Annotated in this window: 56 protein-coding genes (2 of these 56 cut by a window edge); 28 read left to right on the top strand and 28 right to left on the bottom strand. The window is 73.3% G+C overall.

Annotation, left to right across the window (positions count from 1 at the left end; translation table 11 throughout):
• The 5 genes from ACGFMM_RS22875 to ACGFMM_RS22855 form a co-directional block, all read left to right on the top strand.
• Positions 1–681, top strand: partial view of an ABC transporter substrate-binding protein gene (locus tag ACGFMM_RS22875; RefSeq protein WP_393648256.1) — the 3' portion only. It extends 150 nt beyond the left edge of the window; only the last 681 of its 831 coding nucleotides appear in the window; the start codon falls outside the window, past its left edge; it ends in the stop codon at positions 679–681.
• 2 nt (positions 682–683) lie between these two features.
• Positions 684–1,472 carry an amino acid ABC transporter permease gene (locus ACGFMM_RS22870; protein ID WP_393648255.1) on the top strand — a complete coding sequence of 263 codons (789 nt, stop codon included), beginning with the start codon at positions 684–686 and terminating at the stop codon, positions 1,470–1,472.
• Between the two features lie 6 nt (positions 1,473–1,478).
• Complete coding sequence (locus ACGFMM_RS22865) at positions 1,479–2,231, top strand: amino acid ABC transporter ATP-binding protein (protein ID WP_393648254.1); 753 nt, start codon at positions 1,479–1,481, stop codon at positions 2,229–2,231.
• Between the two features lie 116 nt (positions 2,232–2,347).
• The gene (locus tag ACGFMM_RS22860) at positions 2,348–3,112 is read left to right on the top strand and encodes an alpha/beta fold hydrolase (RefSeq protein WP_393648253.1); all 765 of its coding nucleotides are present in this window, start codon (positions 2,348–2,350) and stop codon (positions 3,110–3,112) included.
• A gap of 97 nt (positions 3,113–3,209) precedes the next feature.
• Positions 3,210–4,406 (top strand): FAD-dependent monooxygenase, encoded by a 1,197-nt coding sequence (locus ACGFMM_RS22855; RefSeq protein WP_393648252.1) that lies wholly within the window; start codon positions 3,210–3,212, stop codon positions 4,404–4,406.
• A gap of 13 nt (positions 4,407–4,419) precedes the next feature.
• Here the strand turns inward: ACGFMM_RS22855 and nadE are convergent, their stop codons facing one another.
• Together nadE and ACGFMM_RS22845 are read right to left on the bottom strand one after the other, a co-directional pair.
• Positions 4,420–5,250, bottom strand: a complete 831-nt coding sequence (gene nadE / locus ACGFMM_RS22850) for an ammonia-dependent NAD(+) synthetase (protein WP_393648251.1) — start codon at positions 5,248–5,250, stop codon at positions 4,420–4,422.
• Positions 5,251–5,291: 41 nt separating this feature from the next.
• Positions 5,292–6,074 carry a tyrosine-protein phosphatase gene (locus ACGFMM_RS22845; RefSeq protein WP_393648250.1) on the bottom strand — a complete coding sequence of 261 codons (783 nt, stop codon included), beginning with the start codon at positions 6,072–6,074 and terminating at the stop codon, positions 5,292–5,294.
• Positions 6,075–6,276: 202 nt separating this feature from the next.
• Between ACGFMM_RS22845 and ACGFMM_RS22840 the strand changes: the two genes are divergently transcribed.
• The 3 genes from ACGFMM_RS22840 (at position 6,277) to ACGFMM_RS22830 (ending at position 8,375) form a co-directional block, all read left to right on the top strand.
• On the top strand, positions 6,277–6,765 hold the full coding sequence (locus ACGFMM_RS22840; protein ID WP_393648249.1) for a GNAT family N-acetyltransferase: 489 nt from the start codon (positions 6,277–6,279) through the stop codon (positions 6,763–6,765).
• A gap of 88 nt (positions 6,766–6,853) precedes the next feature.
• Positions 6,854–7,447 (top strand): RDD family protein, encoded by a 594-nt coding sequence (locus tag ACGFMM_RS22835; protein ID WP_393648248.1) that lies wholly within the window; start codon positions 6,854–6,856, stop codon positions 7,445–7,447.
• Positions 7,448–7,490: 43 nt separating this feature from the next.
• Complete coding sequence (locus ACGFMM_RS22830) at positions 7,491–8,375, top strand: ATP-grasp domain-containing protein (RefSeq protein WP_393648247.1); 885 nt, start codon at positions 7,491–7,493, stop codon at positions 8,373–8,375.
• Here the strand turns inward: ACGFMM_RS22830 and ACGFMM_RS22825 are convergent.
• Positions 8,323–9,174 carry an isocitrate lyase/phosphoenolpyruvate mutase family protein gene (locus ACGFMM_RS22825; protein WP_393648246.1) on the bottom strand — a complete coding sequence of 284 codons (852 nt, stop codon included), beginning with the start codon at positions 9,172–9,174 and terminating at the stop codon, positions 8,323–8,325. The genes ACGFMM_RS22830 and ACGFMM_RS22825 overlap by 53 nt on opposite strands.
• Before the next feature lie 126 nt (positions 9,175–9,300).
• Here ACGFMM_RS22825 and ACGFMM_RS22820 point away from each other — a divergent pair, with 126 nt between their 5' ends.
• Positions 9,301–9,945, top strand: coding sequence for a hypothetical protein (locus ACGFMM_RS22820; RefSeq protein WP_393648245.1), 645 nt, complete (start codon positions 9,301–9,303; stop codon positions 9,943–9,945).
• A 45-nt stretch (positions 9,946–9,990) separates the two neighbouring features.
• On the opposite strand, the gene ACGFMM_RS22815 is transcribed toward ACGFMM_RS22820, so the two are convergent.
• From ACGFMM_RS22815 to ACGFMM_RS22795, 5 genes are all read right to left on the bottom strand, one after another.
• Complete coding sequence (locus ACGFMM_RS22815; protein ID WP_393648244.1) at positions 9,991–10,785, bottom strand: endonuclease I family protein; 795 nt, start codon at positions 10,783–10,785, stop codon at positions 9,991–9,993.
• 255 nt (positions 10,786–11,040) lie between these two features.
• Positions 11,041–11,838: a hypothetical protein gene (locus tag ACGFMM_RS22810; protein WP_393648243.1), complete on the bottom strand. Its 798-nt coding sequence runs from the start codon at positions 11,836–11,838 to the stop codon at positions 11,041–11,043.
• On the bottom strand, positions 11,838–13,139 hold the full coding sequence (locus tag ACGFMM_RS22805) for a VWA domain-containing protein (protein WP_393648242.1): 1,302 nt from the start codon (positions 13,137–13,139) through the stop codon (positions 11,838–11,840). Before ACGFMM_RS22805 ends, ACGFMM_RS22810 begins: the two co-directional genes overlap by 1 nt.
• A gap of 57 nt (positions 13,140–13,196) precedes the next feature.
• Complete coding sequence (locus tag ACGFMM_RS22800) at positions 13,197–14,204, bottom strand: GNAT family N-acetyltransferase (protein WP_393648241.1); 1,008 nt, start codon at positions 14,202–14,204, stop codon at positions 13,197–13,199.
• Between the two features lie 54 nt (positions 14,205–14,258).
• A complete protein-coding gene (locus tag ACGFMM_RS22795) occupies positions 14,259–14,426 on the bottom strand; it encodes a hypothetical protein (RefSeq protein WP_393648240.1) in 168 nt (55 codons plus the stop codon).
• A gap of 307 nt (positions 14,427–14,733) precedes the next feature.
• Between ACGFMM_RS22795 and ACGFMM_RS22790 the strand changes: the two genes are divergently transcribed.
• The 3 genes from ACGFMM_RS22790 to ACGFMM_RS22780 all read left to right on the top strand — a co-directional run bounded on the left by ACGFMM_RS22790 (position 14,734) and on the right by ACGFMM_RS22780 (position 17,488).
• A complete protein-coding gene (locus ACGFMM_RS22790) occupies positions 14,734–16,383 on the top strand; it encodes a M4 family metallopeptidase (RefSeq protein WP_393648239.1) in 1,650 nt (549 codons plus the stop codon).
• Between the two features lie 110 nt (positions 16,384–16,493).
• Positions 16,494–16,928 carry a membrane protein insertion efficiency factor YidD gene (yidD, locus tag ACGFMM_RS22785; protein ID WP_393648238.1) on the top strand — a complete coding sequence of 145 codons (435 nt, stop codon included), beginning with the start codon at positions 16,494–16,496 and terminating at the stop codon, positions 16,926–16,928.
• 71 nt (positions 16,929–16,999) lie between these two features.
• Positions 17,000–17,488, top strand: a complete 489-nt coding sequence (locus ACGFMM_RS22780; RefSeq protein ID WP_393648237.1) for an SRPBCC family protein — start codon at positions 17,000–17,002, stop codon at positions 17,486–17,488.
• Positions 17,489–17,515: 27 nt separating this feature from the next.
• On the opposite strand, the gene ACGFMM_RS22775 is transcribed toward ACGFMM_RS22780, so the two are convergent.
• On the bottom strand, positions 17,516–18,541 hold the full coding sequence (locus tag ACGFMM_RS22775; protein ID WP_393648236.1) for a hypothetical protein: 1,026 nt from the start codon (positions 18,539–18,541) through the stop codon (positions 17,516–17,518).
• 254 nt (positions 18,542–18,795) lie between these two features.
• On the opposite strand from ACGFMM_RS22775, the gene ACGFMM_RS22770 reads away from it, so the two are divergent.
• Positions 18,796–19,878: a dihydrodipicolinate reductase gene (locus tag ACGFMM_RS22770; protein ID WP_393648235.1), complete on the top strand. Its 1,083-nt coding sequence runs from the start codon at positions 18,796–18,798 to the stop codon at positions 19,876–19,878.
• Complete coding sequence (locus ACGFMM_RS22765; protein WP_393648234.1) at positions 19,875–20,354, top strand: carboxymuconolactone decarboxylase family protein; 480 nt, start codon at positions 19,875–19,877, stop codon at positions 20,352–20,354. Before ACGFMM_RS22770 ends, ACGFMM_RS22765 begins: the two co-directional genes overlap by 4 nt.
• 7 nt (positions 20,355–20,361) lie before the next feature.
• On the opposite strand, the gene ACGFMM_RS22760 is transcribed toward ACGFMM_RS22765, so the two are convergent.
• The 3 genes from ACGFMM_RS22760 to ACGFMM_RS22750 form a co-directional block, all read right to left on the bottom strand.
• A complete protein-coding gene (locus tag ACGFMM_RS22760; RefSeq protein WP_393648233.1) occupies positions 20,362–22,008 on the bottom strand; it encodes a GMC oxidoreductase in 1,647 nt (548 codons plus the stop codon).
• Positions 22,009–22,161: 153 nt separating this feature from the next.
• Complete coding sequence (locus ACGFMM_RS22755) at positions 22,162–24,912, bottom strand: SpoIIE family protein phosphatase (RefSeq protein WP_393648422.1); 2,751 nt, start codon at positions 24,910–24,912, stop codon at positions 22,162–22,164.
• A gap of 2 nt (positions 24,913–24,914) precedes the next feature.
• On the bottom strand, positions 24,915–27,008 hold the full coding sequence (locus ACGFMM_RS22750) for a SpoIIE family protein phosphatase (RefSeq protein ID WP_393648232.1): 2,094 nt from the start codon (positions 27,006–27,008) through the stop codon (positions 24,915–24,917).
• 121 nt (positions 27,009–27,129) lie between these two features.
• Here ACGFMM_RS22750 and ACGFMM_RS22745 point away from each other — a divergent pair, with 121 nt between their 5' ends.
• Positions 27,130–27,513, top strand: coding sequence for an STAS domain-containing protein (locus tag ACGFMM_RS22745; protein ID WP_393648231.1), 384 nt, complete (start codon positions 27,130–27,132; stop codon positions 27,511–27,513).
• A 40-nt stretch (positions 27,514–27,553) separates the two neighbouring features.
• On the opposite strand, the gene ACGFMM_RS22740 is transcribed toward ACGFMM_RS22745, so the two are convergent.
• From ACGFMM_RS22740 to ACGFMM_RS22730, 3 genes are read right to left on the bottom strand one after another with little or no spacing between them, the layout of a single operon-like run.
• Positions 27,554–27,706, bottom strand: a complete 153-nt coding sequence (locus ACGFMM_RS22740) for a DUF6126 family protein (protein WP_393648230.1) — start codon at positions 27,704–27,706, stop codon at positions 27,554–27,556.
• Positions 27,703–28,083: an ArsR/SmtB family transcription factor gene (locus ACGFMM_RS22735; protein ID WP_393648421.1), complete on the bottom strand. Its 381-nt coding sequence runs from the start codon at positions 28,081–28,083 to the stop codon at positions 27,703–27,705. The genes ACGFMM_RS22740 and ACGFMM_RS22735 overlap by 4 nt, the downstream gene beginning before the upstream one ends.
• A gap of 5 nt (positions 28,084–28,088) precedes the next feature.
• Positions 28,089–28,286, bottom strand: a complete 198-nt coding sequence (locus ACGFMM_RS22730) for a hypothetical protein (protein ID WP_393648229.1) — start codon at positions 28,284–28,286, stop codon at positions 28,089–28,091.
• Between the two features lie 226 nt (positions 28,287–28,512).
• Here ACGFMM_RS22730 and ACGFMM_RS22725 point away from each other — a divergent pair, with 226 nt between their 5' ends.
• Positions 28,513–30,507, top strand: a complete 1,995-nt coding sequence (locus ACGFMM_RS22725) for an ATP-binding protein (RefSeq protein WP_393648228.1) — start codon at positions 28,513–28,515, stop codon at positions 30,505–30,507.
• Positions 30,508–30,533: 26 nt separating this feature from the next.
• Here ACGFMM_RS22725 and ACGFMM_RS22720 read toward each other — a convergent pair whose 3' ends face one another.
• The 4 genes from ACGFMM_RS22720 to ACGFMM_RS22705 form a co-directional block, all read right to left on the bottom strand.
• Positions 30,534–32,582, bottom strand: coding sequence for a hypothetical protein (locus tag ACGFMM_RS22720; protein ID WP_393648227.1), 2,049 nt, complete (start codon positions 32,580–32,582; stop codon positions 30,534–30,536).
• Positions 32,583–32,760: 178 nt separating this feature from the next.
• The gene (locus tag ACGFMM_RS22715; protein WP_393648226.1) at positions 32,761–33,126 is read right to left on the bottom strand and encodes a DUF4180 domain-containing protein; all 366 of its coding nucleotides are present in this window, start codon (positions 33,124–33,126) and stop codon (positions 32,761–32,763) included.
• A 59-nt stretch (positions 33,127–33,185) separates the two neighbouring features.
• Positions 33,186–33,821: a DUF4232 domain-containing protein gene (locus ACGFMM_RS22710; protein WP_393648225.1), complete on the bottom strand. Its 636-nt coding sequence runs from the start codon at positions 33,819–33,821 to the stop codon at positions 33,186–33,188.
• A gap of 22 nt (positions 33,822–33,843) precedes the next feature.
• Positions 33,844–35,103 carry a cytochrome P450 gene (locus ACGFMM_RS22705; protein WP_393648224.1) on the bottom strand — a complete coding sequence of 420 codons (1,260 nt, stop codon included), beginning with the start codon at positions 35,101–35,103 and terminating at the stop codon, positions 33,844–33,846.
• Between the two features lie 358 nt (positions 35,104–35,461).
• Here ACGFMM_RS22705 and ACGFMM_RS22700 point away from each other — a divergent pair, with 358 nt between their 5' ends.
• The 5 genes from ACGFMM_RS22700 (at position 35,462) to ACGFMM_RS22680 (ending at position 43,033) form a co-directional block, all read left to right on the top strand.
• Positions 35,462–38,299, top strand: coding sequence for a hypothetical protein (locus ACGFMM_RS22700; RefSeq protein ID WP_393648223.1), 2,838 nt, complete (start codon positions 35,462–35,464; stop codon positions 38,297–38,299).
• Positions 38,300–38,395: 96 nt separating this feature from the next.
• Positions 38,396–39,130: a GntR family transcriptional regulator gene (locus tag ACGFMM_RS22695; protein ID WP_393648222.1), complete on the top strand. Its 735-nt coding sequence runs from the start codon at positions 38,396–38,398 to the stop codon at positions 39,128–39,130.
• Between the two features lie 191 nt (positions 39,131–39,321).
• Positions 39,322–40,611 (top strand): amidohydrolase family protein, encoded by a 1,290-nt coding sequence (locus tag ACGFMM_RS22690; protein WP_393648221.1) that lies wholly within the window; start codon positions 39,322–39,324, stop codon positions 40,609–40,611.
• Positions 40,612–40,771: 160 nt separating this feature from the next.
• Positions 40,772–42,175: an amidohydrolase family protein gene (locus ACGFMM_RS22685; protein ID WP_393648220.1), complete on the top strand. Its 1,404-nt coding sequence runs from the start codon at positions 40,772–40,774 to the stop codon at positions 42,173–42,175.
• Positions 42,176–42,337: 162 nt separating this feature from the next.
• Positions 42,338–43,033, top strand: coding sequence for a PP2C family protein-serine/threonine phosphatase (locus ACGFMM_RS22680; protein ID WP_393648219.1), 696 nt, complete (start codon positions 42,338–42,340; stop codon positions 43,031–43,033).
• 22 nt (positions 43,034–43,055) lie between these two features.
• Here ACGFMM_RS22680 and ACGFMM_RS22675 read toward each other — a convergent pair whose 3' ends face one another.
• Positions 43,056–43,730, bottom strand: a complete 675-nt coding sequence (locus tag ACGFMM_RS22675; protein ID WP_393648218.1) for a TetR/AcrR family transcriptional regulator — start codon at positions 43,728–43,730, stop codon at positions 43,056–43,058.
• A 126-nt stretch (positions 43,731–43,856) separates the two neighbouring features.
• Between ACGFMM_RS22675 and ACGFMM_RS22670 the strand changes: the two genes are divergently transcribed.
• Together ACGFMM_RS22670 and ACGFMM_RS22665 are read left to right on the top strand one after the other, a co-directional pair.
• Positions 43,857–44,975, top strand: coding sequence for a serine hydrolase domain-containing protein (locus ACGFMM_RS22670; protein WP_393648217.1), 1,119 nt, complete (start codon positions 43,857–43,859; stop codon positions 44,973–44,975).
• A 79-nt stretch (positions 44,976–45,054) separates the two neighbouring features.
• Positions 45,055–45,450 (top strand): cupin, encoded by a 396-nt coding sequence (locus tag ACGFMM_RS22665; RefSeq protein ID WP_393648216.1) that lies wholly within the window; start codon positions 45,055–45,057, stop codon positions 45,448–45,450.
• 69 nt (positions 45,451–45,519) lie between these two features.
• On the opposite strand, the gene ACGFMM_RS22660 is transcribed toward ACGFMM_RS22665, so the two are convergent.
• From ACGFMM_RS22660 to ACGFMM_RS22650, 3 genes are all read right to left on the bottom strand, one after another.
• A complete protein-coding gene (locus ACGFMM_RS22660; protein ID WP_393648215.1) occupies positions 45,520–46,326 on the bottom strand; it encodes a nucleotidyltransferase in 807 nt (268 codons plus the stop codon).
• Positions 46,327–46,380: 54 nt separating this feature from the next.
• The gene (locus ACGFMM_RS22655; RefSeq protein ID WP_393648214.1) at positions 46,381–47,112 is read right to left on the bottom strand and encodes a hypothetical protein; all 732 of its coding nucleotides are present in this window, start codon (positions 47,110–47,112) and stop codon (positions 46,381–46,383) included.
• Between the two features lie 99 nt (positions 47,113–47,211).
• The gene (locus ACGFMM_RS22650) at positions 47,212–47,649 is read right to left on the bottom strand and encodes a hypothetical protein (RefSeq protein ID WP_393648213.1); all 438 of its coding nucleotides are present in this window, start codon (positions 47,647–47,649) and stop codon (positions 47,212–47,214) included.
• Positions 47,650–47,804: 155 nt separating this feature from the next.
• On the opposite strand from ACGFMM_RS22650, the gene ACGFMM_RS22645 reads away from it, so the two are divergent.
• Positions 47,805–48,299, top strand: a complete 495-nt coding sequence (locus ACGFMM_RS22645) for a lamin tail domain-containing protein (protein WP_393648212.1) — start codon at positions 47,805–47,807, stop codon at positions 48,297–48,299.
• A gap of 63 nt (positions 48,300–48,362) precedes the next feature.
• Here the strand turns inward: ACGFMM_RS22645 and ACGFMM_RS22640 are convergent, their stop codons facing one another.
• Entirely contained in the window at positions 48,363–48,827 is a 465-nt protein-coding gene (locus tag ACGFMM_RS22640; RefSeq protein ID WP_393648211.1) for a GNAT family N-acetyltransferase, read from the bottom strand.
• A gap of 116 nt (positions 48,828–48,943) precedes the next feature.
• Here ACGFMM_RS22640 and ACGFMM_RS22635 point away from each other — a divergent pair, with 116 nt between their 5' ends.
• On the top strand, positions 48,944–49,813 hold the full coding sequence (locus ACGFMM_RS22635; protein ID WP_393648210.1) for an alpha/beta fold hydrolase: 870 nt from the start codon (positions 48,944–48,946) through the stop codon (positions 49,811–49,813).
• Here the strand turns inward: ACGFMM_RS22635 and ACGFMM_RS22630 are convergent.
• Both ACGFMM_RS22630 and pstS read right to left on the bottom strand, forming a co-directional pair.
• On the bottom strand, positions 49,794–50,051 hold the full coding sequence (locus tag ACGFMM_RS22630) for a hypothetical protein (protein ID WP_393648209.1): 258 nt from the start codon (positions 50,049–50,051) through the stop codon (positions 49,794–49,796). The two genes, ACGFMM_RS22635 and ACGFMM_RS22630, sit on opposite strands and share 20 nt — an antisense overlap.
• Positions 50,052–50,190: 139 nt before the next feature.
• Positions 50,191–51,318 carry a phosphate ABC transporter substrate-binding protein PstS gene (gene pstS / locus ACGFMM_RS22625; RefSeq protein ID WP_393648208.1) on the bottom strand — a complete coding sequence of 376 codons (1,128 nt, stop codon included), beginning with the start codon at positions 51,316–51,318 and terminating at the stop codon, positions 50,191–50,193.
• 322 nt (positions 51,319–51,640) lie between these two features.
• Here pstS and ACGFMM_RS22620 point away from each other — a divergent pair, with 322 nt between their 5' ends.
• On the top strand, positions 51,641–52,762 hold the full coding sequence (locus tag ACGFMM_RS22620) for an aminoglycoside phosphotransferase family protein (protein WP_393648207.1): 1,122 nt from the start codon (positions 51,641–51,643) through the stop codon (positions 52,760–52,762).
• Between the two features lie 52 nt (positions 52,763–52,814).
• Positions 52,815–54,128, top strand: coding sequence for a cytochrome P450 (locus tag ACGFMM_RS22615; RefSeq protein WP_393648206.1), 1,314 nt, complete (start codon positions 52,815–52,817; stop codon positions 54,126–54,128).
• Between the two features lie 18 nt (positions 54,129–54,146).
• On the opposite strand, the gene ACGFMM_RS22610 is transcribed toward ACGFMM_RS22615, so the two are convergent.
• The gene (locus tag ACGFMM_RS22610) at positions 54,147–54,539 is read right to left on the bottom strand and encodes a VOC family protein (protein WP_393648205.1); all 393 of its coding nucleotides are present in this window, start codon (positions 54,537–54,539) and stop codon (positions 54,147–54,149) included.
• Positions 54,529–54,819 (bottom strand): hypothetical protein, encoded by a 291-nt coding sequence (locus tag ACGFMM_RS22605; protein WP_393648204.1) that lies wholly within the window; start codon positions 54,817–54,819, stop codon positions 54,529–54,531. Before ACGFMM_RS22605 ends, ACGFMM_RS22610 begins: the two co-directional genes overlap by 11 nt.
• A 166-nt stretch (positions 54,820–54,985) precedes the next feature.
• Here ACGFMM_RS22605 and ACGFMM_RS22600 point away from each other — a divergent pair, with 166 nt between their 5' ends.
• A protein-coding gene (locus tag ACGFMM_RS22600) for a GNAT family N-acetyltransferase (protein WP_393648203.1) crosses the window boundary here: on the top strand, positions 54,986–55,224 show its 5' end (the start). The gene runs 631 nt beyond the window's last position; the window shows 239 of its 870 coding nt (coding positions 1–239); the start codon lies at positions 54,986–54,988; the stop codon falls past the right edge of the window.

Here is a 55,224-nt window from a genome sequence, read left to right as displayed (position 1 = left end):
ACCCATCTCCCGTACGCCCCCTTCCAGTCCGAGCAGGACGGCAAGGTCGTCGGCTTCGACGTCTCCATGGTCGACCTGGTCGCCGGGGACCTCGGCCTGAAGCAGGTCGTCGTGGACAAGTCCTTCGAGACCATCAAGACCGGCGCCGACCTCAACGCCGGTGTCTGCGACGTCGCCGCCGCCGGCATGACGATCACCGACGAGCGCAAGAAGAACCTCGACTTCTCCGTCCCGTATTTCGACGCCACCCAGGCCCTGCTCGCCCGCAAGGGCGTCAAGGCCGCCACCGTCGAGGACATCGTCGCGCAGAAGCTCAAGCTCGGCTCGCAGTCGTCCACCACCGGCGAGGACTTCGCCCGCGAACACGGCGCGGACCCCCAGTCGTTCGAGAGCTCCGACGCCGAACTCAACGGACTGCGCACCGGCCAGGTCGACGTCATCGTGCAGGACTACCCCGTCGTCCAGAACTGGCTCAAGGACCCCGCCAACGCCGGGAAGTTCGAGATCGTCGGCAACCTCGACACCGGCGAGCAGTACGGCTTCGCCGTGAAGAAGGGCGGCAACCCCGAACTGCTCAAGCTGATCGACAAGGCCATCACGGACGCCAAGGCGGACGGCACCTACAAGAAGCTCTACGAGCAGTGGATCGGGCCCATGCCGAACGGCGCCGACGCCTCGTGACCATGTCGCCCCGTCGCCGGCGGCGCGTCGTCCGCGCCGTCCAGTACGCCGTCTTCGCCGCGGTCCTCGCGGCCGTGGTCGTGCTGGCCGACTGGCAGCGGCTCCAGGAGCAGTTCCTGGAGCCCGACGTCGCCCGCCGGCTGTTCCCCGACCTGATCACGGTCGCCCTGTTCAACACCGTGGTCTACACGCTCAGCGGCTTCGCCGTCGGACTCGTGCTCGGCCTCGTCCTCGCCCTGATGCGGCTGTCGTCGGTCGGCCCGTACCGCTGGCTCGCCATGGTGTACATCGAGCTGTTCCGCGGCCTGCCCGCCCTGCTGATCTTCATCATGGTCGGCGTCGGCGTCCCGCTCGCCTTCCCCGGGCTGCAGTTCCCCGGCGGCACGTACGGGCAGGTCGCCTGCGCGCTCGGCCTGGTGTCCGCGGCGTACATGGCGGAGACCATCCGGGCCGGCATCCAGGCGGTGCCGCGCGGCCAGCTGGAGGCGGCACGCTCGCTCGGCATGTCGCAGTTCACCGCGATGCGCTCGATCGTCATCCCGCAGGCCTTCCGGATCATCGTGCCCCCGCTCACCAACGAACTCGTCCTGCTCTTCAAGGACTCCTCGCTGGTGCTGTTCCTCGGCGTCACCCTCCAGCAGCGCGAACTCACCAAATTCGGCCGGGACCTGGCCAGCACCACCGCCAACACCACCCCGATCTTTGTCGCCGGGCTGTGCTACCTCCTGGTGACCGTGCCGCTCGGCCAGGTGGTGCGCCGCCTGGAGGCCAAGCATGCGAAGGCGAGGTGAGCGGCCATGACCGCGGCCATCGAGATCAGGAACCTGCGCAAGTCCTTCGGCGACCACGAAGTGCTGCGCGGCATCGACTTCACCGTCGCCCCCGGCGAGGTCGTCTGCGTCATCGGCCCCTCCGGCTCCGGAAAGTCGACCCTGCTGCGCTGTGTGAACCTCCTGGAGGAGCCCAGCGGCGGCAGCGTCGCCGTCGACGGCGTCGACCTCACCGACCCGGACGTCGACCTGGACGCCGTACGCCGGCGCATCGGCATGGTCTTCCAGCAGTTCAACCTGTTCCCGCACCTGAACGCGCTGGAGAACCTGACGATCGCCCAGCGGCGCGTGCTGCACCGGGACAAGGAGCAGGCCGCCGCCGTCGCCCGCGAGAACCTGGCCCGCGTCGGTCTCGCCGACCGCGCCGACAGCTACCCGGCCCAGCTCTCCGGCGGTCAGCAGCAGCGTGTCGCCATCGCCCGCGCGCTGTCCATGGGACCGGCCCTGATGCTCTTCGACGAACCCACCAGCGCCCTCGACCCCGAACTCGTCGGCGATGTGCTCGCGGTGATGCGCGCCCTCGCCGCCGAGGGCATGACGATGCTGGTCGTCACCCACGAGATGGGCTTCGCCCGCGACGTCGCCGACCGGGTCGTCTTCATGGACGACGGCCGGGTCGTCGAGGAGGGACCGCCCGCACAGGTGCTCGGCGACCCGGCGCACGAACGCACCCGGGCCTTCCTCGCCCGCGTCCTGCACACGGGCCCCACCGCTCCCTGAGGCGCACGGCGTCCGACTCCGCGCCCCGACGCGCGCTCCCCGGCGCGGTTGACCCGCCCCGGGGAGCCCGCGAGACTCCTCCCCGGCGTCGACCAGCGCAACCCCAGGGAGTCTTGATGGCAGGTCAGATCCTTCCGCACGACATGCACGGCACCGGCCCGCACCGGGTGATCGTGCTCCACAACTGGTTCGCGGACCGCTCCAGCTTCGACGCGTTCCGCGAGCACGCCGACGCGGACGCCCACAGCTACGCCTTCCTCGACTGCCGCGGCTACGGCGAGGCGATCGACGCCGACGGCGCGTACACCATGGAGGAGGTCGCCGAGGACGCCCTGGCCGTCGCCGACCACCTCGGCTGGGACGACTTCTCCGTCCTCGGCCACTCCATGGGCGGCAAGGCCGCACAGTGGATGCTGCTGCAGGCCCCCGAGCGGATCCGCTCGATCATCGGCGTCGCCCCCGTCCCCGCCGCCGGCTTCCCGCTCGACGACGCGGCCTGGGAACTGTTCACCGGGGCCGCCGACGAGCCCGGCAACCGCCGCGTCATCATCGACAACACCACCGGCGGCCGGCACCCCGACGACTGGCTCGACGCCATGGTCCGGCGCTCCCTCAGCCGCTCCTCGAAGACCGCCTTCCGCGCCTACCTCGACTCCTGGTCCCGCACCGACTTCCACGAGCGCGTCAAGGGCAACACCACCCCCGTCCTGCTGGTCGCCGGCGCCCACGACCCGGCCCTCGGCGCCGCGACCATGGAGGCCACCTGGCTCCAGTGGTACCCCAACGCCCGCCTCGAGGTCCTCGACGGAGCCGGCCACTACGCGCCGGAGGAGACACCGGCCGAACTCGCGACGGCGGTGGCGCGCTTCCTGGCGAACTGACCCGGCGCACCCGCGCGCCGAATGCGCCGCCGCCGCGCGACCGGACTGCTACCCTGCGCTGTCAGTCCATCACCAAGTGTCATCGCCGGGAGCAATCTTGAAGGTCGCCTGCGTCGGCGGCGGTCCCGCCGGCCTGTACTTCTCGATCCTCATGAAGCTGCAGGACCCGTCCCACCACATCACCGTGTACGAACGGAACTCCGCCGGATCGACCTACGGCTGGGGGGTGACGTACTGGGCGGGTCTGCTCGACAAACTCACCGTGCACGACCCGGAGTCGGCCCGCGCCGTCGCCGACAGCTCCGTACGCTGGAGCGACGGCGTCGCCCACGTCGACGGCGTCTCCACCACCCACCACGGCGACGAGGGTCACGGCATCGGCCGGCACCGGCTCCTGGACATCCTGACCGACCGCGCCCGATCCCTGGGCGTACGCGTCGAGTTCGAGCACGACCTCGGCCCGGACGACCTGCCCGACGCCGACCTGGTCGTCGCCGCCGACGGGATCAACAGCAAGCTCCGCGAGCGGTACGCCGACCACTTCGGGGCGCGCGTCGCCGTCGGCCGCAACGTCTACACCTGGCTCGGCACCACCCGGGTCTTCGACTCCTTCACCTTCTCCTTCGCCGAGACCGAACACGGCTGGATCTGGTGCTACGCCTACGGCTTCAGCGGCGACCACAGCACCTGCGTCGTCGAATGCGCCCCCGAGACCTGGAGCGGGCTCGGCCTGGACCGGATGAACGAGGCCGACGGGCTCGGAGCCCTGGAGAAACTGTTCGCCGACATCCTCGACGGACACCCGCTCATCGGCCGGGCGCAGACCGACGACGCCGTGCAGTGGCTCAACTTCCGCACCCTGACGAACGAGACCTGGCACCTCGGCAACCTCGTGCTGCTCGGCGACGCCGCCCACACCACGCACTACTCGATCGGCGCCGGCACCACCCTCGCCCTGGAGGACGCCATCGCCCTCGCCGAGGCCCTGCGCACCACCGACGAGCTGCCGGCCGCGCTCGCCCGGTACGAGCGCGAACGGCGCGACGCCCTGCTGTCCGTGCAGAGCGCCGCCCGCCACAGCGCAGCGTGGTACGAGAACCTGGCGCGGTACATCCACCTGCCGCCCGCGCAGATGTTCGCCCTGCTCGGCCAGCGGCACTCCCCGCTGCTGCCGTACGTGCCGCCGCAGCTGTACTACCGGCTCGACCGGGCCGTCGAGCGGCTCGACGGACTGCGTCGGCTCAAGCGCTGGCTCGGCCCCCGGGTCGCGCGCACTCTGCACGCGCGACGCTGAGGTCCGCGGCAGGTCAGGGCGCGACCGGCAGCTGCCGCTTGTGCTCGGTGAGCCGGTAGCGGCGCACGATCGACGCGAAGGCCGGCTCGGAGACCGGCTTGCCCTCCAGGAAGTCGTCGATGTCGTCGTACGTGACGCCCAGCGCGTCCTCGTCCGGCTTGCCCGGGTCCAGCGTCTCCAGGTCCGCGGTCGGGGTCTTCCACACCAGCTCGGCGGGGGCGCCCAGCGCGTCCGCGACGGCACGCACCCGGCGCTTGGTGAGCCCCGTCAGCGGCACCACGTCGGCCGCCCCGTCGCCGAACTTCGTGAAGAAGCCCGACACCGCCTCGGCCGCGTGGTCGGTGCCCACGACCAGACCGTCGTGGGCGCCCGCCACCGCGTACTGCGCGATCATGCGCTGGCGCGCCTTGATGTTGCCGTGCACGAAGTCCTGGTGGTGGGCGTCCCGGAAGGCCAGCCCGCCCGCGACCGCCGCGTCCAGGGCCGCGTCCGACGCCGGCTTCACGTCCACCGTCATGACCTGGTCGGCCTCGATGAACGACAGCGCGAGCTGAGCGTCCCGCTCGTCGGCCTGCACGCCGTACGGCAGCCGCATCGCATAGAAGACCGCCTGGTGCCCGGCCGCCCGTGCCCGCTCCACGGCCAGCTGGCACAGCCGGCCCGTCGTCGTGGAGTCGACGCCGCCGCTGATGCCGAGGACCAGCGAGCGCAGCCCCGTCGAGGTCAGCCGGCCGGCGAGGAACGCGACCCGGCGCTCGATCTCGGCCGCCGCGTCGAAGACGTCGGCCACCTGGAGTTCTGCGGCGATCTCCTGCTGCACTGCGCTGGGGGCCGGCTCGGTCACGGGTGCTCCTCGGAAGGGTCGGTGATGGTACGCCTCCGACTCTATGCGCCCGCCGCGCCCTCCGGCTCAGCAGCCGTGTGAGGTGCTTCACGCCCGGCGTCGGCCAGCAGCCGTTCGCGCAGGCGGGCGACCGTCGCGTCGTCGACGCCGAGGTGGTCGCGGACGTACGCCTCGACCGAGCCGTACGTCGCCCTGAGGTCGGCCAGGCAGAGCCGGATGATCTCCTCCGGGGCGCGGCCGTAGCCCGGCCAGCGCAGCTCGCGGTCCGGGTGGGCGGCCCGCCAGTCGGCGATCAGCCGCTCCGTGGACAGCTCGGTCAGGGCGAAGTCCGCCGCGACGGTGTCCTCGTCCACCCCGAGCAGGGTCAGGACCAGTGCCGCCAGCAGTCCCGTGCGGTCCTTGCCGGAGGCGCAGTGGAAGACCTGCGGCTCCTCGCCGTCCGCGATGAGCTCCAGCGCCTGCCGCAGCTCCGCCGCCCCGTCCAGGGCGACCTCCGCGTACCGGTCGGCCAGATAACGCCACGGGTCCAGCGCCGGATCGATCTCCGCCTGGTCGTACGGCCGGTGCTCGATGCTGAGGTTCGCGTACCGGAGCCCCGCCGCCTCCGGCACCCGGCCCTTGGCCTCGATCTCCCACGGATAGCGCAGGTCGATCACGGTCCGCACACCCAGCTCCAGGAACCGGTCCCAGTCCGCGGCGTGCAGCTTGCCCAGCGAGTCGGAGCGGTACAGCCGGCCCCACCTCACGCTGCGGCCGTCGGCGGTCGGATAGCCGCCCAGGTCACGGAAGTTGTGCAGCTGCGAGAAGGCCACGTGTCGTCTCATCCGGTCACCCTAGACGGGCCGCCGCGACCACCGTGAATAGGGTGAACCCATGCCGATTCCCGACGCACCACGGACTGACCACGGTCGCGCGGCTCCACCACGCGGCCGCGCCCTATGAGACGGTCGCGCTGCCCCTGCCCCGGCCCTGACCCGGAGGGCGCTCCTTGACCTGGAGCGCGCTCCACGTCGTACCCTTCGCGCCATGCCCGAGCTCCAGCGCCTGCGCGCCGACCACGCCCCCGCCCTGCTGGCCTTCGAGCGGGAGAACCGCGCGTACTTCGCCCGCTCCGTGCCCGACCGCGGCGACGCGTACTTCGCCGAGTTCGCGGACCGGCACCAGGCGCTGCTCGACGAACAGGCCACCGGGCGCATCCACTTCCACGTGCTGGTCGCCGAGGAAGGCGAGGTCCTCGGCCGGGTCAACCTCGTCGACGTCGAGGACGGCTCCGCCGAACTCGGCTACCGGATCGCGGAGAAGGCCGCCGGCCGCGGCCTGGCCACCGCCGCCGTCCGCCGCCTTGCGGAACTGGCCCGGGCCTCGTACGGGCTCACCCGGCTGACCGCACGGACCACGCTCGACAACCCCGGTTCGCGCGCCGTGCTCACGCGCACGGGCTTCGTCTCCACCGGCGACCTCGTCCTCGACGGCAGCCCCGGCACGTCGTACGAACTCCTGCTCGGCGCTGCCTGAACAGACGAGCGATTGGACAAAGGGCCGTCCCCGCCGGAACGATGACCGACCCGTCCCGTAGCCGACGTCCGATGGAGGACCGCGCCCCGTGAGCTTTGGCGACCCGAACAACCCGTACAACCCGTACAACCAGCAGTCCCCGCAAGGTCAGCCGAACTACGGATACCCCCAGCAGGCCCCGCAGGGCGTCCCGCAGCAGCACGGCTACCCGCCGCAGCCCGTGCAGCCGTACGGCGCGTACCCGCCCGCGCCCATGGGCTTCCCGGAGCTCGCCCACTGGGGCCAGCGGGTCGCCGCGCATCTGCTCGACGGGCTGATCATCTTCGGCCCGGTGTACGCCCTCGCGTTCGCAGACCTCGCCATCAGGGGGGACAGCGAGGAACCGCCTGTCGTGGTGGCCGCGATCGGCGTGCTCTACCTGTTCGTCATGGCGTTCTACCAGCTGTACCGGGAGGGGAAGCACGGCCAGACCATCGGCAAGAAGGTCATGGGCATCAGCCTGCTCCGCGAGCGCGACGGCAGCCCCCTCGGCTTCGGCCTGGCGCTCGTGCGCAAGATCGCCCACATCATCGACTCCATGGCCTGCTACCTCGGCTGGCTGTGGCCGCTCTGGGACGAGAAGCACCAGACCTTCGCCGACAAGGTGTGCAGCACCGTCGTCATCAAGGCGAACCGGGGCTGACCCGCCGGGCCCGGCCGCGAGGCCGGGCCGTAGAGTCTGCGCCATGCCGCCGTCGCTCCTGTACTGCGCCGACCCCCTCGACGCCCGCCGCGCCGACGCCCACTTCGCGGCGGAGGCCCGCGCGGCCCGAGCGCTGGGCGCCGCGGTCGCGCTCGTCGACCACGACGCCCTGATCGCCGGCGACACGGAGCGGGCCGCGGCCCGTGTACCCCGGGACCACGGGCCCTGCTGGTACCGCGGCTGGATGATCCCCGCGGACCGCTACCGGGACTTCGCCGAGGCGCTGGAGCGGCGCGGCGCGCCCCTCCTCGTGACCCCCGAGCGGTATCGCGCGGCACACGAACTGCCGGGCTGGTACGAGGAGTTCGCCGAACTCACGCCGCCCAGCGCCTGGACCGACGGGCTCCGCCTCGCGGACCTCGGCGCACTCGCCCGGCGCCTGCCGCCGGGGCCCGGCATCGTCAAGGACTACGTGAAGTCCCGCAAGCACGAGTGGGACGAGGCGTGTTACGTCCCCGACCTCCACGATCCCGCCGGACTCGGCCGGGTCGCGGGGCGGTTCGCCGAGCTGCAGGGCGACTGGCTCGCCGGCGGCGTCGTCCTGCGGTCCTTCGAGCCGTACGAGAAACCCGCCGCCGCCGCGACCGAACTGCGGCTCTGGTGGCTGGACGGCACGCCCCGGCTGGTCACCCCGCACCCGGACGGCCCCGCCGCGCACGACGCGGACCCGGTGCCGGCCGCCGCGCTCGACCGGATCGCCGCCGCGGTGGCCCGGCTCGGCTGCCGCTTCGTCACCACCGACCTGGCGCGCCGTACCGACGGCGTGTGGCGGGTGGTGGAGGTCGGCGACGGCCAGGTCAGCGACGCCCACGCCGCTACCGCCCCGGGGCTGCTGCCCCAGCTCCTGCTGGGCCCCGAGAAGCCTTGAACGCCTCGGCGAGACGGTCGACATCGGCGTAACCGGGGACCTGCTCCGCCCCTGCCACGGGCGTCCCTGCGGCGACCGCCTGGGCCGCGCCGACGGCGGCGTGCAACGCCGTACGGAACAGCAGTGAACCGGTGCTGATACGTGCCACGCCGAGGCCGGCGAGTTCGGGCACGGACGGGCCGCCGGGGGAGTACAGCACGTTCAGCGGGACCCGCAGCGTCGTGACGAGCCCCGTGAGCGCCGCCCGGTCCAGGAGGCCGGGGACGAACACGCCGTCCGCGCCAGCCTCCTGGTAGGCGAGCGCGCGGTCCTCGGTCTCGGCGGCGCGGCCGGGGAGCCAGTACGTGTCGGTGCGGGCGTTGAGGAAGAGCCCCGGGGCCGCCGCCTTCACCGCGCGGACAACCGCGCACTGGTGCTCCGGGTCGGTGAGGGAGCCGTCGGGCCGGCCGTCCTCCAGGCTGACGCCGACGACACCGAGCGCGGCCAGCCCGGCGGCCAGCGCGCCCACCTCGTCCGGATCGCCGCCGAACCCGCCCTCGATGTCGACGCTGACCAGCGCGTCGAGCCGGCTCAGGCCCCGCGCGAGCGCGAGCGTCTCCGCGCGCGTGCCGCCCGCGGCGTCCGGCTTCCCGGCCGCCGCGGCGACGCCCAGACTCGTCGTGCCGACGGCCCGGAACCCGGCCGCGACGAGCGCGGCGGCGGAGGCGTGGTCCCAGGCGTTGGGCAGGACGAGCGGCGCGCCGGGCCGGTGCAGGGCGCGGAACTCCTCGAAGCGGTCGGCGGTGTGCGTGTCGTTCATGCCGACGACGGTAGGCCCCGAACCGTTCGGCGGCGGCCGAAGCGTGGGCGAAGGTGCCGCGGGGCTCAAGCAAAGAGGTGACGAAACCGACATTCTTCCCATAAGGAAGTCAATGATGGAGGTCTCGTGACGACCCCGACCGACACCCTCGACCGCGAAGCGGCCGCACTGTACGACACCGCGGCCTGGCAGGATCTCGTCGCCCGCTGGGATGCGACGGCCCCGGAACCGGCCCCCCGCGCCCCGGCGCCCCCGGTGCCGGCGCCTCCCCTGCCGGAGCCTCAGGCCCCGCCCGCCGAGGAGTGGCGCGCCCTGCTGTCCGTGCCCGTCGACCGGCTCGTGGCCACCGCCCTCGACGCGCTGCCCCCCGTCCCACCCGCCGAACGCCCATTGCCGGGCCGGCTGGGCGCGATCCTGCCGGACCGTCTGCACGCCTGGCGCCGCATCGGCCAGCCCGACCTGAGGCCGTCCGTCCACCTCGGCCACGCCCGCCGGGTCCTGGTCGAATGGGGCTGGCAGAACCGCCCGTACAAGCTCCGCGACACCCGCGGCGCCCGCTGCGTCTGCGGCGCGCTCCTCACCGCCCACCGCCTCGGCTACGGCAGCGCCGACACCATGAACCGCGCCGCCGCCTGGATCATGACGGAGCTTCGCGCCGAGGGCTGGCCGGACCTCATCGGCCCCTGGAACAGGGCCCCCGGCCGTACGGCCGCCGAAGCACTGGCCCTCCTCGACGCCACCGCCCGGCGTGCCGCCCACGCGGGGGAGTGATCGCGCTCGTCGGCCGAGCGGACGGCGACGCCGGGCGGGTGCGGACTACCAGATCGACTCGACCCACTCCGGGTGGTCGATGAACGGGTTCCGGTTGCCCTGGTAGGAGTTGTAGATGACGTCGTTGCGGCGCTTCTCGAAGGTGCTCGGCGGGTCCTGCTCGTTCCACTGCTTCAGGACCGACAGGCGGCCGTGCAGCGGCACGCTGCCGTTGCTGGTCGACTCGTTGGCCTCCAGGTCGGCCCAGCCGTCGCCGCCCTCGTAGCGGACGGCCATGTACAGGATCATGCGGGCCACGTCGCCCTTGTCGGCGTTGCGCGGCTCGAAGGAGTTGGAGTCGGTGTAGCTGCCGGAAGCGCCGCTGACCGGGCTGCCGCCGAAGTCCCAGTCCTTGTTGCCGCGGATGCTGTTGACCTGCACGTCACAGGCCCGCAGGTGGTGCAGGTCGGTGCCGGGGCCGGCGGAGGTGCCGAAGTTGCCGTGCGACTGGGCCCAGGTGTGCTCGCGGTTCCAGTTGCCGACGGCGCCGCCGTTCAGCGACTTGCTGCGTGAGACGCCGCTGTACAGCAGGATGACGTTGGCGGTGTTGTTCGGGTCCTGGTCCGCGACCTTCAGGGCGTTCCAGACCGCGTCGTACGAGATCTTGGACTGGTTGCGGATGATCCCGTGCAGCGAGGACTTGAGCGCCGGGCCCGTCTTGCCCATCGCGTTCGCGTAGTAGGTGTCGTCGTACGGCGTGGTCGTCGCGCCGGCGGGGGCCGCGACGACGGCCGGGAGGGTGATGCCGATGACGACGGCGGCCACCGTCGTCTTCCAGCGTCGTATGTGCGCAGCGAACATGGGGGGTCCCTCTCTCGGGGGCGGAGCGCGCAGTGCCCGGCGCGCCCGGCTCAAGCGCGCCGCGATCTACGCGTGTTGATGTGTGCCGCCAGGCAGGGTGACATGCGCATGAGGTCTCCTGTGTGACGCGGAGAAGGTTTTTCTGTGACGTTCTCGCATACGCCGCCGCCGTCGTGCGCGGTGCAAAACGCCTGAGGGCGGCGCCCCCGGGCGATTTCGCCGGGTGCGCCGCCCTCAGGGCTTGCTGTCGTGTCGTCAGGCCGTCGGCGGCACGTGCGACGGGCGGCCCCGGCCGCGCGTGAGCGCGTACCCGGCGACGCCCGCGAGCGCGCCGAGGACGCCGCCCGCAGCGGTCCAGATCCAGCGGTCCGACCACCAGCCGGCCGACCAGTCCTTGACCAGCGCCCGCTCCTCCTCGCGGGCCGCCGCCCCGGCCGGCCCCAGCGGGGCGGCCAGCGCGCCGTCGACCGCGTAGGCGCCGCCGGCGTCGGCCGACTCCGCCTCGATCCGCGCCGAGACGGGCTGGCCGTGGTCCTGCTCGGGCAGCCGGGTGACCGTCAGCCGGACGTAGTAGCTGCCGGGCAGCGGCTCGTTCGCCCAGGTGTCGGCCCAGGCGCGGACCGGCCGCAGGGTGCACGACAGCTCAACGGCGGCTGCGTCGGCGGCCGCCGTCCGCGTCTGCATGCCGTACATGCACGGCTGGCGGCGGCGCAGCCCGTCGTACACGTCGACCTGCCAGGTCGACGCGCCGTGCCGGGCGGCGGACTCGGGCAGCTTCACCGTGGCCCTGACCGTGGGCCGCTGACCCGCGTCGGCCCGGAACACCCAGTACAGGTAGTCGCCGGCCGAGGCCTCGGCCGTGGCCCGCTGCCCCTGCTCGAACGCGGCGGCGGTACGGAAAGTGGTGCCGGCCTCCGTGGGGCCCGCCGTCTCGCCACTGGCGCTCGGGTCGGGCGAGGGGGTAGGGGTGTCCGCCAGGGCCGCCGGAGCGGCCGGGGCGAACAGGGCGGCGCCCGCGAGAAGCGCGGCCGTCAGAAGGCGTCCGGTACGCATCAGTTCGTCCTCCAGACAGCGATCCGCCAGCGCGACACCCAGCCCCACACCAGGCCCGCGAGGAGGCCTGCGAGCACCAGCACGCCGAGCAGCCACCAGCCGCGACCGAGGCCGAACGAGGCCACGTCGGAGGCCTCGTCGGGTCCGTCGACCAGGTCGACGGTCAGCTCGACCGGCATGCCCGGGGTGGTCTTGACGGACGGCGGGGCGGCGAAGGAGCTCGAGACCTCCAGACACACGGACTCGGCGGCCGGCCGGGCCTCCGTGGCGTCGTCCGCGTCACCCGGTTCGAAGTCGTAGTCGTCGCTCGGGGCCTTCGGGTAGCGCAGGCCCGTCGATATCGCGTCGGTGCGGCCGTTTCCGGCCTCCGAGCCGCGGACGATCTCCCGGCCGTGGACGGTCACGGCGCGCAGCAGCACGCCGTAGTCGTCGTTCACGGCGCGGTCCGCGGAGACGGTCACCGAGGCGCGCAGCTCCTGGCCGGGCAGCACGGGGACCTTGTACCAGCGGTGCTGGCCGAAGGCGGCGCGGTCGGTGTACAGGCCGGCCTTGAGCTCCGGTGCGTCGGCGCACCCGCCGGCACCCTGCGTCGCCACGGGGGTGACGACAGGGTCGGCCGCGCGCTTCACCAACTGCCGGACCCTCCCGGACAGTTCGTCGGTGTGCTGCACGGTCGTGTACGTGCCGCCGGTGGCCTCGGCGATGCAGGTCAGCTGCTGCCGGGTCTTCGCGTCGGGCACCAGGCCGAGGGTGTCGATGACCAGGTGGATGCCCTGCGCCGCGATGTCGCGGGCGACCTGGCAGGGGTCGAGCGGGGCGCAGGTGTCCTCGCCGTCGGTGATCAGCACGATCCGCTTCGTCGCCGTCCCGCCCTTGAGGTCCTCGGCGGCGCCGAGGAGCGCCGGGCCGATCGGCGTCCAGCCGGTGGGCGCGAGCGTGGCGACCGCGGTCTTGGCCTCGGTCCGGTCCAGCGGGCCGACCGGGTAGAGCTGACGGGTGTCCTTGCAGCCTCGCTTGCGGTCGTCGCCGGGGTAGTCCGCGCCGAGCGTGCGGATGCCGAGGCGGACCTCCTCCGGCACCGCGTCCAGGACCTCGTTGAAGGCCTGCTTCGCCGCGGTCATGCGCGACTGGCCGTCGATGTCGCGGGCCCGCATGGACCCGCTGACGTCGAGCACCAACTCCACCTTGGGGGCTTCCTTGACGGCCGGCTCGCCGGCCACCGCGGTCGCCGGGACGAGCCCGGCGCCGAGGGCGGCGAGCAGGATGCAGACCCGGGCCGCCCATCGTCGTTTCGTGATCACCGGCGGATGGTATTGAGGATCGTCCTACAATCCAAAACCGGGTGGGCGCAGCAGGCTTCAGGCGCGTGACTCCCGGGGCGCCCCGATCTCGGGCTCGTCCGCCCACAGAAGCGACTCGATCCTCCAGGAGCCGTCCGGCGCGACGCCGAAATGCATCACCTTGCGACCCCATCCGGAGAACGGCCGGCCGTCCCGGACGCCGTGCTTGAAGTACTGCGAGGTGCGCACCGCGCGCGGGCCGGCGACGAGCGTCGCCGCCGCGACCTCCACCTCCCGGAACTCCGTCAGGGACGTGCCGTTGAGCAGCGCCAGACGGGGCGTGAGGAAACCGTCCCGGTCCGTCCGGTCCACCGTCCCGTCCTGCGCGACGCTCTCGACCACCGCGCCGGGCGCGAGCGCGCGGCGCGCCGCGGCCAGGTCGACCGGCTTGCCGTCCCTGCGGGTGAAGGCGGCGAAGAACGCACCAACAACCACGTCGACGGCCTTCTCGGCCGCCGGGGGCGGCAGGGCGCGGCGCCACTCGGTGGCGAGCACCGCGAACTGCAGCGAGTTGATCCACCGCTCCTTCTCGAAGCAGTCCTTGCGCCAGACCCCTTCGAGCCGCATCCCGATCCGTCGCATCAGCGCGGCCGAAGGGGTGTTGAGCAGATCGCAGACGCCGATCACCCGGTGCCAGCCGAAGCCGTCGAAGGCGAGGCCGAGCGCCGCCGTGACCGCCTCCGTCGCAATGCCGGTCCCGTGCACGTCGGGATGGAACGCGAAGCCGACCTCCCCGGTGAGCGGCGTCGTGTCCCGCTTGAGCAGCACCTCGCCGACGACGCGTCCCGACGCGTCCTCCACGGCCAGGTCGAACCAGTCCCCGGGCTCGGCCAGCGCCGCGCCGGCGATCACCCGGCGCAGGGTGTCGGCGGTCATCTCCCGCGTGTGGGGCTCGTGGGGCAGGTACCGGGCGACGTCGGGCAGCGAGCGGTGCGCGTGGATCGCGTCGAGATCGTCGGCCCGCACCGGCCGCAGCGCGAGCCGCTCCGTGCGCAGAGGGTACGGCGGGTGGGCGGGGCCGGTCATTTGGTCTCCTCCAGCGGTCGACGATCCGTCATACGGGTCCGGGGCGGGCCGCCGTCAGCGGTGGTGGTGCCCGTCCGCGGGCCGGCCCAGCGGCGGAAGAACCATCACCCGTCCCAGATCCGCCTGGATCTGTTCGGCGGCTCTGCGCACCTCTGCGGGCACGTCACCGCGCTCCTTGACGAGGCGGTAGTAGATCGGGGCGCTGGACTCGAGCGTGTTCATGGTGTGCGCGCTTCCTGGACAGTCGACCGACCCTTGCCGGCCGGTCCAGAGGACCGCGAGTCTACGGGTCCGCACAGACACTCCCCGAACTGGTTTCCAGGTCGGGCCGCACACGTGGGTGGCCGTAGAGGCGCAGTCTGCCGACTGCGTCTCCAACTTGTCTGAACAAGCCGCATATCGGACGGACTTGGTCAGCCAACGGACAAGTCATGGTCAAATTCTTGTTGCAGACCTGTCAAACGAGGTCAGGCGCTGGCACGCTCGCAGCCGCTGAACCATCCCCCACACCTTCAGCGAAGGAGCCCGCGTGACCCGCCTGCAGTCCTCGCCCCTCACCCCCGCCGGCCGCAAGCGTGCGCGAACCGCACGTGCCGCCGCGCTCGTCGCCTCCGCCGCCATGGTCGTCGTCGGCATCCAGAGCGGCGCCGCCAGCGCCGGGACCGCCGGCGTCTCCGCGGCGGAGCGGGAGGCGGCAGCCACCGCCGTCGCCCTGAACGCCTCCGAGCGCACCGCCGCGCTCAAGGGCGCCCAGTCCGGCGCCGCCGCGACCGCGCGCGCGATCGGTCTGTCCCAGCACGAGTCCCTCGTCGCGCGGGACGTCGTCAAGGACGCCGACGGCACCGTCCACACCCGCTACGAGCGCACCTACCAGGGCCTCCCGGTCCTCGGCGGCGACCTCGTCGTGCACCAGAAGAAGAACGGCGCCCGCTCCACCACCAAGGCCACCGCCGCGAAGATATCCGTCGCCGGCACGGACGCCGCCGTCCCCGCCGCGACCGCCAAGAAGTCCGCGCTCTCCGCCTCCGAGGCGAAGGGCGCCGCCGCGTCCTCCGCCCGCAAGGTGATCTGGGCCGCCACCGGCAAGCCGGTCCTCGCCTGGGAGACCGTTGTCACCGGCGTCCAGGCCGACGGCACCCCGAGCGAGCGGCACGTCGTCACCGACGCCGCCACCGGCAAGGAGCTGTACTCCTACGAGGCCATCGAGACCGGCACCGGCAACACCCAGTACAGCGGCCAGGTCACCCTCGGCACCTCCCCGTCGTTCACGCTGACGGACTCCGCCCGCGGCGGCCACAAGACGTACGACCTGGGCGGCGGCACCAACGGCACCGGTTCGCTGTTCACCAACAGCACCGACGTCTGGGGCGACGGCTCCGCCTCCCACCGCGAGACCGCCGCCGCGGACGCCCACTACGGCGCGGCCGTCACCTGGGACTTCTACAAGAACGAGCTGGGCCGCAACGGCATCCGCGGCGACGGCGCCGCCGCCTACTCCCGCGTCCACTACGGCAACGCCTACGTCAACGCCTTCTGGTCCGACCAGTGCTTCTGCATGACGTACGGCGACGGCGCGGGCAACGCCAAGCCGCTCACCTCCCTCGACGTGGCCGGCCACGAGATGACCCACGGCCTGACCGCCGCCACCGCCGGCCTGCGCTACAGCAGGGAGTCGGGCGGCCTCAACGAGGCCACCTCCGACATCCTCGGCACCTCGGTCGAGTTCTTCGCGAACAACACCTCGGACGCCGGCGACTACCTGATCGGCGAGAAGATCGACATCCGTGGCAACGGCACCCCGCTGCGCTACATGGACAAGCCCAGCCGCGACGGCAGCTCCGCCGACTACTGGTCCACCAAGGTCGGCCGGCTCGACGTCCACCACTCCTCGGGCGTGGCCAACCACTTCTTCTACCTGCTCTCCGAGGGCAGCGGCGCGAAGACCGTCAACGGCGTCGGCTACGACTCCCCGACCGCCGACGGATCCACCCTCACGGGCATCGGCCGGACCAAGGCCTACAAGATCTGGTACAAGGCCCTGTCCACCTACATGACCAGCTCCACCGACTACGCGGGCGCCCGCACGGCGACCCTCCAGGCGACGACCGACCTGTACGGCGCGAACAGCGCCGAGTACACCGCGGTCGCGGCGGCCTGGAAGGCCGTCAACGTGAAGTAGCCGGGCCGCGCCACCGAACCGGCAGGGCCGCGCTGGAGCGAGCGCGGCCCTGCCTACTGCCCCACCTCGCCGAACGTATGATCGTCCGGGTGGACGGGGAGGGCCGAGACATGACCGGTGACCGGGCCGAACGCAGGGCCGCGAAGCGCAGGCAGCGCAAGGAGAACGGCGAGGAAGGCTGCTGCGCAGGCGCGCTCGACAGCTGCGCCGCCGCCGGTCCCTGCTGCTCGGTGTTCGCGCTCACCGCGCTGTTCTCCGCGCTGGTGAAGCCCCCGTCGGCGGCCCACCGGACCGACCCCGCCGCGCCGCGGCCCGCCGGCCGCGTGGCCGGCGCCCTCTACAGCGCCGTGCGGCACTACCGCACCGAGGTCAGCCCCGCGCGCCCGGCCTGCTGCCCCTACACGCCGAGCTGTTCCACGTACGCCGTGAAAGCGTTGCACCGGCACGGCGCGTGGCGTGGTGCGCGGCTCGTCGTCGGGCGGCTGCTGCACTGCCGGCCGGGAGCGGCGCGGCGTCGAGGATTCCAGGATCCGGTGCCCGAGTAGGGCTCCCCGGAGCGGTGTTCCGCCGGTAACCTACCGACCGGTAAGTCGGTGCGGCGGAAGAGGAGCAGGGCATGGAGCGGGTGCGGAGCCTGGAGGAGAGCACGGTCGTCGACGCGCCGCCGGAGGCCGTCTACCGGCTGGTGTCGGATCTGCGCAACATGGGGCGCTGGAGCCCCGAGTGCCGCAAGGTGCTCGTCCCCGCCCCGCCGGCGAAGAGCGGGACGCGTTTCGTCGGGCTCAACCGGCGCGGCCCCTTCCTCTGGTTCACGACCGGCCGGATCACGCAGGCCCGCCAGGACCGCGAATTCGCCTTCGACATCGACGCGTTCGGGCTGCCGATCGCCCGCTGGGGCTACCGCTTCGAGCCGGAGGGCGCCGGGACCCGAGTCACCGAGTACTGGCAGGACCTGCGGACCGGCGGCCGCACCGGCAGGATCGCGGACAAGCTCGGCGCGGTCTTCGCCGGCACGAACCCGGAACGCCGGATCGCCGTCAACCGGGCCGGAATGCGCACCACTCTGGAACGCATCGCCCAGGAGGCGGCGATGGTCCGGGGCTGAGCCCCGGACCACCGCACGGCCGCATGCTCAGCGCGCCTCGGGCGAAGCCTTCCGCAGCGCGCTGATGCAGCTCCCGATCGCCTGCTGCAGCGCCTCCAGGCGCTGGACCATGTCGTCCTCGTAGAGGTCGTCGAGGTCCGCGGCGTCGTCGAAGGTCAGCTCCTCGAAGACCTTCGTGGCCTTCTGGAGGCCGCTGTAGAACTTCGTCTTCCGCTCCTGGACGCGGAGTTCGGGGTCGTCGTCGACCGTCTTCGCGACCAGGCCCTTCATCGTCTCGTACGCCTCGCCGGCCCACTCGCCGGTCTCCTCCGAGTCGTCGAGCTCGTCGATCAGGGACAGGTGCCGCTCGGCCTCGGCGCGCAGTTCGGCCGGCGCGTCGACGGTCTGGCCGGCCGGGGTGCGGATCCGGCCGTTCTCGGCGATCTGGCGCACGTACCCGATCCGGTCCGCCGCCCGGCTCTCCTCCGCCACCGCCTTCTTCAGACCGTCCGTGCGGGCGATCGCGCGGGCCAGCCCGGTCTGGAGCGCCGGGTCCTCCTTCATCCGGTCGAGCAGCGCGGTCCGCGCCGCCTCGGCCGTGCCCGGGTCGGCGAGGATCGCCGCCCGCAGCGCCGTCGGGTTCTCGGCGACCTCCAGCGCCTTCGTCGGCCGGATGCCCTCGGCCTCCGCCGCGGCGCTGATCGCCTGCCCGCGCACCGAACCCGCGCCGGAGCGCGAGGAGTAGTACGACAGCCACACGTCCGCGTCCGGCAGTTCGACGTCCTCGCCGGGCGCCAGGGCCTCGAAGTGCGGGACGAGTCCGTCGTCCGCCGCCAGGTCCCACGCCTTGTAGAAGCGCATCACCCGCTCCGGCGAGCAGCCCGCCAGCTCGCCGAAGGCCTTCGCCGAGACCTTGGGGGAGTCAGCCGCCGACTGCCCTCCGGGGCGCACGCTGCGCGCCACCTTCAGCGCGAAGGTCCAGCCGCCGGTACGGGCGTACGCCCCGAACTCCCGGGCGTCGCGCACGACCGCCTCGGGCACCGCCTCGGACACCTCCCCGAGGCCCGGCTCCACCCTCCCCCAAGGACTTCGTCCAGGGGGTACCCCCACGTCGGCCTGGGACGGGACCGCGGCGGTCTCGGACGGGTCGACTGCGACACTCACCGATGACTCTCCAGAAGGCTCGGGGAAACGAAACTGCCCCGACACCCTATACGCACCGAATGCGCCGATCGTCCCATGTCGTGTCTCGCGGCCCCGCACGCGTTCGTCCGGATTCTCCGCGCACGGCTCTGGGAACCTCGGCCCTCCGCCGCTATCTTCCGCGCATGATTTCCACGGTGGTGTGGGGTACGGGCAACGTCGGCCGCGCGGCGATCCGCGCCGTCGCCGCCCATCCGGCGCTCCGGCTGGACGCCGTCCTGGTGCACAGCCGCGCCAAGGCGGGCCGCGACGCGGCCGAACTCGCCGGTCTCGACGGGAAACTGGGCGTCGAGGCCACCGACGACGTGACCGCCGTACTGGCCGCCCGGCCGCGGGCCGTCGTCTACGCGGCCTCCGGCGATCTGCGGCCCGACGAGGCCCTGGCCGACGTCGTCCGGGCCGTCCGGGCCGGCGCGGTGGTCGTCACGCCCGCGCTGTACCCGCTGTACGACCCGCGCAGCGCCCCGCCCGAGTGGCGGGAGCCGGTCGAGGCGGCCGTCGCGGACGGCGGCGGCTCGCTGTTCGTCTCGGGCGTCGACCCCGGCTGGGGCAACGACGTGCTGCCGCTGCTGGTGAGCGGCCTCGGCACGACCGTCGACGCGGTCCGCTGCCAGGAGATCTTCGACTACTCCACGTACGAGCAGGAGCAGTCCGTCCGCGACCTCATCGGCATGGGCCACCCCATGGAGTACGAGCCGCCGATGCTGCTGCCCGGAGTGCCGACCATGGTCTGGGGCGGCCAGCTCCGGCTGATGGCCCGCGCGCTCGGCGTCGAACTGGACGAGATCCGCGAGACCCTGCTGCGCCGCCCGCTCGACACGACCGTGACCACCCGCACCATGGGCGTCTTCGAGGCCGGCACCCAGGGCGCGGTCCGCTTCGAGGTCCAGGGCGTCGTCGCCGGCGAGCCCCGCCTGGTCATCGAGCACATCACCCGCATCCACCCCTCCTGCGCCCCCGACTGGCCCGTGCCGCCGAACGGCGACGGCGCGCACCGGGTGATCGTCGAGGGCAGGCCGCGCATCGAGGTGACCGTCGAGGCCGTCGACGAGGACGCGAACCGCTCCGCCGGCGGCAACGCCACCGCCGTCGGCCGGCTGGTCGGCGCGCTCGACTGGCTCGCCGCCGCCCCGCCCGGGCTCTACGACGCCCTGGACGTCCCGCTCCGCCCCGCCGTCGGCAAACTGGGAAGGAAGCCGCAGCCATGATGATCGACATCCCCGAGGGCAAGGACCCGATCCTGTACGTGTGGGGCGAGATGGTGCCCGGCATCGGCCAGGCCGCCTCCGCCTTCTCGCTCTCCGTCTACGAGCACACCACCCTGGGGCTGCGCGAGTTCGAGGCCGCCCGGCTGCGGATCGCCCAGCTCAACGGCTGCGCCTTCTGCCTGGACTGGCGGACCGAACGGGACGGGGAGAAGGTCGAGGAGGAGTTCGCCGACGCGGTGAGCGCCTGGCGGACCACCGACGCGTTCGACGAGCGGACCCGGCTCGCCGCCGAGTACGCCGAGCGGTACGCGCTCGACCATCACGGCCTCGACGAGGAGTTCTGGTCCCGCATGTCCGGGCAGTACCGTCAGGCCGAGATCGTGGAGCTCACCATGAGCATCGGTTCCTGGCTGGCGTTCGGCCGGCTCAACCGCGTCCTCGGCCTCGACACCGTGTGCGTACTGCCCGGGCATTGACGGCCGATCACAGATCGGCGGCGATGATGTGCTCGATGTTGCGTTCCGCGAGGGCCGTGATGGTGACGAACGGGTTCACGCTGGCGTTGCCGGGGATCAGCGCGCCGTCGATCACGTACAGGCCCGGATGGCCGTGCAGCCGCCCGTAGTTGTCGGTGGCCCGGTCCAGGACCGCGCCACCGAGCGGGTGGTACGTCAGGTGGTCGCCCCAGATCTTGTACGCGCCGAACAGATCGGTGCGGTAGATCGTCCCCTCCTTTGAATTGATCTTGTCGAAGATGCTCTTCGCCATGTCGATCGACGGCTGCTTCCACGCCGTCTGCCAGTTCAGCTCGACGCGGCCGGCCGCCGCGTTCCAGCTGAACTGCGCGCGGTGCGGGTTCTTCGTGATCGACAGATAGAACGAGGCGTACGTCTCGATCCCCGTCGGCAGCGGTGCGACCTCGGCGAACGCGCCGCCGGCGGCCCAGTTGTCGATGCCCGCGGTGGGCATGGACGACTGGAGCTTGCCGGTCGGGTCCCACATGTGATTGGCGCGGCCGCACATGACGTTGCCGTTGTCGCCCCAGTTCCGGCCGATCTCGCCGTTGAGGCCCGGCAGCGCCCCGGTGGCCTTCAGCCGGGTCAGCAGTTTGCTGGTGCCCACGCTGCCCGCCGCGAAGAAGACCCGGTCCGCGGTCACCGTCTTGGTCGCCGTGACGGCCCCGCCGGTGTCGAGCTGGTCGATCATCACGGTGTAGCCGCCGCCGGCCGCCGGGGTGACCGTGGTGACCTTGTGCAGTGGTGAGATCGTGACCCGGCCGGTGGCGCGGGCCTGCGCCAGATAGGTCTTCTGCAGGGTCTTCTTGCCGTGGTTGTTGCCGTACAGCACCTCGCCGTCGAGCGCCGAGCGCGGCGCCGTGCCGGCCGCCTCCTGCTTCATGTACTCCCAGTCGTACACGTTGGGCACGAAGACGAACGGGAAGCCGGAGCGCTGGGCGTGCTTGCGGCCCACCCGGGCGTACTGGTAGCAGGCCGCGCTCTCCCACCAGGCCGGGTCGACCGCGCTGACGCCGAGACCGGCGTTGGCGCGCGGGTAGTAGACCGCGTACATCTCGTCGGCGTTCACCGACGGCAGGATCGCCGGGAAGTTCTCCCGCCGGGGCGTGACCGCCATGCCGCCGTTGACGAGCGAGCCGCCGCCGACGCCGCGGCCCTGGTAGACGGTGATGCCGGCGAACTCCTCGGCGTCCAGGATCCCGGTGTAGCAGGGGATGTCCTTGTCGAGAGGGAAGCCGAGGAACTGGCTGAGGGGCTGTTTGGTCCGGGTGCGCAGCCAGAACGACCGGTGGTCGGGGCGGGTCGTGTTGGCGAAGATCTTGCCGTCCGAGCCGGGGGTGTCCCAGGCCATGCCCATCTCGACCATGTGCACGTCGACGCCTGCCCGCGCCAGCCGCAGTGCGGCGACGGAGCCGCCGTACCCGGTGCCGATCACCAGGACCGGGATCCGGGCGCCGGACACGAGCGCGGGGGCCGCGGCCGGGGCGGCCTGCGCGGCCGTGGGAAGGAGCGGACCGGTCAGCGCCGCCGCGCCGAGAATAGAACCTGTTCCTGTGATGATTCTTCGCCGTGAGACGCCCTGGGGGCGCCCGTCGTGCAAGGTGGAGTCACTCATGTGACCTTCCTCACGCTCGACAGAATGGGAGCCTGTTCTACTGGCGTGAGCATGCGAAGTCACGACAAACCAACCGGTAACTTATGGCGGAATTCCGGCTGTCGTCACAGAATCGATCTCTGGTAACGGGCATGGACCGTGGCCCCGACCGGGTCACCAGGCCAGCCGCTCCAGCGCGTCCAGATCCGGCACCGGCCCCTCCGGGTCCCCGGCCCCGCCGCCGGTCTCCATCTCCGCCCAGATCACCTTGCCCCGCTCGGTGTACCGGGTGCCCCAGCGCTCCGCGAGCTGCGCCACCAGGAACAGCCCGCGGCCGCCCTCGTCGGTGGTCGCCGCGTACCGCAGGTGCGGGGAGGTGCTGGAGCTGTCCGACACCTCGCAGATCAGCCCGCGGTCCCGCAGCAGCCGGACCCGGATCGGCTCCCCGCCGTACCGGATCGCGTTCGTGACCAGCTCGCTCAGGATCAGCTCCGCGGTGAACACGACGTCGTCGAGCCCCCACGCGGCCAGCTGCGCCGACGCCGCCTGCCGGATCTGCGCCACCGCCGCCGGATCCGCCGGGACGTCCCACCGCGCGATCCGCCCGGCCTCGAGCAGCCGCGTCTCCGCGACCAGCAGCGCGATGTCGTCGCTCGGCGCCGGCAGCAGCAGCCCCGCCAGCACGTCCGCGCAGGTCTGCTCGGGCGTGCGGCCCGGCTGCCCCAGCGCGTCCCGCAGCAGCCGCAGCCCCGTGTCGAAGTCCCGGCCCCGGTCCTCCAGGAGCCCGTCGGTGAACAGCACCAGCCGGCTCGCCTCCGGCATCGACAGCTCCACCGACTCGTACGGCACCCCGCCCAGGCCCACGCCCAGCGGCAGCCCCGCCGGGATCTCCGGGAACTCCACCCGGCCGTCCGGATGGACCAGCGCCGGCCCCGGATGGCCCGCGCTCGCCAGCGTGCAGCGCCCGTCCGTCGGGTCGTACACCGCGTACAGACAGGTTGCGCCGGTGATCGGGGCCCGCGCCCCGCTGCCGCCCGCCCCATCGTCCTCGTCCGCCCCGGGGGACGAGTGGTCGATCCGGTCGATCCGGTCGATCAGCTCGTCGAGATGCCCCAGCAGCTCGTCCGGCGGCAGGTCCAGCGTGGAGAAGTTCAGCACCGCCGTACGCAGCCGGCCCATCGTCGCCGCCGCATGCACCCCGTGCCCCACCACGTCGCCGACCACCAGCGCCACCCGCGCGCCCGGCAGCGGGATCACGTCGAACCAGTCGCCGCCCACGCCCGCCTCCGCCGGCAGGTAGCGCGAGGCCACCGAAACCGCGTTCTGCTCCGGCAGCGCCCGCGGCAGCAGACTGCGCTGCAACGCCACCGCCATGGTGTGCTCGCGGGTGAACCGGCGGGCGTTGTCGATCGACACCGCCGCCCGCGCCGCCAGCTCCTCCGCGAACGACAGGTCCTCGTCGTCGAAGGGCTCCGGCTCGTCCGCCCGCCAGAAGTTCGCGATGCCCAGGATCACCCCACGGGCCTGCAGCGGAGCCGCGATCAGCGAATGCAGCCCGTACGCCTCGGAGGCGGCGGCGCCCTCCGGATCCTGCGACCGCCAGCCGTCCGCCGTCGTCAGATCCGCCTCCAGGACCGCGCGCAGACTCTCCAGGGCCACCGCCATCGGCGTCGTCGGCACCACGAACCGGATCACGTCGCCCACCGGCTGCAGCGGATGCTCCGCCCGCGTCCCGGTGAGCGCCGTCCGCCGCATCTCCGTGTACGCGCCCGAAGGCTCCTCACCGCGCAGCACCGGCTCCAGGAGCTCCACGGTGACGAAGTCCGCGAACCGCGGCACCGCCACCTCCGCCAGCTCCTCCGCCGTCCGCACCACGTCCAGCGTGGTGCCGATCCGCACGCCCGCGTCGTAGAGCAGATGCAGTCGGCGCCCGGTCTCCTCGGCCCGTCCGGACACCGTCGCCAGCTCCGTCGAGTCGCGCAGCGTCATCACCGTGCCGGTGTGCCGGCCGCCCATCCCCTCGGTCGGGCGGACGTTCACCGCCAGCAGCCGGTCGCCCGACAGGTGCACCTCGTCGGTCGCCTCCCGCCCGGACGCGAGGAGCGCCGCCGTACGCGGCTCCAGGCCCAGCTCCGTGACGTGCCGGCCCTCCGCCTCGGCCGTCAGGCCGAGCAGCCGGCGCGCCTCGTCGTTGGCGAGCATCAGCTGGCGGTCCGGGCCGATGATCAGGACGCCCTCGCGCACCGCGTGCAGCACCGCCTCGTGGTGCTCGTTGATCCGCGACAGCTCGTCGGGCCCCAGCCCGCGGGTCTGCCGCCGGAGTCTTCGGCTCATCAGGAACGCGCCGCCGATGGCGAGCAGCAGCGTCGCCACCCCGGCGGTGATGATCACCGGCAGCTGCCCCTCCACCACGTCCGAGATGTTCCCCAGCTCGATTCCGGTGCCGACCAGGCCGATAACCACACCGTGGCTGTCCCTGATCGGGACGAGCGCCCGTACCCCGTCCGCCGGCGCGCCCGTGTACAGCTCGGTGAACGACTCGCCGCCCGCCGCGCGCTGTATGTCCCCGGCCGCGCGCTTGCCGATGAGCTCCGGGCGGGAGTCGGTGTATCGGATGCCGTCCGGTGTCATCACGGTGATGTAGTCCAGGCCGGACGCCATGCGCGCCCTCTCCACCAGCGGCTGCAGCACCGCCGTCGGATCCGGAGCCCGGAGGGCCGCCTCGATGCCGGGCGCGTTCGCCAGGGTCGTCGCGGCGGCCAGGCCGCGGTTGCGGGCCTCGCGCTCGCTGTCGTACCGCGCCTGCAGCACCAGCGCCACCACGGCCGCCGCGCTCAGCAGCAGCACGATCACGGCCGTCAGCACGAACACCTGACCGGCGACGCTGCCCAGCAGCCGGGGTCCCTTCGGACGCTCGCCCCGCATGATCACGCGGCCCCACCCCCCGGCGTCCGGCTCCGGGCGATGAGCAGCGCCACGTCGTCCGGGTCGTCCGGTCCGCGCATCTCCCGCAGCAGCCGGTCGCAGGTCTCCTCCAGCGGCCGGCGGCCCTCGTCGAGCAGCGCCACCAGGGCGGCCAGCCGCTCGTCGAGCGGATCGTGCCGGGTCTCCACCAGGCCGTCCGTGTACAGCACCAGTTCGTCCCCCGGGGCGAACGGGACCCGGGTGGTCTCGAACTCCACCCCGCCCACGCCCAGCGGCGCACCCGTCGGCAGGTCCACGAGCGCGGCCGGGCCGCCCGCCGCGGGCACCAGCACCGGCGGAAGATGGCCGGCGTTCGCCATCAGGCACGCGCCGCGCCGGGGATCGTAGACCGCGTACAGACAGGTGGCGATGTAGTGCTCCAGGTCCTGCGTGATCCGGTCCAGATGCCGCAGCACCATCGCCGGATCCAGGTCCAGATCCGCGAAGGCCCGGGTCGCGGTGCGCAGCCGGCCCATCGTCGCGGCCGCGTCGATGCCGCTGCCCATGACGTCGCCCACCACGAGCGCCGTCCTGTCGCCGGACAGCCGGATCACGTCGTACCAGTCGCCGCCGACCTCGCTGGACGCGTGCGCCGGCACATAGCGGGCGGCGACCTCCACCCCCGCCGTGTCCGGCGGCGGTCCGGGCAGCAGACTCCGCTGCAGCGTCACCGCGGAATTGCGCACGCTCTGGTACCAGCGGGCGTTGTCGATGCTGACGGCCGCCCGCGCGGCCAGCTCCCCGGCCAGCAGCACGTCGTCCTCGTCGAACGGCAGCGGATTCCTCGTCCGCTTCAGGTCGAGGGCCCCCAGCACCTCGCCGCGCGCGATCAGCGGCACCGCGAGGTACGAGTGCACCCCCGCCCGCCGCAGCAGTTCCGCGGCCTCCGGGCCGCGGGCGATCCGCACCAGGTCCTCCGGCCCCACGTGCGCCACCAGCACCGGCCGCCCGGTGCGCGCACACCGGGTGACCAGGCGGTCCGCGCTGTACAGGGCAGGGCTGCCGACCGGGTCGGCCGCCTCCAGCGCCTCGGGGCTGCGGTCGCCCTTCACGGCCAGCGCCCGGAACCGCTCGGGACCGCTGTGCGGCGCGCCGCTGCGACGGCGGGACAGCACATGGTCCAGGACGTCCACCGCCGCGACATCGGCCAGCTCCGGCACTGTCACGTCGGCCAGTTCCCCGGCGGTGCGATCCACCTCCAGCGTGGTCCCCACGCGTACGGAGGCGTCCGCGATCAGCGCCAGCCGGCGCCGGCTCCGCTCCGCCTCCAGGGACGCCCGGTACCGCTCGGTCACGTCGACCACGGAGCCCGCCACCCCGAGCACCTGCCCCTGGCCGCCCTTGAGCCGGTAGAACGACACCGACCAGGTGCGGTCCTCGTCCGGGTGGGCCGGCGTCCGGCCGACGGTGTACTGCCCCACGATCGGCGCGCCGGTCGCCAGGACGTTCCGCAGCAGCCCCTCCAGCAGCTCGGTGTCCAGGTCCGGCAGCACCTCGCCGATGCGGCGCCCGACGTGCTCCTCGGGGGACACGCCGTTCATCCGGGCGAGCGCCGGGTTGACCAGCGCGTACCGCAGGTCGGCGTCCAGCATCGCCATGCCGATCGGCGACTGGGTGACCAGCTGCTCGGACAGCGCCAGGTCGGTCTCGACCTGGGTGACGGTGGAGTGGTCGGCGGCGATGCCCAGCGCGTACAGGTCCCCGACGTCGTCCTGGAGCCGCATGTTGCGGAACTCCACCAGCCGTTCCTCGCCGTTCTTGTGCCGTACGGGGAAGATGCCGGCCCAGCTCTCGCCGCTGCCCAGGACCCCCGCGAACAGCTCGACCACCTTCTCCAGCTGTTCCGGCCCCACCAGCAGCCGTGCCGCGTACTGGCCCAGCGCCTCGGCCGCCTCGTACCCGAACAGCGCCTCGGCCTGCGGACTCCACAACACGATCCGCCCGTCCACGTCCAGGACCACGGCCGCGATGCCGAGCACGTCCAGCAGCCCCCGCGGCTCGGACGGCACACCCGGCCGCCCCTCCTCCTCCGCCGCCCGGAAGGACTCGGCCGTCACCGTCTCTCCCTCCGCCCGCCGACGCGCCTGCTACCTCCATGCTGCGCCCCTTCGCCGAGCAGGGCGACGGGGACCGTGGTCGAGTGGACCCCGAGCGCTCTCGGCGGACGGAGGCGAAGTGATGACGCTCGTTTGGCGCTACACCACCCATACGGGGCTCGGGGTGCTCTCCCTGGCGGGGCACCTGGGCACGGAGGCGGTGCCGCAGTTCACCGGGGCGGTGGGCTGGGCGCTGGCCCGGGGGAGGGGGCCGGTGATCCTGGACCTCACCGAGCTGCGGGGCTGGTCGGCGGGCGGTCAGCTCGCGGTCGCCGACGCGGCGCGAAAGCTCGCCGCCGAGGGCCGGTCCCTTGAGCTTGCGGCCATTCCGCCGGACGGCTCACTCGTGCCGGACGGCTCCGGTCCGCCGATGAAGGTCCACACCGATCTGGGGACCGCCCTGGCCGCGCACCGGGACTGCGGCGAGGAGCAGCGGGAGTGGCGGAGCGACGACTGGCCGGAGTGAGGCCCGAACCTACTCGGCCGAGGCCCACTCGGCCGGCGGCCTACTTCTGGGCGTGCTGTCCCACGTAGAACAGCAGCCACACGAACCCCGCGAAGGCGTGGGTGGCGAAGACGTACACGAAGACGCGCAGCATCACACCGCGCTCCTTCCAGCGCTCCATGTCCTTCGACCCGGCGGTGTCCTGCTCGGTCATGCCGTCGTCCCCGTTCTCTGGTCCGTCGTTCTCTGTTCCGTCGTTCCGCTCTCCGGGGGGCGCAGCTCGGCCAGCAGCTCCTGCTGCCCGGCGAGCACCTCCGACAGGATCCGCCGGGCGGCGGCCAGCAGCTCGGCGACGTCCCCGCCGGCCAGCTCGTACACCACCGTGGAGCTCTCGCGGGTGGCCGTCACGATGCCCGAGCGGCGCAGTACGGCGAGCTGCTGCGAGAGGTTCGACGGCTCGATCTCGATCGCGGTGAGCAGCTCGCGGACCGGCAGCGGCCCGTCCTGGAGCAGTTCGAGGACCCGGATGCGGACCGGGTGTCCGAGCATGCGGAAGAACTCCGCCTTCGCCTGGTAGAGCGGGACCGGCAGGGCCTTCACGCCTCACCGACCTCTTCCGCGGGGGCGTCCGCGTCGTCGGTGCCGATGCCGTGCTTGCGGGCCAGCCGCAGCGCGTCGTCCAGTTCGTCCTCGGCCAGTGCCGCCTCGTACGCGTCACCGGTCGCCCGCGCGTCCTCCAGCCGGGAGCGCGCCGCACGGACGCGCTGCCGAACCGCTTCGCCGAACGTGCTCACGTCACCCCTCCAGCTGACGAATTGAAGAATTCTTCAATTCTAGAGGCTGCGGCAATCGGCCGGACGTTCGGGCAATCCGCGACGCGGGTGGTCCTTGGCGAATTGACGACACCCCCGGGGCCGTCGGGGCGTTGAGGTTGCCGTGACGCCCGTGCAGTGACGGTTCTGCACAGGTGGGGTCAGTGATCGTCGAGGCGAGGCACCGTAACGGGGAGGAGTGGCGCACGTGGGGACACCGGAGGGCGGCCTGGTCGGCAGGGAAGCGGAGACCGAGGAGCTGCGCCGGCTCCTGGAACGGCACCGCCTCGTCACGCTGGCCGGCCCGGTCGGCATCGGCAAGAGCCGGCTCGCCGCGACGGTACGCACCAGGGGCGCCGGACCGGCCGTGAACGCCCGGCCTGCCGTCGCCGGCCCCCGGCCCCCCGGCGTACGTCCCCGTGCGCGGCGCATCGTCATCGTCCACTGGCGCGGCACCCGCCCCGCCGCCCCCGGCGCGCTCGCCGCCGCCGTCCTGCACGCCGCCACCGGCACCAGACCCGCACGCCGCGGGCGCGCCCCCGGAGCGAGCCGCCCCGACCCCCTGCCCGACGCCCGCGTCCTCGCCGCGCACTGGCGGGAGACCGACGTGCTGCTCGTGCTCGACGACGTCGACCCCGTGCACGCCGAGAGCGTCGGACTCGTGCAGACCCTGCTGGAGCACGTGCCGACGCTGCGGGTCCTGGTCACCGCCCGCAAGCCCCTCGGCCTCGGCGGCGAGGCCGTGCTGCGGCCCGCGCCCCTCGCCGTGGAACCGGCGGCCGGCCGCCGGCTCGCGCCCGCCGTCGAACTGTTCCTGGAGCGGGCGCGCGCCGCGGGCGTGGACGCAGACGCCGTCGACCTGCGCGCCGCCACCGACATCTGCCGCGCCCTCGGCGGCCTCCCCCTCGCGGTCGAACTCGCCGCCGCGCAGCTCGACCGCTACGACGCGGCGGAACTCGCGCACCGCCTCGACGGCCACCAGGTCTGGCTGAGCGGACCGCGCACCGCCCTGCCCCGCCACCGGTCCCTGCGCGACGCCGTCGCCGCCGCCTACGTCCTGTGCGACCGGGAGGAACGAATCGCCTGGGGCCGGGCGAGCATCCTCGCCGGCCCGTTCGACGAGTCCACCGCCGTCTTCGTCTGCTCCGGCGGCGGCCTCGACGCCGCCCGCGCTCCCGCCTGTCTGGCCCGCCTCGCCGCCATCGGCGTGCTCACCCACGAACGCGACCCCGGCGGCACCCGCGAACCCCGCTACCGCATGACCCCCGCCGCGCGCGACTTCGGCCGCGAACGGCTCGCCGCCGCGCGGGAGTACGAGGTCGCCGCCGAACGCCGCGCCGTCCACGTCCAGCGCACCGCCGCGGTCGCCGAGAACCTGTGGAGCACCGGCAGCCAGCGCCAGGCCCTGCGCCTGCTCCATGACGAGGCGGAGGACCTCCGCGCCGCCCTCGAGCACGCCCCGCGTCAGCCCGAGCGCGCCGAGGCGGCCCTGGAGACCCTGCTCGACCTGTGGTTCTGGTGGGTGGTGTACGACGCGCGCGACGAAGGCCGCCGCCACCTGATGCAGGTACTCCCGCTCTGCCCTCCGGACAGCCCGCTCACCGCCCGCGGCATGTGGCTCGCCGCCTGGCTGGGCGCGGCCGGACACCCCGAGGAGGCCGGCGAACTCCTGCGGCACGCCTGGCCGTCGGCCGTGCTCGACGGCGACGACGCCACCGTCGGACGCATCGCCCATGTCCAGGGCCTGCTCGCCCTCTACCGCGGCGAACCCGGACGCGCCGCCGAGTGCTTCCGCATGGCCGCGGACACCGTCCCGCCGCTCGCCCCCGGCGGCCCGTCGCCCGCCGTCAGCCTCGCCGCCCTCGCCGTGACCCTCGCCGGTCACGCACCCCGCGCCGCCCGCCGCTCCGCACGCCGGGCCCTGCGCCAGCCCGGCATCCGCTCCGACTCCTGGTCCTGCCTGGTCGCCCGCTACGCCAGCGCCTTCGTCGACCACCAGGACGGCCGCGGCAGCCGGGCCTGGCGGCGCGCCCGGCGCGCCCTCGACACTCTCGACGAGCGCTCGCCCGAGCCCCACGGCACCGCAGCCCTACGCCGGTTGCTCGCGGACGTCGAGTCCGGCGTACCAAGCGCCGTCCACGCCCCGCCCGGCCCCCACCCCCTGCGGCGGCGCGCCGGCTTCCGGCTCGCCCGCTCGCTCTGACGGAGAAGACGGAGAACCGGCAGGCTTCACGCGTCGGCGTGCCGGTCCAGCCAGGCCCGTGCCGCCGCGACGTCCGCCTCCGTCGGTGCCGGGCGGACCCGTTCGGGGCGCTCGATCAGGTAGTGCTTCCGGGCGACGGAGAGGCCGAGCGCCCGGGACTCGGGGGAGAGCCGGGGGTCCTCGGCGACCTCCTGCGCCCGCTGCCACCAGGACCGGCTGCCGGCGTCGACGCTGTAGTGCCACAGCGGCTGCGCCGGGTCGGCGACCCCGAGCAGGACGCGTGCAAGGGCGTAATCCGGCACCTCCGGCACGCCCACCAGCCGGTCCGCGACCAGCAGCGGATGCACGCCGTCGAGGCGGGCGCGCATCAGGACCCACGTCATGAGGTGGCCCGTGTCGTGGCCGCGTCCGGTGACGAACCGCCACAGCTCGTCGGCCTTCGCCTCGTCCGGCGCGCCGAGGTGGGTGAGCAGCCGCAGGTCGTTCTTCCACAGCGGCTTGGCTTTCGCCCACCAGGCCAGCAGCTCGCCGGCGACCGGGTGACCGGTTTCGAGCGCCAGGCAGGTGAGGGTGACCAGGGGGTGCCGCCACTCGGTGTACGTCGTCCGGTACTGCTTGGTGAGCGTCTTCTTCCAGCGCGGCACCAGCGCCTCGACGTCGTCGTGGGACGCCTCGCCATGTGAGTGGAGCAGTTCCAGGCAGAAGCCGAGGCCTTGCATCCCGGTCCGCTCGTCGGCCACTTGGTCGCGCAGCCAGCGCACGTCGGCCGCGCTCAGCGTCCGGTACCGGTGCCAGACGTCGCCCAGCGCGCCCTCGGACCCGGTCAGGTCCGGGCCGGTGCCGGCGAGCAGGCCGTCCCGGGCCGCCTCGAACCGGTCGGCGGCGGCGAGCGCGTCCTCGGCCGTCGTCCCGGTGAGCTCCGCGTACGCGGGGCCGAGCCGGCGGGCCTCCTCGCGGACATGGGTGAGCCGTTCCACCGCCGTCGCCGCGATGACGACGCGCAGCTCGCGGGGGAGCCGTTCGTCGGTGCCGAACCGCAGGCCGGCGAGCGAGGTGAAGGCCCGGCTTCCGTGGTGGTCGACGCCGGACGTCTCGCGCCACTCGTCCGTCACGAGTGTGCCGAGCGCCAGGGCCAGTGGCCGCAGCGCGCCCTGCGGGGCGTCGGGCGCGGTGAGTTCCGCCGCCAGCGCGGCCGCGGCCTGTACCCAGTCGGGCTCGCGGACCGCGTGGTGCAGGCTCAGCCAGTGGACGATCGCTCCGAGGTCGCCGGCGAGGGCCTGCCCGCGGACGAGCGCAAGGCCGCGCTCCGACGGCACGTCGGCGACGACGGCGGCCGCCCGGTACCCGACGGCGGCCGCGGCCTCCCAGGCGTCGGGGTGCTTGTGGCGCAGCAGCGCGCGTAGCACCGTCGGCCAGCCGGGCCACTCGGTCGCCCGGCCCTCGTAGTCCGCCCGCCAGGACTCCAGGAGGCGGGATGTCTCGTCAACGGTGAGCGCGTCGCGGCGTTCCAGGGCGGCCGCGAATCGTGCGGCCGCCGCCAGTTCCACCGGCCCGCCCAGCCGGTCGTGGAGCCAGCCCGCCTCGGCGTCGGTGAGCGGCCCGTAGCGCGGGCGCCGTCGGCTGGAGTCGAGCGGTGTGCCGAGCCGGTCGAGGAACTGGCGTACGCCGGCCGGGTCCTCGGGGTCGGGCAGCCCCGACGCGTCCCGGCGCGTCACGAGGTCCAGCCGGAAGGCCTGCCCGGGCCCGGCGTCGATCACCCGGTACCCCTCCGGCCCCGCCCCGAGCCCGGCGGCGACGGCCGCATGGTCCCCGCCCCAGTGCAGCAGCAGCTCCCCGGTCAGCGCTCCGGAGCGGTCGAAGGCCGCCTTGTGGGACGGCCAGTGCCAGTACGCGAACGAGCCGCCGTCGTCCGGTGCCCGCTGCGCGAGCAGACCGGCGGCCTCCACATGCCCGTCCTCCTGCAGCTCACGGCTCCGCGTGGGCGGTGGCAGCACCAGGAACCCGTCCCCGCCCAGCGTCCGCCACCAGGCCGTGACGGTGGCGAGATCGGACGGAGTGCCGGCTCGACCGGTCATGCGGGCTCCTCGGGGACGTGTGCGACCCCCTCAGCCTTTCAGGCCCGAGCGGGGTACACGGCACCGCCCCGACGGTGACCGTCGGCGCGGGCATACCGACCAGCGGGCATACCGACCAGCGGGCACGCCGCCGGGCAGGCACGCGGCCAACGCCTGCCGCACCGGTCTCGCCCCGCCGTCAGGCCGCCGCCAGTCGCTCCCGCAGTTCCGACTCGTCGGCCACGAACCAGGTGTGCCGGCCGCGGTTGCACTCGCGGACGAAGTCCCGCAGCGCCGAACTGGCCTCCGTGAAACGGGAGATGTCGCCGACGACGACCAGCCCCATCCGGTAGTTCACGAACTTCTGGACGATGTCGCCGGCCAGCCGCGTGCGCAGTTCGAAGAACCGCTCGTCGAGCCGCTCCACCGGCACCGCCGCCCACTGCGCGCCCTGGTAACCGGCGTCGCCGATGAGATCCAGCGCGTCCGCCTCGCTCGCGATGCGAGCGCCGTCGGCGGCGCACAGGAAGACGGGCACGTCGTGGATCGTCTGCAGGGTGCTCATGGGGGCGAGGCTAGCCCGCCGGTCGGCGCACGTCGTGCCCTTTTCCGTGGCGGTAGGCCCTACTCGACGACCTTCTGCCACGAGGTCGTCCCGAGCAGCCCCGTGTCGCCGATGTCGAGGCCGCCTTCCGGCACCACCGTCTGCCGGGCGACGCCGGCGGCGGGGGCGATCTCCACGTACACGCCGCTGCCGGCGCCCGTCGCCGGGTCCACGGCCGAGTAGCGCCAGACGAACATGCTGCGGGCGGATTCGCCGGGCTTCAGCGTCACGGGCCGCGGGCCGGGGTCGTCGAGGGTGGTGATCGGACCGGTGCCCTTGAGGACGGTGACGTCCATGCGCCGGCGGTCGACGTCGCGGACCTGGACGTCCGGGTAGCCGTCGACCTTCTGGTCGGCGCTGCCGCAGTTCGTGAGCGTCACCGGCATGGCGCGCAGCCCCATCGCCGCGGTCACCATCCCCGACGACACCCGGATCCCCGGGGCCGGGCATGCGGGGCCGGCCGGGGCCGACGGCGAGGGAGCCGTGCGGACGCCGCCGGGGGCGGCGACGGACGGGGCCGGGGCGGAAGGCCGCCGCTGCGCCGCCGTACGCGCCGGGTCCGCCTCGCGGTCGAGTTCGGCCGACAGCCCGCACCCGGAGGCGAGCAGCCCCAGTGCTGCAAGCAGCAGCGCGTGCCGTGGAATTGTGCCGGTCATGCCGTGATCATCGCACGGGTGTTCAGTCGGCGGTCGGCTCCGGGCGGGGCCGCAGCCGGACCGGTAGCGTCTGGTGACCGTTGCTGATCAGCGACGGCAGCGACTGCAACTCCTCCCTGGAGACCGCCAGTTCGGCGTCCGGGTAACGCTCGAAGAACGCGCTGAGCGCCGTGGCGACCTCAAGTCGCGCCAGCGGAGCCCCCAGGCAGAAGTGCACGCCGTGGCCGAAGGCGAGATGGTCGGTGTTCAGCCGCGTCACGTCGAAGTCGTCGGCGTCCGGGCCGTGCCACTTGGGATGCCGGTTGGCGGCGGCGTACGAGGCGAGGATCGCGTCGCCCGCGGCGATCCGCCGCCCGTCGGGCAGGACGACATCGGTGACGGCGTAGCGCAGCGGCAGGTACGCGACGGCGGGCTCGTGACGCAGCGTCTCCTCGACGACGTCGGACCAGTTCGCGCGCCCGGACCGCACATGGTCGAGCTGGTCGCGGTCGAGCAGCAGCGCGGTGATCGCCTGGTCGATGACGTTCACGGTGGTCTCGTACCCGGCGCTGATCATCAGCAGCAGGGTGTCGCGCAGTTCGGCGTCCGTGAGCGCCGAGCCCTTGGCCTCGCCCTCGCCCTCGTCGTCGCGGGCCGCGATGAGCAGCGACGTCATGTCGTCCCGAGGCGCGGCCCGCTTCGCGGCGACCAGTGCCTCGAGCACCGCGTACAGCCGCGCCGTGTTCGCCGTCTGCTCCTCGTGCGACAGCGTCGTGTCGAAGACGGCGTCGACCAGCCCGCCGAATTCCCGCCGCTGCTCCACCGGTACGCCCATCAGATGGCCGATCACCGCGATCGGCAACGGCCGCGCGAACGCGTTCCGCAGATCCACCGTCTCGCCGGCCGGCACCGCGGCCAGCGCGTCGAGCAGCCCCGCGGTGAGCTCGTCGATCGTGGCGCGCAGCGCGGCGATCCGCCGGGCGCCGAACGCGGGGGAGATCAGCCGTCGGAGTCTGCGGTGGTCCGCTCCGTACGCGGTGAACATGTTCTCCACCGCGACCCACAGGGCGAGCGGCCAGGTCTGCACGACCTCCGCGAACGCGGGCCAGTGCGCCCGGGCGTCCTTGGAGACGTCGGGGCTGGTCAGCAGCCGCTTCAGCAGGACCGGGTCGGACACGGCCCACGCCGTCACGCCGAGTACGTCGACCCGGGCCACGTCTCCCCGTTCGCGCAACACCTGGTGTTCGGCGTGCAGTCCGGCGCCGGTGGGGTCGAGGACGAGGGGTGTCTCGGACGGCGTCACGGCGGTCTCCTTCGAGCGAGGCGGCGGACCCGCGGGGGTCCGCCGCAGTCTCGCCCGCTGCCCACGGCCAGGCAAGGACGGTCATTCGGCCACGGGATGGCCGGTGATGTTCCCTCAGCAAGACGTATTCGACCGGGTGTTCACGGCGAGTGTTCACGACCGGGTGTCAACAGCCGGGTGTTCAGCACCGGTTCGATTCGGCCGTTCCGCTTTCCGCCCGCTCCGCGAGGCAACCCCGCCCCCGCCGACGGCATCTCCCGAGGTGAGAGGGGCGCCGGGGGAACGAGTGCGCCCCGACGGTCGACGCGACCGACGACACCGCGCGCGACCGGCGAGACCGAGGACGAGGAAGACCATTTTGATACGTGTCACACGTGCGGCGGCCACGGCAGTGGCCCTGCTCGCACTGGCAACGGCGGCTCCCGCGCCGGCGTCCGCGCAGCCGGCGCCCGAGCCCCCGCCCGCCGGGACCGCCGCCGCGAACCTTCCGAAGGGCTGGCGGATCACGGGGGCCGGCGACGAGCGGCAGCTCGTCTGGACGGCCCCGAAGCGGGTGCCGATGGGGGACGCCCGCGTCGAGTTCTACTCCGGCGACCGCCTGCTCGGCCGCCCCCAGGCGGCTCCCGACGGCCGCTCCTTCCGACTCCCGCTGAACGACGCGGAGTTCGGCCCGGCACCCGGCGACCTTCAGGTGCTCGCCGCCGGCCGCCGCCTCGACGCGAAGGCCGCCACGAGGCCGCCGCGCTCCGGCTTCGGGGCCCCCACCGGCCCGCGGGCCGAGACCCCGCCGCCCGTCAACGAGGTGGACCCGGGCCTCCCGGGCACGTACCGCACCGCCTCGGGCGAGTACGACCTTCCCGCGGTCAAGCTGCCCGGCTTCCCGAACCCGGTCGAGATGCGCGCCCTCGTCGTCGGCCCGACCGACGCGCCCGGCAAGCGCCCCGTCGCGCTGTTCCTGCACGGCCGGCACTACACCTGCTTCGACGCGAGCGGCGAGCAGGGCATGACCTGGCCCTGCGCCGGCGGGCTCAAGCCCGTGCCCAGCCACCGCGGTTACCAGCAGAGCCAGAAGCTCCTGGCCTCCCAGGGCTACGTGACCCTGTCCATCTCCGCGAACGGCGTCAACGGCCAGGACGACGTCGCCGAGGACGGCGGCGCCCAGGCCCGCTCCTCCCTCGTCCGGCAGCACCTCTCCCGCTGGGCCGACTGGTCCGCCGACCCGGCCGCGGCACCCGCCGCCGTAGGGGCCGTCGCGTCGGCGGACCTGTCGCGCGTGCTGCTCGTCGGCCACTCCCGCGGCGGCGAGGGCGTCAACCGCGCCGCCCTCGACAGCCTCTACGCGCCGCCCGCCGACCAGGACGGCGCGCCGGGCGCGGCCCGCTGGACGATCCGCGGCAACGTCCTGATCGGCCCCACCGTCTTCGGCCACAACCCGGCCCCCGACGTTCCGTCCCTGACCCTGCTGCCCGGCTGCGACGGCGACGTCTCCGACCTCCAGGGCCAGATCTACGCCGACGGCACCCGTGGCATCAGCACCGGCGCGGCGCTGCACAGTGCGGCGTTCGTGGTCGGCGCCAACCACAACTTCTTCAACACGGAGTGGACCCCGGGCCAGGCCGAGGCCCCCGCCTCCGACGACTTCTGGTCCGACGAGACGCCCGACAAGGTCTGCTCGCCCGGTACCGGCACCCGGCTGACGGCCGCTCAGCAGCAGACCGCCGGCGCCACCTACATCGCGGCCGCCGCCCGGCTGTTCGTCGCCGGCGACGACAAGGTCCGCCCGCTGCTAGACGGCACCGGCCGGCGCGCCCCCTCCGCGGGACCCGCCCGGGTGCTCGCCCACGCCGTCGGCGGGCACCGCACCGCCGCCTTCCTGCCCGGCCCGACGGTCAAGGTGAACGGCGGCGGACGCCTCTGCGCCCACGTCGACCCCGTGCCGGCCCGCTCCTGCCTGCCGACCGGCGACCAGGGCCAGTCGCCGCACTTCGCCGGCTGGGAGACGAGCCCGGAGCCCGGGCGCGACGCCGTCGCCCTGAACTGGCCCCGGCCCCGGACCGCGCGCGGCACGACCACGCCGCCGGCCGGCACGACCACTCCCGCCGGCCGGCCCGTCACCGTACGCGCCGCCGCACCGGTCTCCCTGGCCTCCGCGGATTCCCTTGCGCTGCGGGTGATCGTGCCGCCGAACTCCACCGGATCCGCCTTCGACGTGGCCGTCGCCGACGCCACGGGCCGCCGCGCCGCCCTCGGCCGGTACACGGTCGAGGGGCTGCCCGGCACCGACCGCACCGCTTCCTTCTGGGCGCGCGAGGTCCGCGTTCCGCTGGCGAAGGCCCGCACCGCCGGCCTGGACCTGACGAGGATCCGCACGCTCGAACTCACCCCGCGCGGCGCCGCCGGGCGGGCCTGGCTGATGGACGCGTGGGGCTGGCGCCCCGGCACCCCGGCCGTCCGCCCCGCCGCGCTGCCGCGCGTCGACGTCGGCCGCATCACGGTCGACGAGGGCGACTCCGGCGAGCGCGTCCACCGGATCCCCGTACGGGTCACCGGGCCCGGCGCCGGCCAGATCCGGCTGTTCGTCCCCAAGCCCGGCACCGAGGGCGAGTACACCTCCCGCGTGGTGAACGTCGGCGAGGGCAGCAGCTCCGTCGACCTGCCGGTGACCGTGCGCGGCAACACCCGCTTCAGCTACGAGACGCGCCACGACGTGCTGGTGAAGGCCGTCCGCGGCACGGTCGTCGGCACCCACCGTGGCGGGCTGACCGTCCGCAACGACGACCCGCTGCCGAAGATCACCCTGAAGCCGGTCACGACCGACGTCACCGAGGGCCGCCCGCTCCTCTGGCGGATGACGCTCTCCACCGCCGCGGACGCCGACATCACGGGCGAGTTCGGCTTCCTGCCGGCCGCCTCCGGGACCGAGCTGTCCACCCTGGACGTCGACCCGGCCTGGCTGGACGCGCAGTTCGGCCAGACGCCGGCCCCGGCGCGGCCGCTGTCCGGGCTCGGGGAGGGCGCGTCCCTGTGGGTCTCCGTGCCCGCCGGCAGTCTCGCCGCCGACGTGACCGTGCCGACGGTCGCGGACCGGGTGCGCGAGTCCGCCGAGACGGTGCGGGGCCGCCTGACGACGTACGACGAGGCGTGGGAGCCGGTGCTCGGCCCGCCCGTCACCGGCACCGTGCGAGACGCCTCCTGACGGCAGGCCCTTCGGACGCTGCCGTACGTGTGACGTGGCGCCGGTTACCGTACGGGGACCGGCGCCACGTCCGTCTATCCTCGCCGGAGGCGGGGCATGCCCGGTCGGGCACGCGGGAGAAGGGCGGACGAGGTGGCGGAGAACAGCAGGAGCGGCGCGGCGACGGCCGCCGCGGACGGCGCGTCGCGCACCGCGTCCGCCTCGCTCAGCGCGCAGGCCCGCGAGGCCGTCCTCCAGCGCATCGTCGACCGCCGCTACCCGCAGGGCGCCCGGCTGGTCGAGCGGGAGGTCGCCGAGGAACTGAGCATGTCCCGCGTCCCGGTGCGCGAGGCACTGCGCGCCCTGGTCGCCGAGGGCCTGCTCGAACTGCTGCCGCACAGCGGAGTGCGGGTGCGGCGCCTGGAGCGCGCCGACGTGGAGCACCTCTACGAGGTGTGGGAGCCGCTCGCCGTCCAGGCGTCCCGGCTCGCCGCCCGGGCCGCCGGGCGCGACCCGGAGGGGCTCGCGGCCCTGGAGCTCACCCTGCGGCAGGCCGAGCGCGCGGCAGCCGCCGGCGAGGGCCCCCGGGAGGTCGCCGCCCACACCGCCTTCCACGAGGGCGTCGTCGCCCTGTCCGGCAACCCGCTCCTGGCCCGGGTGCTGGAGCAGCTGAGCTGGCAGCTCCGGCTGCTGTTCGGGCTGCGCGCGGAGCCGGAGCACATGCGGGCGCAGCACGCCGAGATGTACCGGCACATCGCGGCGGGCGACGCCGAGGCCGCGGCGGCGAGCACGCTGCTGCACGTACGCGACAGCCGCTCGGTGGCGCTGCGGTCGCTGTTCGGGCAGGACTGACCGCCCGCGATCACCGGGCTCTCTGCATGCGAGCCATTTGTATACCAGCCTGATCCAGGCCCCTGACGCTCCTCGCCACTCCTTCGGCGGATGCTCGGATTCCGGGCGAATCGATCACCGCTCTTGTCTGGCGTTCAAGCTTTGGTATACAAAATCGGGAGTCCTCGGTTCCGCCTCCCCAAGGAGCTCCCATGTGCGTCGAAGCCGTCCCGCCGCCCTCCAGCAGCCTGACCCGCCGTGGCATCCTCGCGGGCGCGGCCGCGCTGGCCGGCACCATGGCCGTGGCCGGCGCCGCGCCGGCGTCCGCCGCCGATGGCAGCCCGGCCGCGGGCCCCCGGCCCGGCGGAGCGTCCGGCGGCGACCTCGTCATCGAGGGCGGCACGCTGCTCGACCCGGCGACCGGCGAGGTCACCGAGGACGCGGTCGTCGTGATCACGGACGGCGTCGTCCGCGCCGCCGGCCGCCGGGGGAGCGTCACCGTGCCCCAGGGGGTCCCGGTCCTCGACGCCCACGGCCGCTGGCTGCTGCCGGGCCTCGTCGACGCGCACATCCACCTCAGCACCGCCGCCGAAGCAGCCGACGCCGTCCGCAAGGGCGCGACCAGCACCCGCAGCGGCTCCACGTCCTTCTACCAGGACATCGCCGTACGCGAGCTGGCCCGGCACAGCCCCGCCCTCGCGCCCCGCGTGCGGGCCGCCGGCGTCTTCGTCACCCCGAACCTCGGCGAGACCCTCCTCGCCGACCCCGACCTCACCCCGCTCGTCCGCCTCAAGGACGGCGTACGGTCCGCCGAGGCGCTGCGTCGCGTCGTCGAGGTGAACCTGGCCCGCGGCGTCGACGTCGTGAAGACGCGCGTCAACGAGCGCGCCGGAGTGCCCGAACAGGACCCGCTGGCCCAGGTGTACTCGCGCGAGCAGCTCGCCGAGATCGTCGCCGCGGCCCGCAAGGGCGGCAAGGGCGTGCTCTGCCACAGCTACAGCGAGCGGGGCTGCCACGACGCGGTCACGGCCGGCATCCGCTCCCTGGAGCACGGCGCGTTCGTCGGCGAGCGCACGCTCCACGAAATGCGCCGCCGCGGCACGTACTTCACCCCGACGCTCGCCGCGATCGCCGGCATGATCGACTCCCCGAACCCGGTCCTCGCCGAGCGCGGCCGCACCTACCTGCCCGTCCTCAAGCGGGCCGTCCTCGCCGCCCACGAACTCGGCGTCCCCCTCGCCGCGGGCACCGACTCCTCCGGCGGCACCGTCCGGCCCATCGGCCGCGAGGTCGAGCTGATGCGCGAGGCCGGTCTCCCGGCGCTCGACGCCATCCGCACCGCCACCACCGGCGCCGCCCGCCTCCTCGGCCTGGAGCGCACCGCCGGCCGGCTCGCCCGCGGCTACGCCGGCGATGTCGTCGTACTCGACCGCGACCCGCTCGCCGACGTCACCGCCCTGAAGCAGCCGGTCCGCGTGGTCCGCGCCGGTACCCCGGTCTGACGGACGGGCCCGCCACCCCCCCTCGTACGGGTGACCGGCGCGCCCGACGCGCCCTGCGGATCGTCCCCCGCGCAACGCCGCAGGCGACGATCCGCAGACGCCCCGGTGCCGGCGCCCCTTCCCTTCCCTCCCTCGAACCCGCACTCCTCAAGGAGCTCCCATGGAGTCCACCCCTCAGTCCGCCCCGTCCGCCGGCACGCTGTCCCGACGCACCATGCTGGCCGGCGCCGCCGCCCTCGCCGGTACGACGGCCGCCGTCGCCGGCGGAGCGGTCCCGGCCCAGGCCGCGACCGGAGCGTCCGCCTCCGCGGCGGGTTCGGCGTCCGGCGCGGCGTCCGGCGCCGCGACCGCCCGTGACGCCCGGCCTCACAACGGCCGCCCCGGCAAGCCGGTCGTGTTCAAGAACGTCCGCCCGTACGGCGCCGAGAAGGCCGTGGACCTGGTCGTCGTCGACGGCCGCATCGCCTCCGGCCCCGCGCCGCGCGGCGCGCACGTCGTCGACGGCGGGGGCCGCCTCGCCCTGCCGTCCCTGATCGACGCGCACATCCACCCCGACAAGACGACCTGGGGCGGCTCGTGGGTGTCGCGCAAGCCGGCGAGCGCCATCGCCGACTTCGTCGCCCAGGACGTCGAGCTGTACCGCGCCCAGACCCGCTCCGTCGCGGACCGCGCGTACGGACTGATGTCCCACGCCGTCACCCGCGGCACCCGCGCGATGCGCGCCCACGCGGACGTCGCCACGGCGTACGAGCTGGCCGGCGTCGAGGGCCTGGCCGAGGCCCGCCGACGGCTGAGCCACGCGCTCGACGTGCAGATCGTGGGCTTCCCGCAGCACGGCGTCGTCCGCACGCCCGGCACCGTCGAACTCCTGGAGGAGGCCGCCCGCTCCGGCCTGATCGACATGATCGGCGGCATCGACCCGATCGGCTTCGACAAGGCCCTCGACGAGCAGCTCGACCTGGTCTTCGGCATCGCGGACCGGCACGGCGTCGGCGTCGACATCCACCTCCACGACCGTGGCGAGACCGGCCTCACCACCGTGCGCGCCATCATCGACCGCACCCGCGCGCTGTCCCTCCAGGGCAAGGTGACGATCAGTCACGTGTTCTGTCTGCCCGCCCTCTCCGACAAGGACCTTGCCGCCGTCGCCGCCGACCTCGGCGAACTCGACATCGCCCTGACCACCGTGGCCTACTCCGACAGCCTCGTCCTGCCGGTCGCCCGGCTGCGCGAGCACGGGGTGCGCGTCGGCCTCGGCTCGGACGGCGTGCGCGACTCGTGGAGCCCGTTCGGCACCGCCGACATGCTGCACCGCGCCCACATCTTCGGCTGGGTGCGGGACGTCCGCCTCGACGAGGAGCTGACGGACTGTTACAACGTGGCCGCGCACGGCGGCGCCGACGTCATGGACCTCCCGCACGCGGACCTCAAGCCCGGCGCGCCGGCCGACTTCGTCCTCGTCCGCGCGGAGTGCCTGCCCCAGGTCGTCGTCGACATGCCGCGCCGCGACCTGGTCGTGCGCGCCGGCCGGATCGTGGCCCGCGACGGCGAACTCGTCGACTGACAGCCGCCGGCAGGGAGCCGAGCCCACCCGACCCGCCCGCCGCGTCGTGTCGACGCCCCCGACGCGGCGGGCGCGCTGACGCTCCCCGTATGCCGGGGATGACACAGTTGTCCTGTGTCCTGTGCCCCGAGGACGGGCAGCCCGCATTCACCAGGGAGCGTCATGCGTAGTCACGCGACCGCACAGCTCATCGGCGGCCGCTCGCACCAGTGCGACGCGACCGGCACGTACGCCACCGGCGGCGGGACCCGCGCCTACGCCCTCCTCGACGGCATCGGCAGCTCCGACGAGGTCCGCGACTGGACCCGCGCGTACGCCCGCCGGCTGGCCCGTGCCGCGGCCCGCGAGGGTGCCGAGGCCGGGCTGCGGGCCGTGCACGCGCAGGCCGGCGCGGAACCGGACCGCGACACGTGGAAGGCCGCCCATCTGCCCGCCGCCGTCGCGGTCGTGGCCGTCGCCGCGCCCGAGGCGCCGCTCGTCGTCGCCTGGTGCGGCGACGCGCGCGCGTACCTCGCGCCTGAGGGGCCGACGCTCACCCGCCTCACCACCGACCACAACATGCGCCAGGTCCTCCTCGACCTCGGCACGGTCCCGGGGCCGTACGCGCGCAACACGGTCACCTCCTACCTGGGCGACATCCGCGACACCCCGGCCATCGGCGTCGTCACCGCGCCCGCCCGGGGCCGGCTCGTGCTGGCCAGCGACGGCTGCTACGAGCCCCTGGAGGACCACGACCTCGAACTCGACGCCTACCTGACGGGCACCCCGCACCAGGCCGCGCGCGCCCTCGTCCACGCGGCCGTGTCCCACGCGGGCCCGCACGCCGACAACGCCACGGCCCTCGTGGCCGACCTCTGAACCTGGCGTCGTGTGCCGATACTCACGAGCCGGTCGGCCGGCCCGGTGGGATCGCGGCCTCGATGTGGGCGAGGTGGGCGGCGAGGATCTCTTCGAACGCGGCGCGCCGATCCACTCCGAGGGGGCGGACGTCGCGGGCGAAGTGAGCCACGGCGGGGAACCGTTCGGGGTCGGCGCCGAGTACCGAGACGCGGAAGAGCTCCATGCCCTGGTCGTACTCTTCCGTGGTGAGGGTGCTGACTCCGGCCTCGGAGGCGATCAACGCGGCGATGAGGATCGCGAGCCGGTGATAGCGCGCCGGGATCTCCTCGTCGGGCAGCCCCGACGCGCGCAGGGCCTGCAGCACCTCTTCCATGGCCAACCGGGAACCGGCGCCCCCTGACGCGTACCGTCCCCAGGCCGCGGCGAGCTGGGGCTGCCGGCCGAACGCCTCCCTCACGCGCAGGGCCACGGCGGTGATGCGCTGCTTCCAGTCGCCGTCGGCGCGGTAGCCGTCCATGGAGGCCAAGAGGATCCGGTCGGCGACCGCGCGCAGCAGTTCCGTCTTGCTGCGGAAGTGCCGGTAGAGGCTGGAGGAATCGGTCCCGAGCGTTGCGGCGAGCTTGCGCACGCTGAACGACTCCGTGTCGCTCGTGCGCAGCAACTCCGCTGCCGCGTCCAGGATCTCCTCGGTCGACCAACGCCTTCGGCCTGCCATCTCACCCCTCTCGTCGACCTCAGTCTAACTTATGCACTTGGTGTTGCACGCACCGCGTGCATAATGAGGACATGAGCCCGGCCGAGTGCCGGGCTCGCCCTGAGGCAATGCGAAAGGACGCATGTCGTGAGGAACTCACTGGATCCTGCGGCGCTGGACGCCGCCATCGAGAAAGTCCACCGCGCCGGGATGCCGGGCCTGTTCGCCGAGGTGCGTGACGGCGAGCAGGTCTGGCGCGGCGCCGCCGGGGTCGCCGATGTCACCACCGGCCGCCCCGTCACCACCGATATGCGACACCGGGTCGGCAGCATCACCAAGACCTTCACCGCCGCCGCGGTACTGCAACAGGCCGAGGCCGGTCGGATCGGTCTCGACACACCGATCGGCCGGTACCTTCCGGGGCTCGTTCCCGGAGAACGCGGTGAGGCGATCACGGTCCGGATGCTCATCAACCACACCAGCGGCCTCGCCGAGTACTTCCCCTACGCCTACCCCTCCTTCAAGGCGTTCCCCGACCTCGCGAACACGGGACCCGAGAGCCTGGACGACCACCGGTTCACCCGGTTCGACCGCGCCGAGCTGATCGAGCTGGGGGTCACCGCACCCGCCGTCGCCGCCCCGGGCGGCACGCCGGGGGTGTACTCCAACACCAACTACCTGCTCCTCGTCGCACTCCTGGAGCAGGTCACCGGCACCACGGCCGAGCGGTACATCACCCGGAACGTCATCGAGCGCGCCGGGCTCCAGGACACCGCATTCCCCGAAGGACCGTACGTCGACGGGCCGCACTCGCAGCTCTACGAGGCGTGGTTCGGCATGATCGACCCGCCGCGGGACTACAGCGTCTACGACATGTCATGGGTGGGGCCGGCGGCCTCGCTGATATCGACCGTCACGGACCTCAACCGCTTCTTCGGCATGCTGCTCGCCGGCGAGATCGTCAGCCCGTCGTCGCTGGCGCAGATGCAGCGCACCGTCACGGTCGTCTCCCAGGAGGGGAAGACGGGCGACTACGGCCTCGGCCTGTACCCGATGGAGGAACCCGGCCAGGCCGCCTTCTGGGGCCACGGCGGCACGGTCTGGGGCGCCGGCGCGCTGGCCATGACCCGTGCCGACGGCAAGCGGCAGATGGCCGTCGCGGTGAACATGCAGAGGTGGAACCGGCTCGACTCCTCCGGCAAGCCGCAGCCCCATCCCATCGACGACGCGCTCGCGACTCTCCACCGAGTGGCGATGTACGGCTGACGGGCCTTTCATCGGCCTGCATCGCCAGCGTGTCCACAACTCACCCGATGAAAGACCACCGCAGGAAGGAACGCCCCGCATGACTGTCACTCGCATCGACCTCTTCGGATCCTTGATCCACCTTCAGCCCGACGGCCAGGTGCACACCGAGCAGCCCACCGCGGACACCGAACTCGAGCGGGACGGCTGGCTGTTGATGGTCGCCCATGCGGAGACCGACGCCGACGTCCACGGCGACCACTGGGAAATCCACACTGAGGCGGACGAATTCGTCTCCTGCCTCACGGGCGGATTACGGATCATCCTCCGTCCGGAACAGCCGGGAGGCGACGAGGAGGAGATCGAACTGGGTCCTGGAACCGCGGCCATCGTGCCACGCGGGCGATGGCACCGCCTCGCACTGGACGCCCCCAGCGACATGATGGCCGTGACACTGCCGCGCGGCACGCGCGAGGAGAAGTGGGCCGAAGCCTAGGCCGGAGCCTCGCCCGGTCTGCACCCACAGCAACGCTCGGGACAGGCCCCGCCGTACCGGACGCTCGTCTCAGGGACGCGGGGCCTTCTCGCCGTGCGCGGCGGTGCATTCGGCTGCGAGCCAAGGGCCGAGGTCGTCGACGAGCATCCCGAGCACCGCCGGATCGGACGAGGGCGCACGACCGGCGGCCGCGGCGACCCGCATCTGCTCGACGCGCTCGGGGTAGTAGCGGCCGAACAGCTCGGCGGACCGGTCGAGGTCGCTGGTCCAGCCGCCCCAACGGGGCATGACCAGAGTGAATCCCGTGCGAACGATGCGACGGCCGACGAGACGGCTGAGACTCCGGCGATCGGCTTCTGTGGTGGCTTCGGCTGCTCTGGCACGCCAACGCGGAAGCAGGCGAGCGAGGTCACCGTTGGTCTCCCGCGCGAGGAGGGCTGTGGGACGGTAACGGGGCAGTCGTTCTGCGAGGTCAGGGCCGAGCAACGGAGTGCAGAGGCAGGCGACGAAGAATCCGCCGTCGTGACGTTCGACAGCGCTGAGCAGAACCCGGGCGCTCGTCAGCAGGATCCCGACGCCGTCGATCTGCGGGAACGCACGGTCGAGTACGGCCTCGATCGCTCGGGCGTCGGCGCGGTCTGCTTCGGTGGGCTCGTCGTGGAGGGCGAGCTGGAGATCGAGGTCGGAGACTCCGATGGTGGCGGTGCCACGGGGGATGCTGCCGTAGAGGTAGGCGCTGTGCAGGCGCGTTCCGTCGAATGTCGCGGTGATATGAGCGCGGGCCGCATCGACGACGGGGACGAACGCCTCCGGCACTCGGTCCAGTGCGCCTTCGCGCGCGATGGTTCCGTCGTGGTCCAGCCCTCGTTCGCTCATGGGGCCACTGTGCCGTGCGCTGCGGCGTGCTGCCGAGCGGATTCCCGAGAGCGCTCAGGTCTCGGCGCGCTCCGGTTCGAAGGACACCGCCACGAGCCGGTCGCTGACCCGGTCGCCGGGCTCGCCCGTCACCGCCGCGCGGTACGCCCGGATCGCGGGGTCGCTGAACGTGACGGCGAGGATGGGGCAGTCGGTGATGTCGTTGCTCCCGTCGGGCGAGCACGAACCCACGCTCATCAGCCCGTGGCCCGGGCAGACGGCGCCGGCCGGCAGCTCGACCTCCACGTACAGCACACCGCCCGGGGCGACGCGGTACACCCCGGAGCGGGGCTCGGGCAGCGTCCGCTCGGTGTCCTTCGGGTCCTTGGCCCGGGCGGAGAGGCCGCGCGCCGAGGCGCGACGGCCCTCGCCGTGCGGGCCGTAGACGTCGATCGTCACCCCGCCGCGCGCGAGCGGGGCGGGCAGCAGGAGCGGGGCCTTCCCGGCATGGACGGTCAGGTGTACGGAGAAGGTGGTGCGCCCGGGCTGCTTGGGGCCGGGGTCCTCGGAGGACCAGCCACCGAACCCCAGCAGCGGATCCTTGCCCTTCTCACCCAGTCCCTTGGCCGGCGGCCGAGGCCCGTCTTCCCTGCGGCACTTCGACAGCTGCCCCACCCCGCCGCCGGGCAGCGCCCGGTCCGCCAACGGAACGGCGGGCAGCGGCGGCAACCCGGAGCCCCGCTCGACCGGAAACGCCAGCACGAGCGCCCACGCGACCAGCGCGACGACCGGCACCGACAGAATCACCCAGGACCGCCCCGACAACCGAAACACTCACGCACCCCACCAGCAACACCCACCACAAAACCCCGGACGCTCCCCTCAGCGCCCCCCACGCGCCGAACGTTACCCACGCCACTCCCCACCCGCGGCAAGCGCCTCCCAAGTGCCCCGGTCCGAGACGCAGACGGAGACGCGCTGCTCGAACCACCCGGCGACCTCCGGAAGGTCCCGGATCAGCGCGGGGACCTCGGGTTCGAACCGCAGCACCGCCAGCGTCTTCCAGCCGTGCGGGATCGTGTCCCACCCGACCCCGAACTGCTGCGTGACCGCCACGACCGTCGTCGTCACCGAGACGACATCACTCGCGTCCAAGCGCCGGAAGCAGCGGTCGAACCGTCTCCCCACCGGCACGTCCGCGTAGTTGTAGGAGAGAAACAGCGCCCGCTCGTTCGCGGAGCACCGCGGAAGCCCCTGCCCGATCGCCGCCAGAGCAGCCTCATCCGCACGCCCCTCGACAAGCAGCACACGCTCACCGACCGGCGTCTCCTCTTCCGTCCTCATACCGCCATTCTCCTGCCTGCCCGCGGCGTCGCCGGGACTGAGCGCCGGCGCATGTGCTGAACGGTCTTCACGAGTTCTACGCAAGTCCTCCGTAACTTCCCCGCAATCGATACGCTCGCGCCTGCACCGTTCGCACCACTGAGGGGGATCACCTCATGCGCTTGCGTCATGCCGCCGTAGTCGGCGGCGTCGTCGGCGGGATGCTCATGGCCGTCGCCGTGGCTCCGGCCCAGGCGGCCGAGTACACCTCGGAGTTGAAGATCAGGGGGATTCAGTACGACGCACCGGGTCGGGACGACAATCGTTGTGTCGGCGGCAACACCAAGAACGAGTACCTGACGATCAAGAACTACGCGCGCAGGACCGTCAATCTGAAGGGCTACGTCGTCAAGGACGCCGTCGGCAACAAGCACACCTTCACCGTCAACCACTACCTGGAGCCCGGCGACTACGTGAGCCTGCGCGGGGGGCGCGGCACCGAGTCCGACTCCGGCAACGTCGCCTACCGCCAGAACTGCAACTTCATGTGGAACAACGACAAGGACACGATCTACCTGATCAAGCCCACCGGCGCCCGCGCCGACGTGCACGCCTACACCAAGCGTGACAACGACCGCGACGGCAACGGCTACATCACGTACCACGGCTGACGACGCCGAACGAACGCTGAGGCGGGCTCCCGGACCACGAGGTCCGGGAGCCCGCCTGCCGTTTCAGTCCTGACGCAGATGCTTCGTCATCCGCTGCTGTCCCGCCGCGTCCACGCCCGCGACACCGAACCCGTTGCGCCGATACAGGGCGAGCGCCGAATCGTTGTCCGGCAGCACCGCCAGCTCCAGCGCGTCCGCCTCGGTCCGCAGCGCCCACGCCTCCACCGCCGCGATCAGCCGGTCGCCGACGCCGCGGCCGCGCGCCTCCGGGCCGACCCACACGGAGCGCAGCTGCACCGCGCCCCCGCGCGGCACGCCTCTCGCGACCCCCACCGCCCGGTCGTCCAGTACGGCCACCAGGTTGTACGTGCCCGGCGCGGTCAGCCGCTCGCGCCACTGCTTCTCGCCGCCCCGTGACCAGTCGTCCAGTCGGGCCTTGAAGGCGTGCGGAGAGTCGGCGAGCGCGGCCAGGCGGACCTGCCGCCACATCGGCCAGTCTTCCGAGGTCATCACGTGCAGGCGCAACATGCGGACGAGTCTGCCCCACCGGTCGCGCCGCCGGAAGCAGCCCACACCCGTGCGCCCCCGGCCGTCGGTGCGTCATCGCGTTGCCCGCTCCCCGGCCGGGTGTGATGATCTCCGCCATGCCGACCTTCACCAGCTACGACGGCGCCCGACTCGCCTACCGCGAGACCGGCGACGGCGCACCTCTGCTCTGCGTCCCCGGCGGGCCGCAGGACTCCCGCTATCTCTCGGACCTCGGCGGTCTCGCCGCCCAACGCCGCCTGATCCTGCTCGACCTCCGCGGCACCGGCGGCTCCCCGGCCCCCGAGGATCCCGCCGCGTACCGCTGCGACCGGCTCGTCGACGACGTGGAGGCCCTTCGTGCCCACCTCGGCCTCGAACGCCTCGACCTCCTCGCCCACTGCGCCGGCGCGAACGTCGCCGCCCAGTACGCCGCCCGTCACCCCGAACGCCTCGCCCGCCTGGCGTTGATCACCCCCAGCACCCGTGCGGTCGGCGTCGACGTCACCGCCGACGACCGATGGGCGACCGCGCGCCTGCGGCGGGACGAGCCCTGGTTCGACGAGGCCTACGCTGCTCTGGAGGCCGTCGTCGCGGGCACGGCCACGGGCGAGCACGTCCGCGCCATCGCCCCCTTCTTCTACGGCCGTTGGGACGACATCGCCCGCGCCCACCGCGCCGCCGAGGACGAGCAGAAGAACATGGACGCCGTCCAGGGCCTCGGCGCGGACGGCGCCTTCGACCCGGCCGCCACCCGCGCCGCCCTCGCCGGCCTCGACACGCCCGTCCTGGTTCTCGCCGGAGAGTACGACCTCAACTCGCCCCCACGGCCCGTGACCGAACTCGCCGCGCTGTTCCCGGAGTCGGATGTGGTCGTCCAGCCCCGCGCCGGCCACTTCCCCTGGCTCGACGACGCCGACCGCTTCGTCAGGACGACCGCCGCGTTCCTGGACCGACCCGCCGGCCGGCTCAGTCCGTCTTCGTCGTAGCGCACGCCACGACCGTGAAGTCGCCGTTCTGCTCGGCGTTTTTGCGACGGTGGTACGCGGCCTTCTCCTCGCACGTCATCTCGTACACCCCGCAGGGCACCGGGTTCGCCGCGGGCGGGTCGCAGTCCGGTTCGGTCTGCGACCCGTAGGGGCTCGGCGGCCGCACCGACGTCGTACTGCCGTGCACCAGCTCCGTCGCCGCGTACCCGGCGGCGCCGACGACCAGCGCCGCGATCACGCACACCCGTGCCGTACGGGACCGGGGTCCGGGGCCATGGCCGGGTCGGTGTCCATGGCCGTCCTCCACGCGTCCCCCTCACTCCGTCCCGTTGTCGCCGCCCGCCGTATCCCGACGCTACCCGAGCGGAACGTCCGCCTCAGGACAGGGTGTTGACGACCGCGCGCACCCGCTCCGCGACGGACTGGGGGAGCGGGGCGTAGTGGATCGCGTGCAGCTCGCTCTGTCCCTGCTCGCTCGCCGCGTACGCGAGGAAGGACTTGAGCGCCGGCAGCGAGTCCGGCCGGTTGCCGGTGGCGCAGACGATCTCGTACGTCACGAGGACGATCGGGTACGCGCCCTCCGCCTTGGTCCGGTAGTCGAACTCCAGCGCGAGGTCGCCGCCCTTGCCGACCACCTCGGCGGTCGCGATGCCGAGCGACGCGCTCTCCGTCGTCGGGGCCACCGGCTCCGGCGCGCCGGTCGCGATCCGCACCGTGTCGATCTTCCGCTTCTTCGCGAACGAGAGCTCGAAGTAGCCGATCGCGCCCTCGGTCTGCGTCACGGCCGTGGCGACCCCGTCCGAGCCGTTCGCGGAATGGCCGCCGCGCGCCTGCCACTTCTTCTCGGCCGGGTACGGCCAGCCGGAACGCGCCGCGCCCTTCAGATAGGCGTTGAGGTTCTGCGTCGTACCGGAGTCGTCGGCGCGGTGCACGGGCACGATCGGCAGGTCCGGCAGCTCGGCCTGCGGATTGAGGCGCTTGATCCCGGGATGGTTCCAGCGCGTGATCCGGGCGTCGAAGATCTTCGCCAGCGTCTGTGCGTCGAGGACCAGCCCGGGCACGCCCGGCACGTTGTAGCCGAGCGCGATCGGACCGCCCGCCATGGGGATGTCGATCGCCCTGCCGCCGCCGCACACGTCCTGGGAGACCCGGCGGTCCTCGTCCGACAGCGCCTGGTCCGTACCGCCGAACGTGGTCGCGCCGCGCCGGAACTGCGCCACACCGGCGCCCGAGCCGAGCGGGTTGTACGCGAGCCGCACGTCGGGGCAGGCGAGTTGGTACTGGTGCATCCAGCGCTTCATCGCGTTCTGCTGCGCGCTCGAGCCGGAGCCGTTCACCAGACCGGTGCTCGCGCACTCGATGTCCGGGATCCGTTCCGTGGCGGACGGCTTGGCCTCCTCGGCCGTGCCGGTCGTCCCGCAGCCGGAGAGCACCAGGGCCCCCGCCAGCACCGCCGCCGCCCCCGCCCGGCGGGATCCGGCCCGCCCCGATTCTCGCAGCAGCACCGTGACTTCCCTTCGGACCCGAGCAGATGAGCCGGCGGTCGAACCGGCGGAAGAACGAGCATGAGCGTCCGCGGAGGGATCCGCCGACCTGTCGCGTTCCGAATGCTCGGACATGCCGGAACGCGGCGGGTGGCACGAAGGAGAACGGAAGATGTCATTCTGTCGACCTTCGCGTGCGGGGAGTGTCGGTGGATGCGATACGGGGTAGCGGGAGGCGCTCTGGCCCGGCGGTGCCGTGAGCCCCCGGCCGCCCCGCCGGAGCGGCCGGCCGCCCGTGGAAAACCCCAGGTGCCCGGCTCGCGCAGCGTGATGGGATGCGCTCATGCGACACGACACGGACGAGTCCGTCGACCGCGGCGGTCTTCCCCGCGGTGGGACCCCCTGGGACGACCTCGCCTGGCGGGACGCCGCCCTGGACTGGGCCTGCGAACGGCTCGCCGAGCACGGGCTGCGCGAGCGCGGCCGGGAGCCGGATGCAGTCGCCGCCCAGCGGGATGGCGCGGCCGCCGGGGTGCGCCTGCGCCCGTGGTCGGTGCTCGTCCGTTTCCCCGTCCGCACCGTCGGCGAGGGCCACGAGACCGTCTGGTTCAAGGCCAACCCGCCGGCCGCCCGGTACGAGGCGGGTCTCGCGCAGGCCCTCGCCGTCTGGACTCCCGACCACGTCCTCGCGCCGCTCGCCGTCGACACCGACCGAGGCTGGTCGCTGCTCCCCGACGGCGGCCCGCTCTTCGCCGACGCGCTCGACCGCGGCCCCGACGACCCGCGCGCCTGGGAGGCGCCGCTGCGCCAGTACGCGGCGCTGCAGCGCGCGCTGACGGGCCGTAGCGACGAGCTGCGGGCGCTTGGTGTGCCGGACGCGCGGGCCGCGGTGCTGCCGGGAGTCTTCGACCGGCTGGTCGAGGACTGCCGCGCGCTGGAGCCGGCCGACCGCAAGGCGCTGCTCGCGCAGCGGCCGCGGCTCGTGGAGTGGTGCGACGAGCTCGCCGCGAGCGGCATCCCGGACTCGCTCGACCACTCCGACCTGCACGAGTCCCAGATCTTTGCCCGTGGGCGGGGCCGGTACGCGTTCTTCGACTGGGGCGACGCCGCCGTCGCCCACCCCTTCGCCACGCTGCTCGTCACCGGCCGCATGGCCCGCCGCCGCTTCGGCCCCGAGGCACTGCCCCGGCTTCGTGACGTGTACCTGGAGGCGTGGACCGGCGGCGGGACGCCGACCGCCGAACTGCGGCGCGCGGTCGCCCTGGCGACCCGGCTCGGTGCCGTCCACAGGGCGGTCTGCTGGGGGCTGTCGTTCCCCGCGCCGGACGGCGACCCGGTGGGTGACGGGGACGGCGACACCGACGGAGACGGCGACGCGCGTGCCGGCGGCGAGGGGGCCGCCGAGGCGACCGCCCGCTGGCTGCGTGAGCTGTTCGCGGAGCCGGGACTCTGGGACGCCGAGTGACGGCGGACACCTGCAGGTCAGGGGCGGGGTCGGGGCGTGTTAGCGTCCGGCGGTGACTTCTCCGGCCCTGCCCGCCCCGGCCCCCGCAGCCGTGTCCACCGAAGCGCCCGGGCCCGATCCGCTCGGGCCCGATCCCCTCGGGCTCCTCGGGCTCGACGTCTTCGGCGACGGATTCGTCCGTGACCCGTACCCGTGGCTCGACGCCCTGCGGTCCGACGCGCCCGTGCACCGGGACCCGGTCACCGGGCTGTGGCTGGTCAGCCGGTACGTGGACATCCGCCGCGTCCTGCTCGACCCGGCGGCCTACCACCCGGACAACGCCCAGCACTCCGTGGTCCCGCTGCCCGTCCCCGTCCTGCGGGTGCTGGCCCGCGCCGGGTTCAAGCTGCCGCCCGCGCTCGCCAACAACGGCACCGACAGTCACCACGGACTGCGGCGCGTCGTCACCCGTTTCTTCAACGCCCAGCGTGTCGCCGCCGCCGTCCCCGTGATCGAGCGCATCGCCGACGAACTCCTGGACGCCGCGCAGGCCCGCCTCGACGCCACGGGGTCGTCCGACCTGTTCGCCTCGTACGCGCAGATCCTGCCCTGCCGGGTGCTGATGGAGCTGCTCGGCATCGACGGCGTCGACCCCGCGACGCTGGTCCGCTGGAGCGACGCCTCGCTGGAGCTGTTCTGGGGCCGGCCCGACCCGGAGCGCCAACTGGAGCTGGCCGCTCTGGTCGGCGAGTTCCACCAGTGGCTGACGGCGACCGTCGGTGACACGGAGGCGCGGCCCGGTTCCTTCGTCGAGGCCCTGCGCCGGCACGAACTGCCCGACGGCCGGCCGCTGGACGTCGCGACCGCCGTCGGCGCCTGCTTCTTCGTCTTCATCGCCGGTCAGTCCACCACCGGCCAGCTCATCGCCACCACGCTGCACCGGGCCCTCTCCGAGCCCGGCCTGTGGCCCCGTGCCGCACACGAGACGGGCCTGGCGGAGGCGTGGGTGGAGGAGGTACTGCGCCGCGAACCGCCCGTCACCACCTGGCGGCGGGTGACCGCCCGCTCGGTCGACCTCGGCGGCGTCGCGCTGCCCGCCGGGGCGCAGCTGCTGCTGATGCTCATGGGCAGCGGCTCCGATCCGGAGGTGTTCGAGGAGCCGGAGCGGATGTGCCCGTACCGGGCCAACGCCCGCCACCACCTGTCCTTCGGCGTCGGCCGGCACCGCTGCCCGGGCGCGTCCCTGGCCCGTACCGAGGCCGCGGTCGCCCTGCGCGCGGCCGCCCGCAGGCTGCCGGACGTGCGTCTGACCGAGGCCGACCAGGAGCCGCCGATCCTCGGGCTGCTCTCGTTCCGGGCCCCGCTGAGGGTCGGGGTGACCCGCTGAGGGAGCCCCGCAGGGGTGTCAGCCCTGGCCCGGGTCTTCCATGACGGCCAGGACGTTGCCCGCCGGGTCCTTGAACCAGGCGATGGCGGGCCCGGCGCCCTCGTCGCGCATGATGCCCTTGTCGTCCTGCGTGAACTGCTCGTACCGCTCGAACGTCACGCCCCGGGCGACGAGGTCGTCGACCGTCTTTCCGATGTCGTCCACCACGAAGTTCAGCACGGTGAAGCTCGCCGGTTCGTGGTTCTCCTTGGGATAGACGACCACGTCGCGGTCCCCGGCGAGCTTCAGGAGCAGGACGTCCATCTCCTTCTCCTCGGCGACGCGCAGCCCGAGTGTGGAGGCGTAGAAGTCCCGCACGGTGTCGATGCTGTCGACCGAGAAGCTGCCGAAGGTCTTGCTGTCACCCAGCATGACGGTTCCTTTGTGTAGGCACGGAGCCCCCACCCCGTCCATCATCCCTCCGACCGTTCCTCCTCCGCAGCAGCAGCGCCCGGCCCTGCTGCACCCGCGGCAGGACGAGGTACACGACCAGCGGCACGACGATCGCGGTGAGTATCAGCAGTCGCAGGATCACCGGCAGGTCGGCGAGCAGCGGCCGGAGCAGCAGCTCCATGACGGCCAGGGTGGGGAACACCGACAACCAGATCATGAAGGCCATGTGGTGCTTCGGGGGCGCGACCTGGGCGGACATGGACACTCCTTCTCGGCGTGACGTACGCGTCCCGTGGGACGTACGCGTTGATCATCTCTGCTCGCAGAACCCCCACGCCCCCTACGGAAATTCCCGTACTGCCGGCGACCCCGGCCCGGCGGAAACCGGGTGCGGACCGCCCGCGTCGTGGTGTGTCATCGGGGGCATGGCGACGACGTTGTGCACACCGGGAGTGGACGGGCTGGACGAGGCCGTGGACGTGCTGCGGGACTGGCAGTACGACGGGGCGCCGATGCAACTGCATCCGGGGGACCTGGGCTGGTACGTGCGCTGGGGCGCGGAGGCGGCCGCCGCTGCGGTCAGGACGTGGAGCCGGGACGGACGGATCCTCGCCGTGGGGCTGCTGGACGGTCCCGGGCTTGTGCGGCTGACGATCGCGCCGGA

This window comes from Streptomyces sp. NPDC048604, from assembly GCF_043199435.1.
Lineage (GTDB): Bacteria > Actinomycetota > Actinomycetes > Streptomycetales > Streptomycetaceae > Streptomyces.
The sequence above is the reverse complement of the archived record's forward strand: the minus strand, read 5'-3'. Positions and strand labels throughout refer to the sequence as shown.

Coding starts and splice junctions, on each gene's coding strand:
- ACGFMM_RS22870 (WP_393648255.1), top strand. CDS start 684: ATGTCGCCCCGTCGCCGGCGGCGCGTCGTCCGCGCCGTCCAGTACGCC.
- ACGFMM_RS22865 (WP_393648254.1), top strand. CDS start 1,479: ATGACCGCGGCCATCGAGATCAGGAACCTGCGCAAGTCCTTCGGCGAC.
- ACGFMM_RS22860 (WP_393648253.1), top strand. CDS start 2,348: ATGGCAGGTCAGATCCTTCCGCACGACATGCACGGCACCGGCCCGCAC.
- ACGFMM_RS22845 (WP_393648250.1), bottom strand. CDS start 6,074: ATGAGACGACACGTGGCCTTCTCGCAGCTGCACAACTTCCGTGACCTG.
- ACGFMM_RS22840 (WP_393648249.1), top strand. CDS start 6,277: ATGCCCGAGCTCCAGCGCCTGCGCGCCGACCACGCCCCCGCCCTGCTG.
- ACGFMM_RS22830 (WP_393648247.1), top strand. CDS start 7,491: ATGCCGCCGTCGCTCCTGTACTGCGCCGACCCCCTCGACGCCCGCCGC.
- ACGFMM_RS22825 (WP_393648246.1), bottom strand. CDS start 9,174: ATGAACGACACGCACACCGCCGACCGCTTCGAGGAGTTCCGCGCCCTG.
- ACGFMM_RS22815 (WP_393648244.1), bottom strand. CDS start 10,785: ATGTTCGCTGCGCACATACGACGCTGGAAGACGACGGTGGCCGCCGTC.
- ACGFMM_RS22810 (WP_393648243.1), bottom strand. CDS start 11,838: ATGCGTACCGGACGCCTTCTGACGGCCGCGCTTCTCGCGGGCGCCGCC.
- ACGFMM_RS22800 (WP_393648241.1), bottom strand. CDS start 14,204: ATGACCGGCCCCGCCCACCCGCCGTACCCTCTGCGCACGGAGCGGCTC.
- ACGFMM_RS22795 (WP_393648240.1), bottom strand. CDS start 14,426: ATGAACACGCTCGAGTCCAGCGCCCCGATCTACTACCGCCTCGTCAAG.
- yidD (WP_393648238.1), top strand. CDS start 16,494: ATGACCGGTGACCGGGCCGAACGCAGGGCCGCGAAGCGCAGGCAGCGC.
- ACGFMM_RS22780 (WP_393648237.1), top strand. CDS start 17,000: ATGGAGCGGGTGCGGAGCCTGGAGGAGAGCACGGTCGTCGACGCGCCG.
- ACGFMM_RS22770 (WP_393648235.1), top strand. CDS start 18,796: ATGATTTCCACGGTGGTGTGGGGTACGGGCAACGTCGGCCGCGCGGCG.
- ACGFMM_RS22765 (WP_393648234.1), top strand. CDS start 19,875: ATGATGATCGACATCCCCGAGGGCAAGGACCCGATCCTGTACGTGTGG.
- ACGFMM_RS22760 (WP_393648233.1), bottom strand. CDS start 22,008: ATGAGTGACTCCACCTTGCACGACGGGCGCCCCCAGGGCGTCTCACGG.
- ACGFMM_RS22755 (WP_393648422.1), bottom strand. CDS start 24,912: ATGCGGGGCGAGCGTCCGAAGGGACCCCGGCTGCTGGGCAGCGTCGCC.
- ACGFMM_RS22745 (WP_393648231.1), top strand. CDS start 27,130: ATGACGCTCGTTTGGCGCTACACCACCCATACGGGGCTCGGGGTGCTC.
- ACGFMM_RS22740 (WP_393648230.1), bottom strand. CDS start 27,706: ATGACCGAGCAGGACACCGCCGGGTCGAAGGACATGGAGCGCTGGAAG.
- ACGFMM_RS22720 (WP_393648227.1), bottom strand. CDS start 32,582: ATGACCGGTCGAGCCGGCACTCCGTCCGATCTCGCCACCGTCACGGCC.
- ACGFMM_RS22715 (WP_393648226.1), bottom strand. CDS start 33,126: ATGAGCACCCTGCAGACGATCCACGACGTGCCCGTCTTCCTGTGCGCC.
- ACGFMM_RS22710 (WP_393648225.1), bottom strand. CDS start 33,821: ATGACCGGCACAATTCCACGGCACGCGCTGCTGCTTGCAGCACTGGGG.
- ACGFMM_RS22695 (WP_393648222.1), top strand. CDS start 38,396: ATGCCCGGTCGGGCACGCGGGAGAAGGGCGGACGAGGTGGCGGAGAAC.
- ACGFMM_RS22690 (WP_393648221.1), top strand. CDS start 39,322: ATGTGCGTCGAAGCCGTCCCGCCGCCCTCCAGCAGCCTGACCCGCCGT.
- ACGFMM_RS22685 (WP_393648220.1), top strand. CDS start 40,772: ATGGAGTCCACCCCTCAGTCCGCCCCGTCCGCCGGCACGCTGTCCCGA.
- ACGFMM_RS22680 (WP_393648219.1), top strand. CDS start 42,338: ATGCGTAGTCACGCGACCGCACAGCTCATCGGCGGCCGCTCGCACCAG.
- ACGFMM_RS22675 (WP_393648218.1), bottom strand. CDS start 43,730: ATGGCAGGCCGAAGGCGTTGGTCGACCGAGGAGATCCTGGACGCGGCA.
- ACGFMM_RS22665 (WP_393648216.1), top strand. CDS start 45,055: ATGACTGTCACTCGCATCGACCTCTTCGGATCCTTGATCCACCTTCAG.
- ACGFMM_RS22660 (WP_393648215.1), bottom strand. CDS start 46,326: ATGAGCGAACGAGGGCTGGACCACGACGGAACCATCGCGCGCGAAGGC.
- ACGFMM_RS22650 (WP_393648213.1), bottom strand. CDS start 47,649: ATGAGGACGGAAGAGGAGACGCCGGTCGGTGAGCGTGTGCTGCTTGTC.
- ACGFMM_RS22645 (WP_393648212.1), top strand. CDS start 47,805: ATGCGCTTGCGTCATGCCGCCGTAGTCGGCGGCGTCGTCGGCGGGATG.
- ACGFMM_RS22640 (WP_393648211.1), bottom strand. CDS start 48,827: ATGTTGCGCCTGCACGTGATGACCTCGGAAGACTGGCCGATGTGGCGG.
- ACGFMM_RS22635 (WP_393648210.1), top strand. CDS start 48,944: ATGCCGACCTTCACCAGCTACGACGGCGCCCGACTCGCCTACCGCGAG.
- ACGFMM_RS22620 (WP_393648207.1), top strand. CDS start 51,641: ATGCGACACGACACGGACGAGTCCGTCGACCGCGGCGGTCTTCCCCGC.
- ACGFMM_RS22610 (WP_393648205.1), bottom strand. CDS start 54,539: ATGCTGGGTGACAGCAAGACCTTCGGCAGCTTCTCGGTCGACAGCATC.
- ACGFMM_RS22605 (WP_393648204.1), bottom strand. CDS start 54,819: ATGTCCGCCCAGGTCGCGCCCCCGAAGCACCACATGGCCTTCATGATC.